We start from the raw sequence: 57,671 nt of genomic DNA, 5'->3' as shown, positions 1-57,671 counted from the left end.
CCCGACGGGCTGGCCGTAGTACAGCGGATGTTCCCAGCCGTAGTTCAGGCCAAAGACCGCGCCCAGGTCACGCTGCATCCGATAGGCCGGGCGCATCCGCATGGGGCGGCCCGCGCTGCGTTCCTCGTTTGGGAAGTGGATCTTGAACCGGTTGGCATATTGGTCGCCCACCCGCGCCCGGGTAAAGGCGGCATCGGCCCAGTCGCCAAAGCGCGCCATGTCCCAGGCGAACATGTCATAGCGGGTTTCGCCGGTGACGATCCAGTCGGCGGCCAAAAGCCCCATGCCGCCGGATTGCGAGAATCCCGGAATGATGCCGTTGCAGCAGAAGTAATTGCGCAGTTCCGGCACCGGTCCGAACAGCACGTTGGAATCCGGCGACCAGATCATCGGGCCGTTGATCACCCGCTTGATCCCCGCCGCGCCCACCGCAGGCACCCGCGCAATCGCGCGCATCATGTTGGGTTCGATCCGCTCCAGATCATCGGCAAACAGCTCGTGGCCGAACCCCTGCGGGGTCCCGTCCTCGGCCCAGTAGCGCATATCCTTCTCATAAGCACCGACCAGCAGGCCCTTGCCCTCCTGCCGCAGGTAATATTCGCCATCGCGGTCCGCGACCGACGGCAGGCGGCGGTCCATCCCGGCAATCTCCGCAATGGTTTCGGTAACAAAATACTGGTGCTCGGTCGGTTGCAGCGGCAGTTTGAGCCCCGCAAGCGCCGCCACTTCGCGCCCCCAGAGACCGGCGGCATTCACCACCCATTGTGTCGCGATGTCCCCCTTCTGCGTGCGCACGATCCAGCTGCCATCCGGTTGCTGCTCGGTGCCGGTGACGGGGCAAAAGCGGATGATCTCGGCCCCGTTCTGCCGCGCCCCCACGGCATAGGCGTTGGTCACGCCGGAAGGGTCCACGTTGCCGCCGTTTTCCTCGTACATGATGCAGCGGATGCCGTCGAAATCGACCAGCGGATGCAGCGCCTCTGCCTCGGCGCGGTCGATCTCGCGGAACGGCAGGCCATAATATTTCGCCTTGGCCGCCTGCAGGCGCAGCTGGTGTTCCCGCGCCTCGGTCTGCGCCAGATAAAGCGATCCGGGCTGGAACACGCCACAGCTCTGGCCCGTCTCGGCCTCCAGCGCGTTATAGAGATCCATCGTGTAGTTCTGGATCCGGGTGATGTTGTTGTTGTCGTGCAGCCCGTGAATGTTAGCCGCCGCATGCCAAGTACTGCCCGAGGTCAGTTCGGAGCGTTCCAGCAGCACCACATCCGTCCAGCCCAGCTTGGTCAGGTGGTAGAGGATCGAGCAGCCGATAACGCCGCCCCCGATGACGACGGCCTGGGCATGGGTGCGCATGATAAGTCCTGCTTGGGTTGCGTTATTCACAACCTCTACGGGCTTGCATCGGGCTGATTGCCAGAAAGCGACATCTGCCGTCGCTCGAATATAATTCGACGCCCGAGGGATCCGGATTTCTTAACCATCGCAGGCGCAACCGACCCCTTTGCGGCATGTATATGAGCGGCTGATGCAGGAATCGCCGCAGGCCTTGCCTTTTGAGCAGACCTTGCAACAGGCCGCATTCATCGGTGCTTTTCCGTTCAAGGTGTTCAACACACTCAGGAAATCAGCAGCGGGTATCTTCGGAACCGACATTGGTCCTGCCGCTGCAAGCATGACGACAGTGACCCCAAGAAACAGTGCCCGAACCACAAACATGAAAATATCCCGATCTCTCCAAGAGATCGTTCGATAACACGCGGTGAGTTTTTTGGTTAACCTTTTGTTAACTTTTTAATCGTCGGCCTTTGAGACTGCCGCGCGCACCTCGGCACAGGCAGAGGCCAGCACACGGTCCTGATCCGGCCCGAAGGGGATCGCCTGAACCGCACGGCGCAGATGCAGAACCGCCGCCTGCCTGGCCGCGCGGCTCAGCCCCGCGTCGGGGTGCCGCATCAATCCACTCAGGGCTTTCTGCAGGCGCTGCTGCACCTCGACAATCTGCACCCCGTCCCGTGCCAGCGCGCCAAAGCCGTCCTCGATCAGGTCGCCGGGGTCCAGCGGCGGGAAATAAAGCGCATCAAGCACTTCGTCTTCGCGGTCCTTGGCCTCTTCATCCTTGTAGAGCGACAGGATCCGCCCGATGCGCCCGATCACGTCGATGGCGGTGCCGGGGTCGTTGACCCCCGGCGACAGCGCCTTGGAGGCGACTTCCCCCATCACCACTAGGCCAAAGCGCGGGTCCTGGTCATAGGTCCGCAGATCGCCCAGCACGATGCAATCGCGCACCGCCTTTTCCACCGCTTCACTGTCAGCGTCCTGCTTGTCATAGATCACCGCAACAAGCGGTTCGTTGATGAAAACATAATCGCCGATGTTGCGCAGAAAATAGATGCGCGCGCCCTGCTCCGCCGCAGTCTGGTGCAGCGCTTCGGGATAGACGTGCTGGATATATCCGCTTTCGGTGGCCAGCACCTTTTCCGCCCCCTCCGGAATGTCACCTGTCAGGGCATTTGCACCCAGACAGGGGTTCTGCAACCGCTCCCTGAACCCCGAAACGGTCACCGTCTCGACCTGGCGGGTCACATCCATCAGGCTGCCGAATGTCTGCAGGTGCAGGACCCAGCGGATCAGGTAGATCACGATCACCGCCAGCACCAGAACCGTCATGAGAAACAACACAAAGGCCCGGTCATCCACATAGACCCCGAGTTCGCGCAGGATGATCGCCACCAGAGCATAGACATAGGCGCCGATGAAAACCGCCAGGGTATTCTGGGTTGTCGGGTCCTCCAGGATCAGGCGATGCACCCGCGGGGTCCATTGGGTCGAAGACGCGCGATAGACCGATACCATGACCGTCAGCGAGAATGTGGTCACCGCCAGCATGGCATTGGCGATGATGTTCAGCAGCCGGTCCGCCGCATCCCCGTGCAGCATGGTCGCAATCTCATCCGGCACGAACCCTTCGATCAGCTGCGTCAGCCCCAGCGCCACAAAGGACATCAGCCCCATGATCACAACACGGACCCAGAGCTTGCGGGTATAGGAGCGGGCCCGTCTCAGAATGGTCCTGGGGGTCAATGCGGAAAGATCCATGCGGCATGATCTAGCACGGCTGCGCGAAGGTCCATAGCGGTGCTGCGCGAAACAAGCCGGTCGCGGATTCGAAACCAACCCCGGACAATCCGACCGCGCGCGACATGATCTGTCGTTAACGGACCAGAGGTGTTTTCCGCAGCCCGCCAATCTGTGGCAAAATCCAACCGGAGTTTTCCCATGCAAACCACCACCCGTGTCCTGATCATCGGCGGCGGCGTCGTCGGCGCTTCTTGCCTCTACCACCTGACCAAACTGGGGTGGTCGGATGTCATGCTGGTGGAGCGGTCAGAGCTGACCTCGGGGTCAACATGGCACGCGGCGGGCGGGTTTCACACGCTGAACGGCGACACCAATATGGCAGCACTTCAGGGCTATACCATCCGGCTCTACAAGGAACTGGAAGAAATCACCGGCATGTCCTGCGGGCTGCACCACGTCGGCGGCGTGACCCTGGCCGACAACCAGGACCGTTTCGACATGTTGCTGGCCGAACGGGCCAAGCACCGTTTCATGGGTCTGGACACCGAGATCGTGACACCGGAGGAGATCGCAAAGATCGCCCCCGTCACCAATATCGACGGCATCATCGGCGGGCTTTATGACCCGCTGGACGGTCACCTCGACCCCTCCGGCACCACCCATGCCTATGCCCGCGCCGCACGGATGGGCGGCGCAACGATCGAGACCCATTGCATGGTCAGGGAAACCAACCAGCGCCCCGATGGCACCTGGGACGTGGTCACGGACAAGGGCACCATCCACGCCGAACACGTCGTGAACGCTGGCGGCCTCTGGGCGCGCGAGGTTGGCGCGATGGCGGGCGTCTACTTCCCGCTGCACCCGATGGAGCATCAGTACCTGGTGACCGAGGAGGTGCCGCTGATCGTTGAGATGATGCAGGACGGCAAGGAACATCCCCATGTGATGGACCCGGCGGGCGAAAGCTATCTGCGGCAGGAAGGCCGGGGCCTCTGCATCGGGTTCTACGAGCAGACCTGCCGCCCCTGGTCGGTGGATGGCACGCCCTGGTCCTTTGGTCAGGACCTGTTGCAGGACGATTTCGACAAGATCGAGGACAGCATCACCTTTGCCTACCGCCGTTTTCCCGACCTGGAACGCGCAGGCGTCAAGAACGTGATTCACGGCCCCTTCACCTTTGCCCCCGATGGCAACCCGCTGGTCGGCCCGGTGCCCGGAATGCGCAACTACTGGTCCGCCTGCGGCGTCATGGCGGGCTTCAGCCAGGGCGGTGGTGTGGGCCTGACCCTGGCGCAATGGATGATCGAGGGCGAGCCGGAGCGCGACGTGATGGCGATGGATGTGGCGCGCTTCGGCAAATGGATCACGCCGGGCTACACCCTGCCCAAGGTGATCGAGAACTATCAGAAACGCTTTTCCGTCTCCTACCCGAACGAGGAACTGCCCGCCGCCCGGCCGCACCGCACCACACCGATGTACGACATCTTTACCGGGATGGGCGCGGTCTGGGGCCAGCAATTCGGGCTTGAGGTCGCCAATTACTTCGCCACGGCCGATGAGCCGACCTATGAAACCCCGTCCTTCCGCCGCTCGGATGCCTTTGGCGCCACCGCGCGCGAGGTGCTGGCGGTGCGCAACGGGGTGGGCATCAACGAGGTGCAGAACTTTGGCAAGTTCCTGGTCACCGGGCCACAGGCCCGCGCCTGGCTGGACCGGATCATGGCGGGCCGCGTCCCGGCGCAGGGCCGCTTGTCGCTGACCCCGATGCTGTCGGAAAAGGGCAAGCTGATCGGCGATTTCACGATCTCCTGCCTGGATGCGCAGACCTTCCAGCTGACCGCCTCCTACGGGTCGCAGGATTTCCATTATCGGTGGTTTATCAATCATCTGGAAGACGGTGTTGACGTTCAGAACATCTCTGACAAGCGCACCGGTTTCCAGATTGCGGGGCCAAAGGCACGCGAGGTGCTGCAGGCCTGCACCCGCACCGATGTGACGGACATGAAATTCCTCGACGTCTGGCAGATGACCGTGGGCCAGACCGCCTGCATCGTGCAGCGCGTCAGCTATACCGGCGATCTGGGGTTTGAGATCTACTGCGACCCGATGGACCAGCGCGCGCTGTGGTCAGTTCTCTGGGCGGCGGGACAGGTGCATGGCATGGTGCCCTTTGGCATGCGCGCCATGATGTCGCTGCGGCTGGACAAGTTCTTTGGCTCCTGGATGTCGGAATTCTCGCCCGATTACACGGCGGCGGAAACCGGGCTGGACCGGTTCATTTCCTGGAAGAAGAACGTGGATTTCATCGGCCGCGCCCCGGCGGAGGCGGAAAGGGCAACGCCGCCCGCGCGGCAGCTTGTGGCCTTTGACGTGGAGGCCGAAGACGCGGATGTGCAGGGCTACGAGCCGATCTGGCTGGATGGTGCGGTTGTGGGGTTCTGCACATCGGGGGGCTATTCGCATTTCACCGGCACCTCCGTCGCCATGGGCTTTGTCCCGCGCGGGCGGATCGCGGAAGGGCTGAAGGTGGAGATCGAAATCCTGGGCCAGATGCGCCCCGCGAGGCTGATCACCACGGCGCTGTTCGATCCCGACGGGGACCGGATGCGCGGCTGACGGGATGGCGCTCGGCGCCGGACCTCCATAGGATGACCCGATGGATCATCTGATGCCGGTCATCATCCTTGCCGCGGGCGGATCGACGCGGATGCAGGGGCGCGACAAGCTGCTGGAAACGGTGGATGGAACACCCCTGCTGCGCCTTCAGGCGGGCAAGGCGCTGGCGCTGGGCTGTGGTCCGGTCATTGTGGCCCTGCCGCCTGCACCACACCCAAGATATGCGGCGCTGGCGGGGCTTGACCTGCAGGCCCTGCCCGTCCCGGATGCGGCGGAAGGCATGAACGCCAGCCTGCGCGCCGGTATCGCCGCCCTGCCCGATGGGGCCATCTGTGCGATGGTTCTTCTGGGCGACCTGCCGGATCTGACAGTGCAGGACCTGGCAAAGGTTGCCGATGCGGTTGATACGGATGGCCCCGCCCTGATCTGGCGCGGCGCCACCGCAGAAGGCGCGCCCGGCCATCCGATCGTGTTCAGATCAGACCTCTTCCCGGCGCTGGCCAGGCTGACCGGCGACAGCGGTGGGCGCGAGGTGGTGGCGCAGGTCAGGGAGCGTGTCGTGCTGATCCCCCTGCCCGGCAGTCGCGCCCGGCTGGATCTGGATACGCCGGAGGCCTGGGCAGACTGGCGCGCCGGGCGGGACAAGGGCGGCGCGCCCTGACACGCGGTCGCGGGTTCAGGCAGCAGCGGTGGAACGTCGCTGTGTCACATCGCTGGCCCGGAGCGCGGCGTTATGTCCGATGGGAGGCAGGGGTTAAGTGGTCATCCGTGAAAAATGCAGCGAAGGGCGGGATTGAGTCCGGAGTGATATGAGACGCAAGCCGGGCCAGCGCCTGCCCGGGGTGGGCGATACTGACCTTGGCTCATGCCACTTTATTTCTCAACCTTGATGAAATTCATCGGGGACACAGACAGCCTCACCAAATCGCCTACCCGTCATGCCGAAGGCATGCCGAGATCAACGGCGCACCTTTGGTGCGACGGGCGGGCAGGCGATGGCCCGGCGCCTTCGGCTTGTTCCGGGCCTGGATGCTCATGTTTGATGGCAGCAAAGTCCCGCTCACCTGACCTTGACCCACACCGCGCCAAATGTCCGGTCGGGTCGGAAATGCCTGGCATTCGACAGGTCCGGTTTCCCGCTTCGGATCAGCTTATGACGTCACAGCCAAAGTCACCTGGCGCTCAACAGCAGGGAGCTTCACTCACGCGCTGTCGTATCTTGCGAAAAGACATTGCGCCAGCCGTCCGGCTCGCGTTGCCAGATCGAGCTGACATACATGGCCTCTGACGCCTGCTGCCCGGCCCGCAGAAAATCGGCGCGATAGGACAGGACCGCGTGATCGCGGCCCAGCCGCATCACCCGGTGCCCGGTCAGCTTGTAGCGGGTGACCGTCGGACCGTCGTCCAATTGCCCGCTGTGCTCGTCCCTGGTCGCGAATCCGGTCGAATAGACGCCAAGGAAATCAGCATGCAGCATCTTTTCGTCGGTGGCGATATCCCCCTCGACCAGGGCGTCCCAGACCAATTCCTCGCAGGTGGTCAGTTCGGCCAGAAGTTCGTTGTCCTGTTCCATGCCCCACCGATACCCGGCAACGGGCGCGCCGTCACCCGGCAAAAGAAAAAGCGGAGTGGTTGCCCACTCCGCTTCCCCGTGCTCTCTGACCGGGGTCAAAACAGCAGCTGCATATTCCGGTTGTGCGGCCCCCGAAGGGACCGCACGATTTTCTGGGGATTACTTGTTACTTGGTCAGAAGCTGGGCTTCGTGCTTCTTCAGCGACCGGCGGGCCGATGCATAGGCATCGATGCCGTTCTGTGTCGCCAGCTCCGGGAACAATTCCAGGATTTCCTGACGCTGTGCATCGCCGATACCTGCCAGCGACATGTCGCCAGGCTGGAAGCTCTCGGTCCAGGCGCCATCCGACAGGATGACCTCGTGCTGATCGAACATGATGTGCACATAGGTGGTCGAGGATACATCCACGACATCCACCCCTTCCATGCCGGTCAGGTGCTTGGCCGCGACCAGAACCTCACGCTCTTCAAAGTAGAGCGCTGTCTTGTCGTTGGCGATCAGAACGCGGTGGTTCGGAGAGACCATCATGTCACGCTCGGGCAGATCGTTGCCAAGCGCGCCCTGACGGATCAGGACCGGCTTCAGGTGGACCGCCTTTTCGAATTCGGCGGCGCTCATGTCGCGCTTGCCGACCCAGCGGATGACCTGGATGCCGTTGTCACGGGTGATCACGCGGTCGCCCACCTGCAACTCCTCGACACGGCGCTCACCCTTGGGTGTGGCGATCTTTGTGCCGGGGGTGAAACAGGGGATGATGTTCTCGATTTCCTCGAACACCAGCTGGCCTGCGTCGTTGCCGTCCGCATCAAGGTAGTTGACGATACCGTCTTCCCGGTCTGCCGACGTGTAGGTGATGCTGAAGCTGCCGCCCGGCGCGGTTGAGCCGCGCAGGTCGAGCGTATCGTTGTCCACCGGGCCGGAGCCGCCGTCGACCACGTCACCGGCGTTGACGTTGACAAAAGTATCCTGACCCGCACCGCCGGTCATCGTGTCATTGCCCGCGCCGCCGTCCAGAAGGTCGTCGCCCTGGCCGCCCATCATGTTGTCGTCGCCGTCGCCGCCGTAAAGCTCGTCGTCTTCGCCGCCGCCATCAAGGCTGTCGTCGCCGTCACCACCCATCAGCGTGTCGTTATCACGGTTGCCGCGCAGGGTGTCATTGCCGATGCCGCCTTCAAGCAGGTCATCGCCCTGCCCGCCGGAAACGCTGTCGTCGCCCTGGCCGCCCAGCAAGGTGTCATTGCCGGTGTTGCCGTTGATGATGTCATCGTCGATCTGACCGTCGATGTAATCGTCGCCGGAGCCGCCGGACAGCGAGTCGCGGTCGTCGGCACCATAGATCACGTCATCGCCGGCACCGCCGTTGACAGTGTCCATGCCGTTGTCGGGATTCCGGTCGGGCGAAACGCCGCCGGTGTCCTCGTCGGTGATGTTGACCACATCGGGGATCAGGTCGGGGTCGTTGCCCGCATAGATCGTGTCGTTGCCGGCACCGCCCAGGATGCTGTCGTTGCCTTCGCCGCCGACAATCCGGTCGTCGCCGGTGCCGCCGTCGATGATGTCGTCGTCGATGCCAGCGTTGATGTCGTCGTTACCGGCACCGCCAAAGATGGTGTCGCGGTCGTCACCGGTGCGGATGGTGTCGTTGCCGTCACCGCCGTCCACATAGTCACGGTCGTTTTCCGGGTCCGCATCGGGGTCATAGCCCAGCGGATCGGTCGCCGCGAAAGGATAGCCCAGATCGGGTGCCAGATCACCATTGCCGGTGTCGATGTTGTCATCGCCGTCACCGCCTTCGACGGTGTCGTTGCCCTGACCTGTGACAACAGTGTCGTCACCGCCGCCCGCGCGGACATAATCGTCGTCCGGTCCGGTGCCCGGCAGGATCGCATCGGGGTCGTTGACGCGGTCGCCATCGGGATCGCCCAGGTAATCCTCGTCGATCAGGTTGCCATCGTCGTCGCCGTCCACATAGCCGTCCAGCAGCGGACCCGCGCCCACTGTGACCGTGGCGGTGCCCGCGTCGGTCAGACCTTCGGGATCACGCACGGTGTAGGTGATGGTCGCCGGGCCGGTAAAACCGTCGGCGGGTGTGAAGGTGACAGTGCCGTCGCCGTTGTCGACAAGCGTGCCCTGTTCGGCGGGGACCGTCGGATCGACCAGCGTCAGCTCGTCGTTGGTATTGTCCACGTCGGTGTCATTGCCCAGCAGGTCGATGACAACCGGTGTCTCGAAGTCGGTCGTGGCGGTATCGTCCACCGCAACCGGCGCATCGTTCACCGGGTTCACGGTGACGTTCACGGTGCCCGTGTCGGTGCCGCCATTGCCGTCGGAAACGGTATAGGTGATCGTGGTCGGCCCGTTGAAGTTTTCATTCGGGGTGAATGTCACCTCGCCATCGGGCGTGAAGGTCACCACGCCATCGGGGCTTTCTGCCGAGGTCACGGTCAGCGGATCGCCATTCGGATCGGTATCGTTGGTCAGGACGTTCACCGTGTCGGTGGTGTCCTCGTCCAGGATCAGCGTGTCATCAACCGCGTCGGGATCATCGTTGTCCCCGCCGCCGAAGCCGGGGTCATCGAAGGTCACATTGTCCACCGCGCCGGAACCGGGAAAGCGGACTTCGCAGCGGAACGTGCCGGGCACGAAGAGCTGAAGGGTCACTTCGCCGCCGTCACCTGTCGGCTCGACAAACTGGTTCTCGATGACATCGCCCGCTTCGTTGTAAAAGATCAGCCGTGTGCCTTCGCCGCCGGTTTCCTCGATGTCCTTGAGGGTGATCGACTTCATCCGCACGGCGTTGTCGAAATCAAAGAAGATGCTGCCGCCGGTGGCGTTGTCATCGGGGTCGCTGCTGTCGCCGTCTTCGGAGATGATCAGCACACCGCCCAGCGTATCGGAGGCGAGGTCCTCGTCACCGCCTGTCGGGTTGGCACTGTCAAAGACCATGGCCTGGCCGGAGCCGCCGGTTGCGGAGATGGTCACGCCTTCATACTCGTCGTCGATGACGGTGCCTGCGGCGAATGGATTGAAGTCAAGCGTTCTAATCATGGTGTAATCTCCTAAGCGTTGCGACGCGCGGCGCGCAGCGCGGCCGGTCTGGAAAATGGTGCAGATTGCGTGTGGGGCAGTTCAGCCGCATACGAAGCAATGCGTCCCGGGGACGCCGTGGGATTGATCTGTGGCCTTGGCACACGGTTCATCTTCATCTTACTCCGAGCAACTCACTCACCCCCGTCAGCAAAGCCTCCGGTCAGGGCGACACACACCAATGCTCCATAAATGGGGAGAACCGCAGCAGACGGCACGGATCATGCACGTCATGATCCTGTCGTGAATACATTCGCAAACGTCGCGGCGTACACACGTCTCCCGCATCAAACAGATGCGCAAAAGTGCGGCCGCCCCCGTGACCTACAGACTTTGCCCCCCAGTTGGGCAAGACTTAGATACCTGCTGTCTTTACGCGAACAAAGTGAAAAATGTTCGAAATATGTTTGGACCGCCCATCTTGAGTCCAATTTACGGCCCTGTTTTACCAAGATTTTCCGAAAAGTGATGCCTGATTGTTTCCAGATACAGCAGTGCCAGCACCGGCACACCTCATATTAATAAGGGGCCGCCGCGCGCTCCGCGAAAACGCCGCCTACAAACCGCGCCCTCATTGTGCAGAATCCAGAAACAATCACATCGCCCGGAAAATCATCGCACCTTCGCCCAATTCTCGCCAAGGTTGTCGTCGGGTTGTTTTCGGGGGGGAACCAATCAAGCTCAATGGCCGGAACTGGTGCTGGATTCAACCGATCCGCCCCGGGAAAGGTCGAATCAAATTCTCAAAGACCGGGCATTGAGGCCAAAACATGCCGCCACGCGCCATGTCGATCCAGGGCATTGGCGGCTCCCGTCAGAACCCATGTTCTTATCCAATTGGATGGTACCCGAGGCCGGACTTGAACCGGCACGCCTTGCGGCAACGGATTTTGAATCCGTCGTGTCTACCATTCCACCACTCGGGCACACGGCGATTGCTTTAACTTGCACTTGAAGTGGCGGCAAGGGGCTTTGTGCGCCCAAGGCCCTTGACCCCGGCCCCGCCACATGATGTTGCAGGGCAGACGAGTGATCGGGCCTTACGAAATGATCCAACGCCTTTATGACTGGACGCTGAGCCTGGCCCAGCATCGCCATGCGCTTTGGGCGCTGGCTTTAGTCGCTTTCATCGAAAGCTCGGTCTTCCCGATCCCGCCCGACATCCTGATGATCCCGATGATCATCGCACGGCCCAAGCGCGCCTTCCTGATCGCCTTTGTCGCGCTGGTGGCCTCGGTGCTGGGCGGGCTGCTGGGCTATGCCATCGGCGCATTTGCCTTTGAAACCCTGGGCGAGCCGATCCTTGCCGCCATGGGCAAGGCCGAGGCGATGGCCGAATTCTCCGAACGGTTCAACGACCTGGGGTTCTGGGCGGTGCTGACCGCCGGCGTCACCCCCTTCCCCTACAAGGTGATCACCATCATGTCCGGCTGGACCGGCATGCCGCTGGGCACTTTCATCGCCACCTCGATCCTGGCGCGGGGGTTGCGGTTCTTCATCGTGGCGGCGCTGCTGTGGAAATTCGGCGCGCCGGTGCGGGCATTCATCGAACGCAGGCTTGGCCTGATGTTCAGCCTGTTTATCCTGCTGCTGGTCGGCGCCTTTGTCCTCGTGAGGTACATATGACCCGGAAAACCCTGATCCTGCTGGCCACGCTCGGCTCCGCCGCCCTGCTGCTGGGCGCCTTCGGATTTCAGCACCTGGGTGGGCTGGCCCCCTGCAAGCTGTGCCTGTGGCAACGCTGGCCCCATGCGGCGGCCATCCTGATCGGGGTGGCGCTGCTGGCGGGCGGGCACCGTCTGCTGGCCTGGCTGGGCGCGCTGGCCGCCGCCACGACCGCAGGCATCGGCGCCTATCACGCAGGTGTCGAATGGGGCTGGTGGCCCGGCCCCTCCTCCTGCACCGGGGGTGGCATGGACCTGGGCACCATGACCGGCGGCGACCTGCTGTCGATGGACGGCCCCATGGGCGTTGTCATGTGCGACGAGGTTGTCTGGCAATTGGCAGGCCTGTCGATGGCAGGCTGGAATGCCGTCATCTCCCTGGGCCTGACCGCGATCTGGATTGCCGCAGCCCGCCGTTCAGCCTGATTTCCGGGTTTTCAGAAACAGGCTGGTCTCGCTCGCCACCACACCGTCCAGCCGCCTGATCTGGGTCAGCGCCGCGTCGAAATCCTCCAGCGTCTCGCTGCCGATTTCCACGATCACATCCCAACGGCCATTGGTGCTGTGCACCGCGCGGACCTGGCGCATGCTGCCAAGCTGCCGGGTGATCCGTTCGGTGCCGCGCCCCTCGATCCCGATCATCATCATGCCGCGCACCGGGTCACGGGCGACATCCGCGCGGGTCACCACGGTGAAACCGATGATCTCGCCGCTTTCGCGCAGTTTCGCGATCCGTGCCCGGACCGTGGTGCGCGACAGGTTCAGCGTGGTGGCAAGGTCCGACAGCGCCGCACGCGCGTCATGGCGCAGGGCCGCAATCAGGCGCTCATCCGTTTTGTCCATTTCGGCTGTCCATATTGATCATATGCGGCTCAATACGGCCAGTTTGCCCAGTTGTCCACGCCCCGTTCGGCAGGGTATCTCCAGATCAACAGCAAAGGACCCTCCACATGACCACACGCAACTGCATTCTGATCGGCGCGCCGATGGATTCCGGCAAACGCAGCAAGGGCTGTCTCATGGGCCCCGACGCCTACCGCACCGCGGGCCTGCCCCAGGCGCTGCGCGATCTGGGCCATGAGGTCAGCGACAGGGGCAATGTCGCCCCCGCCCCCTTTACCGCCAGACCGCACCCCAAGCTGGTGGAGCTTGAGGCCACCATCGCCTGGACGCAAAGCCTTGCCGATGCCGCCGAAGCGGCGATGCAGGAGGGGCTGCCGATCTTCCTGGGCGGCGATCACGCGCTGTCGCTGGGCTCTGTGCTGGGGGTGATGCGCCATGCCCGCCAGGCCGCGCGCCCGCTCTTCGTGCTCTGGCTCGACGCGCACAGCGACTTTCATACCCCCGAGACCAGCGACAGCGGCAACCTGCACGGCACCCCGCTGGGCTATGTCACCGGGCGCAAGGGGTTTGACGGCTTTCCCGAAATCGGCACCCCGCTGCCCGAGGAAAACGTCGCCATCATCGGGTTGCGCTCCGTCGATGCGGCAGAACGCGCCGCCCTGCAGGACAGCGCCATCACCCATGTGGACATGCGCGAGATCGACGAAAGCGGCATCGCCCGCCCGCTGCAGGCCTTCCTCGACCGGGTGGCCGCGGCAAACGGGTTGCTGCATGTCTCCCTCGACGTGGATTTCCTCGACCCCGCGGTGGCCCCGGCCGTCGGCACCACGGTGCCGGGCGGCGCCACGGTGCGCGAAGGCCACCTTGTCATGGAAATGCTGCATGACAGCGGCTTGATGACCTCGCTCGACCTGGTGGAGCTGAACCCCTTCCTCGACGAACGCGGCAAGACCGCAACCCTGATGGTGGATCTCGCCGCCTCGGCCCTGGGCCGCCGCGTCTTCGACCGTCCCAACCGCGCCTATTGAAGGAACAGATCATGATGACCCCCTCTGAAAAGGCGCTGGTGCCTTTCGTATCCGTCGATCACATGATGAAGCTGATCCACCACATCGGCGTGGAGGAGATGCTCAAGGGTCTCGCGGCCTATATCGAGGCTGACTTCCGGCGCTGGCAGCTTTTCGACAAGACCCCGCGCGTGGCCAGCCATTCGGAGAAAGGCGTGATCGAACTGATGCCCACCTCGGATGGCGAGGATTACGGCTTCAAATACGTCAACGGCCACCCCGGCAACACCCGGGACGGGCTGCAAACCGTGACCGCCTTCGGCCTGCTGGCCGATGTGGCCTCGGGCTATCCGGTTCTGCTCAGCGAGATGACATTGCTCACCGCCCTGCGCACCGCCGCCACCTCGGCGCTGGTGGCGCGGCTGCTGGCGCCGAAAGGCGCGCATGTGATGGCGATGATCGGCAATGGCGCCCAGTCGGAGTTCCAGAGCCTCGCGATGAAGGCCATCGCCGGCGTGGACGAGGTGCGTCTTTACGACATCGACCCCGCCGCAACCCGCAAATGCGCCGCCAACCTTGCGGACCAGGGGATCACGGTGGTTTCCTGCGCCAGCGCCGAAGAGGCGATGCTGGGCGCACAGATCATCACCACCTGCACGGCAGACAAGCAATATGCCACCATCCTGACCGACAACATGGTCGGCAGCGGCGTGCATATCAACGCCATCGGCGGCGATTGCCCGGGCAAGACCGAACTGGCCCCGGCGATCCTGCAGCGGGCGGGGATCTTTGTTGAATACCCCGAACAGACCCGGATCGAAGGCGAGATCCAGCAGCTTGCCCCCGACCACCCGGTGACGGAGATCTGGCAGGTGCTGACCGGCCAGGCCCAGGGCCGGACCGACGACCGCCAGATCACGCTTTTTGACAGCGTCGGCTTCGCGATCGAGGATTTCTCCGCCCTGCGCTACATCCGCGATCAGATCGCGGGCACCGGATTTTTCCGGCCCCTGGACCTGCTGGCAGACCCCGACGATCCCCGCGATCTTTTTGGCATGCTGCAACGGTCAAAGACCCAGGTCTGACCCGCTGACATCCCTGGTCTGGCGCCGCCCTTGCTTGAGCACGTCAGGGCGCCAGCCGACCGGATTGCCAAGCACAATCGCCGAGGGCCCCCCGCAGGGGGAGACGGCTATTGTGCTTGGGAAGACGGGCGGATGGTGCCATGAAAGAGATCAATCAAGGGTGGCGCCAGACTTTCCTGGGATGGTGGGCCCGCAGCGAAAATCCATCCCGCAGCAAAAATCCATAATGGCTTGCGCGCGCAGCGCGCTCATCAGGATCACGCCCGGGTCACGTCATGCCCGTAAAGCCAGTCAAATCCGCCAACCATCAGGCCCGGCGCCAGGCGGCTGACCAGCCCGAGACCCAGATGCGCAGCACTGCGGACAGGCCCCGGACGCAGATGATAGCGCCAGGCATTGCGTGAGGCCGCAGCGATCACCCGGCGCACCCGGGGTTGCCGGGCAGCCTGATAAGAGGCCAGACCCGCCTGCCCGCGCCCGGTCAGCGCCCCGGCCAGAACCCAGGCGTCTTCCAGCGCCATATTGGCCCCCTGGGCCAGAAACGGCAGCGTCGGATGGGCCGCATCCCCCAGCAGGACAATCCCGTCCTGATGCCAATGCGCCGCCACGGGATGCTGATGCAACCCCCAAAGCGTCACCTCGCGCACCGTCGCGATCATCTCTGCGGCCTGCCCGGTAAACCCGTCAAAGGCGGCGCGCAGATGCGCGGGCGCATCCGCATGGTTCCAGCCCTCCGCCGCCCAGCTGTCACGTTCCTCGACCGCAACAAGGTTCACCTGGCTTGCGCCCCGGATCGGATAGCTGACCAGATGGCGGCCCGGCCCCATGGCCACATGCGCCTCTGCCGGGTGGCCCATATGGTTCGGCACCAAAGCGCGCCAGGCCACCTGCCCGGTGAAAGCCGCCTTGTCCGCCCCGTTCAGGACAGAACGCGCGACGGAATGGATGCCATCCGCGGCCACCACCACCTCTGCGCGCCTTGTGCCGCCCCCGGCAAGCTGCACCTGCGGCAGGGTGCCGGGCCGCACGCTTGCCACTTTCGCGCCGAATTCAAAGCTGACATTGGCGCGCCGGGCCAGACCGGCCAGCATGTCGACCAGATCGGCACGGTGCAAAAAGCAATAGGGCTGATCGGGGCGCAGGCGCGCAAGGTCCAGCCGCGCCACCTCGCGACCGGTCTCGGTCTGTAGCACAACCGCGCGGCCCGCCACCGCCTGTTTGCGGCGCAGCTCCGGCTCCAGCCCCAGGGCCCGCAGGACCGCCATGCCATTGGGGCTGACCTGCAGGCCCGCGCCGACTTCGCCCAGCCTGTCGGCCTGCTCCAGCAGCGTCACCGCAACACCGCGCCGTGCCAGGGCCGCCGCGGCCGCCAGCCCGCCGATCCCGGCGCCGATCACAATGGCATTTGAAATCCGCATCCTGCCTCATATGAAAACGCCGGGGCATTTGCCCCGGCGGATTGGATTGCCTGCTTTGGCGCCCCGCTCAATCGTCGCGGTGCACCTTTTCGCGGCGCTCGTGCTTTTCCTGCGCTTCCAGGCTCATCGTCGCGATGGGCCGCGCATCCAGCCGCTTGAGCGAGATCGGTTCGCCCGTCACCGAGCAATAGCCGAACTCCCCCTCGTCGATCCGGCGCAGGGCCGCGTCGATCTTGCCCACCAGTTTGCGCGCACGGTCACGCGTGCGCAATTCAAGCGCGCGGTCGGTCTCTTCGCTTGCCCGGTCGGCCACGTCCGGAATGTTCCTTGTGCCGTCCTGCAACCCTTCGATGGTGTCGCGGCTGCCTGCCAGCAATTCGGATTTCCAGTTCAGCAGCTTGCGACGAAAATATTCCAGCTGCTTGTCATTCATGAATGGTTCATCTTCAGCCGGCGAATAATTATCCGGCAGGAAAACTTCCTGTTTCATCGATTGTCCCTCAAGTGTTTTTAGACTGAGCATGTGAGACTTATCTCCCCGAGAACGCTCCCTGCCGCAGCGTCTACCTCAGCCTTTCAGTTTTGTCACTACACAATCCTTTTGATTCTTGGTTAAAGACTTCAAGCCAAGCTCCGGATCACAGAGGATTGAAAGCAAATGAAATTTCAAGGCACCGCCGATTACGTCGCCACGGACGATCTGACCATCGCGGTCAATGCCGCCGTGACATTGGAACGCCCCCTGCTGGTCAAGGGTGAACCCGGAACCGGCAAGACGGAACTGGCGCTGCAGGTCTCTTCCGCGCTGGGGCTGCGGATGATCGAATGGAACATCAAGTCGACCACAAGGGCGCAACAGGGGCTTTACGAATACGATGCGGTCAGCCGGTTGCGCGACAGCCAGCTGGGCGAAGAGCGGGTGCATGACGTCAGGAACTACATCCGCAAGGGCAAGCTCTGGGAGGCCTTCGAGGCCGATGAAAAGGTGGTGCTGCTGATCGACGAGATCGACAAGGCCGACATCGAATTCCCCAACGACCTGCTGCAGGAGCTCGACAAGATGGAGTTCTATGTCTACGAGACCGGCGAGACGATCAAGGCCCGCCAGCGCCCGATCGTCATCATCACCTCGAACAATGAAAAGGAACTGCCCGACGCATTTCTGCGCCGCTGTTTCTTTCACTACATCCGCTTCCCCGAGATGGAGACGCTGAAAAAGATCGTCGAGGTGCATCACCCGGGGATCAAGCAGAACCTGCTGACCACCGCGCTGACGCAGTTCTACGAAATCCGCGATCAGGCCGGTCTGAAAAAGAAACCCTCCACCTCCGAAGTGCTGGACTGGCTGAAACTGCTGCTGGCCGAGGACATGGATGCCGAGGACCTCAGGAAGGACGGCAGCAGCGCGCTGCCCAAGCTGCATGGCGCCCTGCTGAAGAACGAGCAGGACGTGCATCTGTTCGAACGGCTTGCCTTCATGGCGCGCGCGCAACGCTGAACGCCGGCGGCCTGCGCCGCCGCTATCCGCCCGGCCCCGCGTGCTGACCTGAAAGCCACAATGCGCGCGCCTGCCCCAAACTGTCGGCTTTGCCTCCATTTTGCCTCAATTGCTCCCTACTCAAGTCGGGTCAGAAGGTGAAAAGGCCTCGGATCGACAGAACAAAAAGTGCAGGCAGGCACAGATGAACAGCAGAACCGCTCAGTCGGCGCAGGCATCCGCCGCGACGCCAGACCAACAGATATTCGCCAACCCCTTGTTCAGACAAGGGTTCTTTCTGTGAGGGGTCGCATTTTCCTGCCGCTCGTATTGCTGTTGAACGCCTGCGTCCCTGCTTCCAACCCCGATGTCGCCACCCGCGCCGCCCTTGACACGTCGGCCAGCAGCCTGCCGCCGATGAAGAGCTTTGCAACCAGCCTGCCCGAAGCGCCGGTGCGGTCGAACAACGATCTTGCCCTGGATTTCATCGAACTGTCCTTCCAGATGGAGAGCGGCCGCAGCCTGCCGGTGCTGACCCGCTTTGAAACGCCGATTTCCCTGCGGGTTGCGGGCAGCCCCCCACCCACCTTGCTGCCCGATCTCAGAAAGCTGATGGCGCGTCTGCGCAGCGAGGCAAAAATCGACATCCGCGAGGCCCGTTCAGGGGATGCGAATATCACCATCCAGGCCGTCAGCCGCGAGGACATCCGCCGGGTTCTGCCCCAGGCGGCCTGTTTCGTGGCCCCCAATGTCACCACGATTGACGAATACCGCAGCGCCCGCAGGCAGGCCAAGACCAACTGGACCCTGCTGAAAACCCGCGAAAAGATCGCGATCTTCCTGCCGAACGATGCCAGCCCGCAAGAGGTGCGCGATTGCCTGCACGAGGAACTGGCGCAGGCGCTGGGGCCGCTGAACGATCTCTACCGCCTGCCCGATTCCGTCTTCAACGACGACAATGTCCATACGGTGCTGACGGGTTTCGACATGCTGATCCTGCGCGCCTATTACGATCCCGCGCTGCGCTCGGGGATGACACGGGGCCAGGTGGCCGCCGCCCTGCCCGCGATCCTGGCGCGCATCAATCCGCGCGGTGCCCAGGCCAGGGCGCGCTTTGCCACCCGCACCCCCACGGAATGGAGCAAGGCGATCCAGACCGCGCTGGGCGGGCGTTCGGTCTCCTTTGCCAGGCGTCAGGCCGCGGCACAGGAAGCGATCCGGATTGCCGGTGCGATGGGCTGGCAGGACCACCGCCGCGCCTTTGCCCATTACGCCATGGGCCGTGTCATGCAGGCCAGCGATGCGGAAATGGCCCAGAAACATTATCTGATTGCCGACCGCTATTATGCGATGTCGCCGGGCACCCGGCTGCACCGGGCCTATGTCGCCACCCAAGTGGCGGCCTATGCCATCACCAAGGGCGACGGCAACCGCGCCCTGCGGCTGATCGCCCCACATGTGGACACGGCGATCCAGTCGGAGAATGCCGCTTTGCTCGCCACCCTGTTGTTGCTGCGCGCAGAGGCGCTGGAACTGGAGAACCGCCCCACAGAGGCCAGTGGCGTCAGGCTGGACAGTGTGGGCTGGGCGCGATACGGGTTTGGGCCAGATTGGGCCGTGCGGGCCAAGCTGCGCGAGATCGCTTCGCTGAACCCGCTGAAAGGCTCGTAACCACGGGCGGAAGAATATGATCGCAATCGTTTTGGCGCTTGTCGGGGCCCTGATCGGCGGGCTGACCGCGCGCAGGCGGGCGGGCAACCGCAAGGACATCGCACAATACGCCGCAGGCTATGGCATTGCCTTCCTGATTGTCGGCATGATCCTGACCGTCATTGTTGACCGCATGATGATGGGCTGACGCATGTTCCTTCCCTTCTTCGACCAGCTGCGCGCCCATAAGGTGCCCGTCTCGATGCGGGAATTCCTGGCGTTCCTGGACGGCATGGCAGCCGGAATCGCGACCTATGACGTCGAGGCGTTCTATTACCTCGCGCGGGTGTCGATGGTGAAGGACGAGCGGAACATCGACAAGTTCGACCAGGCCTTTGCCGCAGCCTTCAAAGGCTTGGAAAACATTAGCTTGGACGACGTTCTTGAAGCTGTCGACATCCCGCGCGACTGGCTGGAAAAGATGGCGGAAAAGCACCTGACCGAGGCCGAGAAAGCCGAGATCGAAGCTTTGGGAGGCTTCGACAAGCTGATGGAAACGCTCAAGAAACGTCTTGAGGAACAAAAAGGCCGCCATCAGGGGGGCAACAAATGGGTCGGCACCGCGGGCACCTCGCCCTTCGGGGCCTATGGCTACAACCCCGAAGGGGTGCGCATCGGCCAGAAGGAAAGCCGCCACCAGCGCGCGACCAAGGTCTGGGACAAACGCGAATTCCGCAACCTGGACGACAATGTCGAACTGGGCACGCGCAACATCAAGGTGGCCCTGAAACGCCTGCGCCGCTGGGCCCGTGACGGCGCGGAGGAGGAGCTGGACCTGAACGGCACCATCCGCGCCACGGCAGAACATGGCTATCTGGATGTGAAAACCCGCCCCGAGCGGCGCAATGCGGTCAAGGTGCTGCTGTTTCTCGACGTGGGCGGTTCCATGGACCCGCATGTAAAGGTGGTGCAGGAGCTATTCAGCGCGGCCAAGGCGGAGTTCAAGCATTTTGAATATTTCTACTTTCACAACTGCCTTTATGAAGGCGTGTGGAAGGACAACCGCCGCCGCTGGGATGCACAGCTGAGCACCCATGAGATCCTGCGCACCTATGGCCCTGATTACAAATGCATTTTCGTTGGCGACGCCTCCATGTCGCCCTATGAAATCGCCTATCCGGGCGGCGCCAATGAACATTGGAACGCCGAAAGCGGCGCCACATGGCTGACCCGTGCGCGTGATCAGTGGCAAAGCAATCTGTGGATCAACCCGGTGCCGGAGAAATACTGGCCCTACACCCAGTCGATCTCCATGATCCGCGAGATTTTCGGCCCGGAGGCGATGGTGCCCATGACCCTGGAAGGCCTGTCGCGCGGGATCAAGTCCATGGCGCGCTGAGGCGGTGCCTTGGTGAACGGTCTGCGCGCCTGTATCGAAGGGGCAGAAAAAGCCTCAGGAATGATATATTTCCAATATATTCCTGAGTATTAAATATATAAGTTAAAGTGATGCTTCAACTTGATCGGCACCTCCCATCGCCCGTGTTTCGCCCATCCTTCACTTTCTCCTTCCCCGCTGTACCTCATACGGAACGCTATGCGCATCGGCGCGTTGGTCCGGCGCATAGAGTTGAAAGGACGATATCATGGCAATCAAGAAATCAGGTTCGGCAAAATGGTCCGGCAATCTGAAGACAGGCAAGGGGTTTGTTTCCACCCAGACCGGCGTGCTGGCGGATCAGCCCTATGGTTTCAACACCCGCTTCGAGGACGGCAAAGGCACCAACCCCGAAGAACTGATCGGGGCGGCCCATGCCTCCTGTTTCTCCATGGCGCTTTCCATGGTGCTTGAAGGGCATGAACTTGTCGCCGACAGCATCGAGACCAGGGCGACCGTCTATCTGGAGCAGAAGGACGGCGGGTTTCACATTCCCAAGGTGCATCTGGATGTGACCGCGACCATACCGAATGCAACGGAAGACCAATTTGCCGAAGCGGCCAAAACCGCCAAGGAGAATTGCCCGATTTCCAAACTGCTGACGGCTGAGATCACGATGGACGCCAGACTGGCCTGACGCTCCCGCCCGGCGCAAGCCGGGCGCCCCACGTCATTGTGTCCCGCGTCATTACAATTGGCTGGAGCTTCGGTCTGCCCTAGGCTCTTGCCATGTCCAATGCGCCCCTCTTCTCCCTCGACCCGGCCAGCTTTGCCGCTGATCCCTATCCCATACTCGCGCGTATGCGGCATGAGGCCCCCATCGCCTATGTGCCGGAACTGGATGCAACCCTGCTGACCCGGCGCGATGACATCCACCGCGAGGAAAAGCGGATCGAGGTGTTTTCCTCCCGGCAGCCGGATGGGCTGATGACCCGTCTCATGGGCGAGAACATGATGCGCAAGGACGGGGCCGACCATCAGGCGGAGCGGCGCGCGCTGTTTCCCGCGCTCAGCCCGCGCACCGTGGCGCAGCACTGGGCCCCGGTCTTTGAAGCCTCGGCCCGGCGCATCCTTGCGGATCTCGCCCCGCGCGGCTCCTGTGACCTGGTGACGGATTATGCCATGCCGGTCTCGGCCTCGGCGCTGATCGCCATCACCGGGCTGGCGGAAATGTCTTGCACGGAAATGGACCGGGTCAGCCAGCACATGATCGACGGCTGCGCGAATTACACCGGTGATGCCGGGGTGGAGGCGCGCTGTCACGCGGCCACGGCGCTGATCGACAGCCATATCGACAGGGCCTTCGCCAGCCCTGCCCCGATGAGCGCCCTTGCGGTTCAGCAGGAGGCGGGACTGCCGATGGACAGCCTGCGCGCCAATATCAAGCTGGTGATTTCCGGCGGCCAGAACGAGCCGCGCGATGCAATCGCGGGCATCGCCTGGGCGCTCTTGACCCATCCCGACCAGTTGCAGCGCATCCGTCGCGGCCAGAACAGCTGGCAGGAGGCCTTTGCGGAATACGCGCGCTGGATCAGCCCCATCGGCATGTCGCCCCGCATCGTTGCGCGCGAGGACCGGGTGGGCGCGGTGCGGTTTGATCCCGGCGACCGGGTCTTTTTGATGTTTTCCTCTGCCGGGCGGGACGAGGCGCATTTTGACCGGCCGGAGGATTTTGACATCACGCGCGATACCGCTGCGGCCATCCCCTTTGGCGCAGGGCCGCATTTCTGCGCCGGGGCAGCCGCCGCGCGCTGCCTGATCACCCAGGTGGCCCTGCCGCTGCTATTCGAGGCGCTGCCGGGCCTGCGGCTGACCGGGCCAGTACCCTTCCGGGGCTGGGCCTTTCGCGGCCCCACGGCGATGCCGGTGGCGTGGTAACCCCGGGCGGGGCGCGCGGCATTCTACCGACAAACCGCTTGCCCCCGCGCCGCCCGCCCCCATATTGAGCGCATGATCCGTGTCCTTCCAATCCTTCTGGCCATTCTCTATGCGCTGGCGATGTACCGCTTTTCCAGCTGGCGCACCGCGCGGGAACTGGATGCGCGATCGACGCGGCTGGCCGATCCGGCCCTGAAGGAGGTCAGCGACAGGCTGGCCCGCGCGCTCGATCTGCCGCAGATCAAGGTGCATATCTACGAGATCGAGCCGGTGAACGGGCTGGCCGCACCGGACGGGCGCATTTTCATCACCCGGGGGTTCTACAACAAGTTCCGCTCGGGCGAGGTTTCTGCCGAAGAGATCGCATCGGTGATCGCGCATGAGCTGGGCCATGTGGCGCTGGGGCATTCCCGGCGGCGGATGATCGACTTTTCCGGCCAGAATGCCATCCGCACGGTGCTGGCGATGGTGCTGGGCCGGTTCATTCCATTCGTTGGCGTCTGGCTCGCCAATATGATCACCACGCTGCTGGCGGCGCGCCTGTCGCGGGGCGATGAATACGAGGCGGACGCCTATGCCGCCGCCCTGCTGACCAAGGCCGGGATCGGCGTTGCGCCGCAGATCTCGCTGTTTCGCAAGCTGGAAGCCCTGACGCAAAGCAACCATGGCAGCGCGCCCGCATGGCTGTTGAGCCACCCCAGGACCGACGAACGCATCGCCGCGCTGCAAAAGCTGGAATCCCGCTGGAACAGCTGAGACAGAGCCGAAAAATTTGAATTTTTCGTGCCGGAATTTTTGAAAATTCCGCCCCCGCTACCGGGTCAGCGCCTTGGCCAGACGCGGCAGTCGCGCCTTTTTCAGCAGCGCCCGCATCTCCCATGCTTCGCCCGACAGCGCCCTTGCGGTCTGCAGGACATGGTCTGCCACGGTGGTGATCTTGCCAGGGTGATCCGTCCAGAGCCTTGTCAGGAAGTGATCCGGGTCGATCCTGTCCAGCCCTTCCCCGGCCAGGGTTCCCCTGGGAAAGTCCTTGGCATTCAAGGTCATGATCGCATCGGCACTTGCCGCCACCGCGACCGCCAGAACATGGATGTCATCCGCGTCCGGAAGCCAGAGCCGCGCGGCAATGCCAGGGGCCGGAGGCCGTTCCGCCGCTGGCCAGTCGCGGCGCAGCAGGGCGATTTCGGCGCGCGCCTGGGCTTCGCCTGCCGGTCCCAATTTGATGGCGGCGCGGGCCCATTCCTCAAGGATGCGGGCCGACCAGACCGGCTCATACAATCCCTGTGCCGCCGCGCCCAACACCATTTCGCGCATCACCGTCGGATAAAGCACGCAGGTGTCGATCAGCACCCGCATCAGAGGCGGAAGAAGAGCGATTTCAGGTAGCCGCTTTCGGCCAGTTGCGGCAATTGCGGATGGTCCGGCCCGGCAAAACCGGTGTGCAGCAACACACCCTTGCGCCCCGCGCGGCCGATGCCGCGCACGCTGGCCACGCGGAACTGCGACAGGTCGGCGGCGTGAGAGCAGGAGCAAAGGCCCAGGATGCCATTCTCGGCCACCAGCGGTGCGGCCAGCCGCGCGATACGCTCATAGGCGCGCAGCCCCGCCTCCAGCGCGGGGCGCGCCGGTGCAAATGCCGGCGGGTCGCAGATCACCACGTCGAATTCGGCCCCTTCCGCGCGCAAATCGGTCAGCACGTCAAAGGCATCGCCCTGCCGGGTCTGGAAGCGGTCGGCAAGGCCTGCGGCCTCTGCCCCGCCCTGCGCCAGTTCCAGCGCCGGGGCCGATCCATCCACCGCCAGCGCGCTCTGCGCACCCGCCGCGAGGGCGGCGAGGGAGAAGCCGCCCACATGGGCGAAGACATCAAGGACACGTGCGCCACGGGACAGGCTGGCCGCAAAGGCATGGTTGGGCCGCTGGTCATAGAAGATGCCGGTCTTTTGCCCGCCCGTGAGGTCGGCCAGATAGATCGCACCGTTCATCTGCACCGGCACCGGGCCGGTCGGCGCGCTGCCTGCCAGCACCGCGTTCACATCGTCCAGCCCTTCCAGCGCACGGGTGCGTCCGGCGGCGTTCTTGAGCACATGGGTCACGCCGGTCACGGCAATCAGGGCCGCGCACAGCGGCTCCAGCAGGGCCTCGGCCCAGGCCGCATTGGGTTGCACCACGCAGGTGTCGCCGAAACGGTCGATCACCACGCCGGGCAGGCCATCCGCCTCCGCATGGATCAGGCGGTAGAACGGCGCATCGAACATCCGCGCGCGCAGGTGCAGGGCGCGGGCGATATGCCCTTCGAACCAGCGCTGGTCGATGACAGCCGCCGGATCGCGGTCAAGCACCCGTGCGATGATCTTGGAATTCGGGTTGACCGACACCAGCCCCATCGGCTGCCGCTCGTTATCTTCCAGCAGGGCCAGCGTGCCGGGGTCCAGCTTGCGGGTGCGGCGGTCGGTGACCAATTCGTTTGCATAGACCCAGGGAAAGCCGTGGCGGATGGCGCGGGCATTGGCCTTGGGCAAAAGCCTCACGACGGGCAGATCACCCGAAGGTGCTGCGTCTGAGGGGCGGGATGGGGAAAGGGGCGCTGTCATAGCGCCCCGTCTAGTGCTTTACCGCTGCCAGTGAAAGCCCGGAATTCAAAGGGCCCGGGCAGAGGCCCGCCAGCCTACACCGAGGGCCTGGCCAGCTCCTGGCGGATCACTTGGGCCAGATAGCCGCTGACCCGCACTTTCTGGGTCTGACCGCGGCGGTCGGCATCAATCGCCTGCTTGCCGCCAAATGCGCGGAGGTTCGCCTCCACCTCCCGGGTCGGGGCCAGCGGCAGACCGGTTTCCGCGGAACGGACGGTCAGTTTGAATTCCATGTTGTGGACACCGCCGATGCTGTAGCGGGTCTTTTCCGTGACCGAATGGAAACGGGTCACCTCGACATCCAGCACCACGTCCACCGTGCCATTCATGTCTTTGGTGCCGTGCAGAAAGGCCTGTTCAAAGATCTTCTGAACCTGTGCGTGGCGGTTGCCGATCGGCTCACCGCGCCAGACGATATCGGCACTGGGGTAAAAGAGGTTCGCCTCGGAGACCTTGAGGCTTTCCGGCACCCGCACATTGATGGCAGTGACCTGAAGCGATTGCGGCAGGACCATCTGCCCCCCCGCACCCGGCGCGGGTTGTTGAAAGGCCAGCTGCGGTGTCGCTTCGAAGGGCGCGTTGCGGCTGGCGAGATCCGGCACGGACGAACAGGCAGAAACAAGGGCACCCAGGCCAATCGCGGCAATGATTTTCAAGGTCTTCATCAAGTCCTCCTTCGGGGCAACGCAGGGCCGCCCGGCTGTGGCGTTGAGGGACATTCGCCTCAGATTGAGGCACGTTTTAGTCGAAACGTCATTGATAATGGGGCCATTCGGCGGCGGTAGCGACATCCTCAGTCAATATCAGGCCCGCTAAGAGCGGCGGTCCGGACTGAGCAGGTCAGGTGCCCGATACGCGGAGTTTGCTGCAGTCAATCAGTGGCACCCAGGCCCGGAACAAGCCGAAGGCGCCGGGCCATCGCCTGCCCGCCGGTCGGGCGGGCGATTTGGTGAGGCTGGGTATTCCCTCGATGGGGTTCATCACGGTTGAGAAATTAAGTGGCATGAACATAGGTCAGTATCGCCCACCCCGGGCAGGCGCTGGCCCGGCTTGCGCTTCACGTCACTCCGGGCTCCCTCCCGCCGTTCGTCGCGCAATCCACCAATCGCCGCTCACGGTCGTTACGAAAGCAAGCCTGTCCGACATAGCTGATAACAGGTGGCGGATTTCCGTTTCTACTGGGGATGGTTCGGCTCTAAATCACCGCTAGTTGCGCGTGCGGCCGCGCCAACCGCCCCGGCGCCGGGGCGCGGTCATGCCGCCCTGCCCCTCGCGCAGCACCTGCGACATGGGGTGATCGGGCGCATCATCGCCATAGCGTTCCAGCAGGGTCTTGATCGCAGCACCCGTATCCTCTTCCAGCGGCAGGCTGAGCGCCCAGTCCAGAAAGATCGAGCGGCATTCGGACAGGGTGATCCCTTCGATCTGATAGCTTTCGTGAATCAATGCCTTGGGGTCCTCTGTCGTGCCTTTTGCCTTGCTCATGCGCTTTCATTCCCTTCTGGTCCCGAAAGGGCGCGGTCGATCACCGCCGCCGCCGCGTCATAGGTGCCGATGATCTTTTCCTCAAGGGCGGGCAGATCTGGCGCATTCAATGTCCGGGCCAGAAAACCCGCACCGGCCTGACCCAGTGTTTCCTCTCCCAGCGGCTCAGCCGAGAGCAGGCGGCCCGCGCATTGCAGCGCCCAGCAGCGGGTGTAGGCCTGTTTCAGGGTCTCGGCCTCCTGCTTGTCGATCAGCCCCACGGTGCAGGCGGCGGTCAGCCCGTCGGGGATATGGCGCGCGGTGGTCCCGGCCAGCAGGGCGCCTGCCTGTGCCAGCAATTCGATGTCCTGCAACCGGCCCGGCCCGATCTTGGCGTCCCAGGGGCCTGCGGGGGCCTTGGCCTGGGCGATCCGGCTGCGCATCTCGGCCACTTCGGCCAGCGCCCTGTCGCGCTCGGTGGGCCGGGCGAGGATGTCGTCGCGCAGCGCATGAACCGCCACCGCCAGATTGGAAGGTCCGGCCACCACATCGGCGCGGGTCAGGGCCAGATGTTCCCAGACCCAGGCCTCTGACCGCTGATAGCTGTCAAAGCTGGCCAGCGAGGTGGCCACCGGCCCCTGATTGCCCGAGGGGCGCAGGCGCATGTCGATCTCGTAAAGCTTGCCCTGCGACATCGGCGCGGTCATTGCCGTGACCATGGCCTGGGTCAGCCGCGCGTAATAGCTGCGCGAGGCGAGCTGACGCGGCCCTTCCGAGGTCTCCTGCCCCTGGGCATCATAGATCACCAGCAGGTCCAGATCGGAGGTCGCTGTCAGCCGCCCTGCCCCCAGCGAGCCCATGCCAAGGATCACGGCACCCCGCCCCGGCGGCGGGCCGTAGCGTTCCGCAAACTGCGCGACCACCACCGGCCAGAGCGCGGAGAGAACCGCGCGGGCCAGATCGGCATATTGGCGGCCCGCCGTCTGTGCATCGGTCAGACCGCGCAGCAGATGCACCCCGATGCGGAAATGCCATTCGCGGGCCCAGCGGCGGGTGCCGTCCAGCCGCGCCTCGTAATCCGGTTCGCGGGCCAGCACCTCGGACAGGGCTTCTCCCAGCGCCTCCGCCCCCGGCCAGTCGCTGAAGAAATCGCCGCCGATCACCGCATCCAGCACCTGCGCATTGCGCGACAGATGCGCGGCCAGCGCCGGTGAGGTGCTGACCACGTCGATCAGCAGGTCCGCCAGCTGCGGATTGGCCCTGAGCAGGGAAAACAGCTGCACCCCCGCAGGCAGCCCGGCCAGAAACCCGTCAAAGGCCAGCAAGGCTTCGTCCGGCTTGGCCGCATCGGCCAGCCGCGCCAGCAATTCGGGCTTGAGACGTTCAAAGATTTCCGCCCCCCGGACAGAGCGCAGCGCAGGATAGCTGGGCCAGCGGTCAAGGATCGTACTGTCGAAGGCATGGGGCGCGCCGGGCTGATCCGCACCCTTGCGCGAGGCGGCAAAGAAGCCTTCGGTCATTTCATGCACCGCGCTGAGGCGGCGGTGCAGGTCTTGCTCCAGCGCCGGTACATCCATGTCCATCATCGCCGCCAGCCGCGCAAATCCCTCTTCCGATCCCGGCAGCTCATGGGTCTGGGCGTCGCGCACCATCTGCAGCCGGTGCTCCACCGTGCGGTGGGCGCGGTAATGGTCGGTCAGGGTTTCGGCGACCTCCTGCGGCACCCAGCCCTTTTCGGCCAGCACCTTCAGCCCCGCACAGGTGCCGCGCTGGCGCAGATCGGGGTCGCGCCCGCCTGCAATCAGCTGCCGGGTCTGGGTAAAGAACTCGATCTCCCGGATGCCGCCCCGGCCCAGCTTCATGTTGTGCCCCGGCAGGGTGATCGGCCCGCCCAGCCCCTTGTGCTCGCGGATTGCCAGACGCATGTCATGGGCATCCTGAATGGCGGCAAAGTCCAGATGCCTGCGCCAGACGAAAGGCCGCAGATCCGCAAGGAAACGCTCACCCGCCTTCACGTCCCCCGCGCAGGGGCGCGCCTTGATATAGGCTGCGCGTTCCCAGGTCCGGCCAAGGGATTCGTAATAGCGTTCCGCCGCTTCCATCCCCAGACACACCGGGGTCACCGAAGGGTCGGGCCGCAGCCGCAGATCGGTCCGGAACACATAGCCCTGCCCGGTCAGATCGCTGAGCGTGGCCGCCATCGCCCGGGTTGCGCGCACAAAGGCGCTGCGGGCGTCGTGAAACACCTCCGGGTCGAACCGGGTTTCGTCAAACAGGCAAATCAGGTCGATGTCAGAGGAATAATTCAGCTCATGGGCGCCCATCTTGCCCATGGCCAGCACCACCATGCCACCTGAATCCCCCAGATCGTCCAGGGTCACCCCGGGCAGTTTGCCGCGTTTGACCTGCACCACCAGCCCCGCATGCAATGCGGCGGCACAGGCCGCATCGGCATAATCGGTCAGCGCGCCTGTCACCTGCTCCAACGCCCAGGCGCCGCCCAGATCGGCCAGCGCCGCCATCAGCGCCACGCGCCGCTTGCCCTGCCGCAACCCGTCTGCCAGCCCCTCCGGAGCCAGCTCACCCGCGCCCCGGATCACCGCGCGCACCGCCGCCTCCGGGTCCGCAACGGCATCGGCCAGCCAGTCACGCTCCTTTTCCAGCAATCCCGCCAGATAGGGCGCAGAGGCCCCGGCCCCGACAGCAAGCTCGCGCAGCCGCGGCGGCAGGTCGCCCACCAGCGCCTTGATATCATCGACCCGGCCCGGATCATGGGGTCGCGGGCATCGGGTGACACGGGCTTCGAGCGTACTTGTCATGGCCCCAGCTTTGCGACAGTCTGCGCCCATGAGCAAGAGCCTGAAAAGAGTCCGCGCCGCCCTTGAGGCTGCCGGCGTCCCCGCCGAGATCCGTGAAACCGAACTGGCCCGCACCGCCGCCGATGCGGCCGCCGCCGTGGGATGCGAGATCGACCAGATCGCGAAATCCATCGCATTGCGGGGCGAAACCTCCGGCGATGTGGTGGTTTTCATCACGGCCGGTGGCAATCAGGTCGACCTTGCCGCCGCCACCGCCCTGGCCGGAGAACCCCTGGGCAAGGCGGATGCGGCGCTGATCCGGGCGCAGACCGGCTTTGCCATCGGCGGCGTTTCCCCGGTCGGGCACCTCAATCCCTGCCGCATGTGGTTTGACCGGCGGCTGCTGGATTTCGCCGAAATCTGGGCCGCAGCGGGCACGCCTCATCACGTTTTCCGGCTTACACCGCAAGAAATGCTCCAGATTTCTGGCGCGCAAGCCGCTGATTTCCAACAGATTTCAGAGAAAATGTAAAAAGTCTTCACATACCCTCTTGTACGAATCGCGGCAATGCCCATCTTGGTTGATGTAAAAGGCATTCACATAAGACCTTTTGATCCCGAGGCCGCAGTCAGGCCTTACCACCAGAAAGGCTTGTCACATGACGACCATGACCGAAACTTCTAGCTACGGCACCCGCCAGAACTGGTTCGCCCGGACCGAGGGCTGGCTGGACGACAAGGGCAAAGGTGCCTGGATCGCCGCGATGGTGCTTGGCTTCATCTTCTTCTGGCCTGTCGGCCTCGCCCTTCTTATGTACATGATCTGGAGCAAACGCATGTTTTCCGGCCCCTCCTGCGCCAAGCGCAGCAAACGCACGATGATGACCACCCGCAACACCGGCAATGCCGCGTTCGACGCCTACAAGGCGGACACGCTGCGCCGTCTTGAGGAAGAGCAGACCAATTTCGAATCCTTCCTGGAGCGGCTGCGCGAAGCCAAGGACAAGGCCGAGTTCGACCAGTTCATGGACGAACGCGCCAAGCGCAACGACGGCCCGGCAGAGGCCTGACGCATCACGGGTCGGCCCGGACACCGGGCCGACAACCTTCCCTCTCCCGCCCCCGCAGCCTGCCGGGGGCCTTTGCCCGCCACAGGACCAGCAATGACACCCGATCCCTTCGACCAGCCGGAATTCTACGACGGCATCCTTGCAAAGCGCTTTTTTGCCTGGGTGGTGGACAGCATCCTGATTGTTGCGCTGTGCCTGCTGGTGCTGCCCTTCACCGCCTTTACCGGTGTGTTCTTTTTCCCCGCGCTGATCCTGGTGATCGGCTTCCTCTACCGGCTGGCCACCCTCGCGGGCGGCTCTGCGACATGCGGGATGCGCCTGGTGGGGATGGAACTGCGCGACGGGCGCGACCTGCCCTTCGACGGCGGCACCGCCTTCATGCATACGCTGGGCTATTCGGTTTCGGTTGCCATGGCCCCGCTGCAACTGATCTCCGTCGTGCTCATGATCACCTCCGCACGCCGACAGGGGCTGACCGATATGCTGCTGGGCACCGTGCCGCTGAACCGGCGCACATGACACTGGGCGACTCTTTACCATTTTATTAAATGTCCCCTTGGCGCGTGACAGGACCTTGGTTATCATTTCGTCAACCAAAGGATCTCCATGCGCCACAGTCTTCCGATCACACCGCAGTTCTATGTGACCGCGCCGCAACCCTGTCCGTATCTTGAGAACAGGATGGAGCGGAAATTGTTCACGGCACTGCAGGGTGACACCGCGACAGAGCTGAATGACAGCCTGTCGGCACAGGGGTTTCGCCGCTCGCAGAATGTGCTCTACCGTCCCTCCTGCGCCGATTGCGCCTCCTGCCTTTCCGCACGGATCGACGTGGCCGCATTCAAACCCTCGAAGGGTCAGAAACGTACCCTGAAGCGCAACCGGCATCTGGTGCGCCGCGCCACCTCGCCCTGGGCGACAGAAGACCAATACGCCCTGTTCCGCCGCTATCTGGACAGCCGCCATGCGGACGGCGGTATGGCGGACATGGACATCTTTGAATTTGCCGCGATGATCGAGGAAACGCCAATCCGCAGCCGGGTGATCGAATATGTCGATCCCGAAACCGGTGAACTCGCCGGGGTCTGCCTGACCGATGTGCTGGCCGATGGCGTCAGCATGGTCTATTCCTTCTACTCTCCCGAGCTTCCCCGCAACGGGCTGGGCAATTACATCATCCTCGATCACATCGAGATCGCCCGCGCCGCGGGTCTGCCTTATGTCTACCTGGGCTACTGGGTCCCCGGCAGTCCCAAGATGGGATACAAGGCGCGCTTTTCGGGGCTGGAGATCTACCTAGGCGGTCACTGGCAGAAACTGCGCGACCCCGAAGAATTCAGGCCGGAGCAACACCCGCTGGGCAACGATCCGATTGCCGAACAGGTGGCCAATATCGCCCTGCCCGACATGGCGCGCCACCGCCGCTGACGGGCCCGGGGCCTGCCCGCCTCTTCATGCCAGCAATACTCAGAGCGCCCGGGGCAAAGCCCCCCGATGTTATGCAGGCCGTGACAAGGCCCGCCTGCAATCCATGAATCGCATGAGGGCGCCCGTGGGCGCCCTGAGGCTGCTGAAAAAGCACGTTCCTGCACCCGCTCCCCCCGAAACAACGAAATCGTTCTTCCACGACGCCAGCCACAAGCCTTGGCCCGGGTGTCAGCCCGGGCCGCGCCCGACCCTCCCGTCAAACCGAAGGTTTGCCTCCGGCAAAACGGGAGGGCGCTTTTGGTGACTTCTCGTATCACACTGACAACATTGATATTTGTAAGGGAGGCGCTCCGAATGCGCGTCTCAATGCGCCCTCCCAGGCTCGGGCGCGGCCCTTCGTTCGAAAACGTAACGCAGAGCGCAGAAGAACGATTTACCTCCGGCGGCAGCCGTTTCCGGGTTTGTCAGCAATCTGAGGGCGCCCGTGGGCGCCCTCTCCTTTTGATAATACCCCTGCCCTGTGGCGCGACGCCTCAGTTCGGCATCAGCTCCGGCACGATGGTGACAATCGCCGGGAAGAACCACAGGATCGCCAGCCCCGCCACCTGGATCAGCACGAAGGGCACAATGCCGCGGTAGATGTGCTGCGTCGTGACGCTCGCCGGGGCGACCCCGCGCAGATAGAACAGCGCAAAGCCGAAGGGCGGTGTCAGGAAGGAGGTCTGCAGGTTCACCGCGATCATGATCGTCACCCATTTCGGGTCAAAGGTGCCGCCATAGATCACCGGCCCCACGATGGGCACCACGATGTAGATGATCTCAAGGAAGTCGAGCACGAAGCCCAGCACGAAGAGCACCAGCATCACCAGCAGGAAGACGGTCAGCTCGTTGTCGAAGGACCGCAGGAACTGCTGGATGTAATGCTCCCCGCCAAAGCTGATCACCACGAGGTTCAGCAATTGCGAGCCGATCAGGATGGTGAAGACCATCGAGGTGACCTTGGCTGTTTCGCGCACCACCGGTGTCAGCACCCCGGAGGTGTAAAGCACCCAGCAGGCAAAGAGCAGCCCGAAGACGGCATAGATATAGGCGGCATAGGCCACAAAGAAGGCGACCCAGCTTTCGAAACTGACCCCGGCCTGGTTGATCCGCAGGTCGAAGTTCACGCCGACCAGGATGCAGATCACGATTGCCAGTGTCGACCAGATGATGATCTTGGGGCTGCGGTCCTGATCCTTGAGCTTGCGATAGGCGGCCAGCATGATCGCACCGCCCGCCCCCAGCGCCGCGGCCGGTGTCGGGTTGGTGATCCCGCCCAGGATCGAACCCAGCACCGCGACGATCAGCATCAGCGGCGGGAAGACCACCCGGATCAGCTCGTTTCCGGCGCAAAGCCTTGTGGCATAGACCACCCCGTACATCGCAAGGGCAAAGGGCAGTGCCATCAGCAACACCATCACCCCGGGCGAGGTGACCGGCCCGATCAGCAGGATGTCCACCAGCAGCATCAGCACCAGCCCGATTGCGCCGAGGATCAGCGGCCTGCCGGCGGCAGAGGGCGACACGCCCCGACCGGCGCTCAGCACCAGGCCCAGCAACACGACGATGATCGCCACGCCGGTTCCGATGGGTGCCGCCGCCGCAATCTTGGCCGCAGTTTTCTCTGCAAGGGCTTCAACCGACAGCCGCTCACTGGTCTGAACGCCGCCAGCCGCGTCGATCTCGGCCTGTTGCGCCACGGCCTGGTCCCATTTGTCCTGCCCGTGCAGTTCGATCATCGCGGTCTTGCAATCCTCACCCACATTGGTCCGCAGGATTGCGGTATCCCCGGAGTCGGAGAAGCTGGAGACAACGGTCGACTGGCTGCCAACGGCACCGATGTTGCCCAGCAGGATGGTCCCGACAATCAGCAGCACAGGTGCGCCGACAAACCAGGTGAAGGCTTCGCGCCGGGTGATCGCTTCGCTGCTGGTCGTGCCGAGTTCGACCGCCGGGGCCTTCTCGGGGTTGAGCAGCGCGTAGCAGAAGGCATAAAGCGCATAGAGCACCGCCAGCAGAATGCCCGGCAGCAGCGCCGCCTGGAACAGCGTGCCGACGGAGACCACCGCCGGTTGCCCCAGGAAGGTCAGCGCATCGCTGCACCCCGCAGCGGTGGCCCGCGCCTCCTGTGCAGCGGAATAAAGATCGCCCGCAAGCGTGCCCAGCAGAACGATCACGATGGAGGGCGGAATGATCTGCCCCAGCGTGCCGGAGGCCGCGATGACACCTGTCGCCAGTTCCGGCGAATAGCCGCTGCGCAGCATCGTGGGCAGGGCCAGCAGGCCCATGGTGACAACGGTGGCCCCCACGATCCCGGTGGAGGCCGCAAGGAAGGCGCCCACAACCACGATCGACACCGCCAGACCGCCCGGCAGCGGCCCGAAGACCCGCGCCATCGTGGTCAGCAGGTCATTGGCGATCTTGGAGCGTTCCAGGGTAATGCCCATCAGCACGAACATCAGAACCGCGAGCAGCGTCTCGATGCTTTGGCCTGCAAGCACGCGTTCGTTCATCCGGTTCACGATAAAGCTGACGTTCCGGTCCAGCGCGGTTTCCCAGCCCTGGGGGAAAACAGATTGCCCCACCCGTGGCAGGTCAGGGTATCGGAAAATGGATATCGCGTCGTGTTTGACGCCGGTGCCGACCAGCGCCCGATAGGCATCCGACGAGGTGTCGATGGCCTGGTGGATCAGCAGACCGGCGCTGTCCATCGCCGCGATGATCCCGAAAGAGATGATCCCCGCGCCGCCGATGGCAAAGGCCACCGGGAACCCCGAAAGGATGCCACCGAACAGACAGATGAAAACGATAAGCAGGCCAACCTCGACCCCGTCCAGACCAAACAGCATGGGATGTCCCCTGATTACTTGCCGAAATTAATGGGTGCCTTCATAGGCTTCTTCGCCCTCGCCGAGCGAGTCGCGGTCGAGATAGCGGCCTTCGCTTTCCGGGCCTTCACGGAGTTCCCGCCAGGACCGGTAGGCCACTGCAATCGCTTGCAGGAAGACCATGGCGCAGAACAGGCACAACAGGACCTTGAACAGGAAGTAGCCGTTGAACCCACTGGGGCTGAAGCCGGTTGTCTCCACGTTCCAGCGCAGGGCGCGGGCCTTGTTGACCAGCCGGTCCAGGGAGTCAGAGGCCGAGGGATTCGGCACGATCAGGTGACGCCACATGAAGTACCAGCCGTAAAGCCATGTAAGCACGGCAAAAGGCATCATGAAAAAGACCGCGCCGAACATGTCGAGGATCTTTTTGGTTCGGAATTTCACGCCGGCATAGATCAGGTCCACCCGCACATGCCCGCCCTGCACAAAGGTATAGGCCACGCAGAAGACGATGATCATCGCGTTATAGAGCTTCAGCTCTTCGGCATACCATGAAATGTCGAATTGCAGCGGCACACCAAAACCGACAACGATGTCGGGCCGGGCAAAAATCCGTTGCATGAAGACGATGATGATCTGTTGCAGCACCATGAGCAGACCCGCCCAGGCAAAGAACCGGCCAAGCCCGTTTGCAAGCCCTTCCAGACCGCGGACCACGGTCCACATGAAGTTTGGCCGCAGCACGCAGACAAGCGTGAGGATCAGCAGCGCGTCGAAGATCACGAAGAACAATTCGATCGACGCACCGTAATAGACAAACCGCATGATCGCCGTCTTGTCGCTCCAGTCCAGCCAGAGCCCCGGATGGGTCACGGCATAGCCGAAGTTGTAGAAAGCCATCGCGATGTTGGAAAAGAACCACCGTATGCCATCAAGCATCTGGACGGACCCCTGTTTGATTGTGCCAACACAGGCCGCGTCACCCCTGTAAAGGTGTCGCAGCCCGTGCCAAGTCTAACCGAAACGCGGCCCCCGGATGGGGGCCGCATCAGGTTACTCCATTGTCGCCAGCACGCGGTTCCGCTCGGAGGCGTATTTGCTGTCCGACACCGCCAGCCATTCGCCGGATTCACGCATCGACTTCTGGGCGGAATCGTGGATCTTCTTGAACAGATCGTCGCTGGTGAACTCGTTCAGAACCTCCACGGAGGCCTTGCCGAAGGCATCCCAGATGTCGTCGGAGAATTCCAGAACCTGCGCGCCGCCAGACTTCAGACGCTGCAGCGCCGGGCCGTTGTTGGCGATGAACAGCGCATAGTTCTGCTGGTGCGCATCGGCGCAGGACACTTCGATCGCGCGTTGCTGCGCAGGTGTCAGGCCTTCGAACACATCGAGGTTGGTTGCAACCGACAAGGCCGCGCCCGGCTCGTGGAAACCGGCAGGATAGTAGTAGTCGCAGACTTCCTGCAGGCCCAGCTTTTCGTCGGACCAGGGGCCGATCCATTCGGTGCCATCCAGCGCGCCTGTGGACAGGGCCTGATAGATTTCACCGCCCGGCAGAACCTGAACGGAAGCGCCCAGCTTGGACAATGCCTGACCACCAAGGCCCGGCATGCGGAACTTGAGACCGTTGAAATCGGCAGCCGACTTCATTTCCTTGCGGAACCAGCCGCCACCCTGCGCGCCGGTCTGGCCCGCGATGAAGGACTTGATGCCAAAGACTTCGCCCAGCTCGTGGTGCAGCGCCTTGCCGTCCTGACCGTAGTACCAGGTCATCATTTCCGGTGCGGTCATGCCGAAGGGCACAGCGGTGAAATATGCGAAACCGGGGTGCTGACCGGTAAAGTAGTAGTCAGCGCCATGATACATGTCGGCCTGGCCAGAGGTCACGGCATCGAACACCTCGAAGGCACCGACGAGTTCGCCCGCACCTTTCGGGTCGATGGTGATCTGACCGTCTGTAATGTCAGAGACGTTTTGCACCACACGCTCCACCGAATCCCAGACACCGGCAAGGCCGCGGGGCCAAGTGGTTACCATTGTCAGTGTGCGTTTGCCCTGTGCATAGGCAGGTGCGGCCAATGTGGTCGCGGCGGCAGCGGTGCCGCCAAGTGCAGACGTCTTCAGAAATGAACGACGGTCCATAGGTAGATTCCTCCCGGATAGAATGCCCGTGTTGCCATTGGGGCCACGGATCGTTTCGAATAACCGCACTTTAGCGTTCAACCCGCGATATGGAACACCTTCTTCTGACTTGACGTCCATAAGATGCGTGATTTCGCGCAAAAGTTGTAGCCTCGGGCCGTTTTCGCCGCTTAAAACAAAGGCTGCAGATGAATTACTGAGCGGTGGGGGTGAATTCCGCAATTTCGCGCCGAATCAGTCGCTTGCAACCCAAATCTAACGAATTGTTACACAGCGGATTCGGGGTCGCGGGGCGGGGTCGCCCCATCTCGGAAACAACCCTGAACGGGTGGCATATCCCTGCTGAAGCAGGAATCGAAAGTTTCGCCTGAAACAGGCATTGCGCAACAATATGTCGCAAAATCAGCACCGCACGACACGAAAGTGGATATTTGCCTGTTGACCCTCCCGGCGGACGAACATAATGTCGCCGCACGCTTAAAGGAGCCCCAGGGCATGACCACTCTAGTCGTCATTGTAGGACACACGCGCATGGGCCGGTAACGGTAGACCATAATCTGACCCATGCGCCCCCGCCAAAACGGGGGTTTTTTTATGCGCACCTTGAACCTGCTGAAACGGAGAAAAGCAGATGACACGCCAGATGACCGGAGCGAAGATGATCGTTCAAGCCCTGATAGATCAGGGCGTCGATACCGTATTTGGGTATCCCGGCGGCGCTGTCCTACCCATTTATGATGAGGTGTTTCAGCAAAACTCGATCAAACATGTTCTGGTGCGCCACGAACAGGGTGCCGTGCATGCCGCCGAAGGCTATGCGCGGTCGACCGGCAAGCCGGGCGTTGTTCTGGTGACCTCCGGCCCCGGTGCCACCAATGCGGTGACCGGCCTGACCGATGCCTTGCTCGATTCCATTCCGATCGTGGTGCTGACCGGCCAGGTGCCGACCTTCATGATCGGCTCGGACGCCTTTCAGGAAGCCGATACCGTGGGCATCACCCGGCCCTGCACGAAACACAACTGGCTGGTGAAAGAGACCGACAAGCTGTCGGGCGTGCTGCACGAGGCCTTTCACGTTGCGACCAGCGGCCGCCCCGGCCCGGTTCTGGTGGACATCCCCAAGGACGTGCAATTCGCCACCGGCACCTATGAGGCCCGCAAACCCTCGACCTCGCATTACCAGCCGCAGGTCAAGGGCGACCTGGAGGCGATCACCGAACTGGCCGCCGCCATCGAAAAGGCCAAGCGCCCCGTGTTCTATACCGGCGGCGGTGTGATCAACTCCGGCCCCGGTGCCAGCCAGTTGCTGCGCGAACTGGTGGAGGCCACGGGCTTTCCCATCACCTCCACGCTCATGGGCCTTGGCGCCTATCCCGCGTCGGGGGACAAATGGCTGGGCATGCTGGGCATGCACGGGCTTTACGAGGCCAATATGGCGATGCACGGCTGCGACCTGATGATCAACATCGGTGCGCGCTTTGACGACCGGATCACCGGCACCATCGACGCCTTCAGCCCCAAATCGAAGAAAGCGCATATCGACATCGACCCGTCCTCGATCAACAAGGTCATCCGCGTGGACATCCCGATCATGGGGGATGTGGGCCATGTGCTGGAGGACCTGCTGAAGATCTGGAAATCGCGCGGCCGCAAGACCAACGGCGAGGCGCTGGCCAAATGGTGGCAGCAGATCAACGAATGGCGCAGTGTGGATTGCCTCAAGTTCAAGCAGACGGGCAAGACGATCAAACCGCAATATGCGCTGCAGCGGCTTGAGGCGCTGACCAAGGATCACGACCGCTATATCTGTACCGAGGTCGGCCAGCACCAGATGTGGGCCGCACAATACCTTGGCTTTGAGGACCCGAACCGCTGGATGACCTCCGGGGGGCTGGGCACCATGGGCTATGGTTTCCCCGCCTCCATCGGCGTGCAGATGGCGCATCCCGACGCCCTTGTGATCAATGTGGCGGGCGAAGCGTCCTGGCTGATGAACATGCAGGAAATGGGCACCGCCATGCAGTACAACCTGCCGGTCAAACAGTTCATCCTGAACAACGAACGTCTGGGCATGGTGCGCCAGTGGCAGGAGTTGCTGCACGGCGAACGTTATTCGCATTCCTGGTCGGAAAGCCTGCCCGATTTCGTGAAACTGGCCGAGGCCTTCGGCGCCAAGGGCATCCTGTGCAAGGATCCCGCCGATCTGGACGATGCGATCATGGAGATGCTGAACCACGACGGGCCGGTGATCTTTGACTGCCTGGTCGAAAAGCACGAAAACTGCTTCCCGATGATCCCGAGCGGCAAGGCGCATAACGAAATGCTTCTGGGCGAAGCCGATACCCAGGGCGTCATCGACGCCAAGGGGAGTGTTTTGGTGTGACGCGATTTTTTCGAAAAAATCGGACCGGAGTTTTCGAAAACTCCGGCCTTCTACCCCTCATTCTCAGGACCTGAACAATGTCAGCACTCAAAATCAAAAAAGGCGCGACCAGCCATTCCGCCTATAACCTGCGGCCCAACTTTTCGGATGTGATCGAACGTCATACACTCGCCGTGCTGGTCGAAAACGAGCCCGGCGTGCTGGCGCGGGTCATCGGGTTGTTCTCCGGGCGTGGCTATAACATCGACAGCCTGACTGTGGCTGAGGTGGATCACACAGGGCATCTGAGCCGCATCACCATCGTGACCTCGGGCACCCCGCAGGTGATCGAGCAGATCAAGGCGCAGCTGGGCCGGATCGTGCCGGTCCATGATGTGCATGACCTCACGGTCGAGGGCAAATGCGTGGAACGCGAGCTGGCGATGTTCAAGGTCACCGGCAAGGGCGAACACCGGGTCGAGGCCCTGCGGCTGGCCGATATCTTTCGCGCGAATGTGGTGGACAGCACCCTGGAAAGCTTTGTCTTCGAAATCACCGGCGCGCCGGAAAAGATCGACGCCTTTGCCGATCTGATGCGCCCGCTGGGCCTGACCGAAGTGGCCCGCACCGGGGTCGCCGCATTGTCCCGGGGCGACTGACCCGGCGCCGCCACGGCCCCGGGTGCGACCTGAATGATCAGACGTTGCGCTTGCGAAACTGATGCGTGACGACCTGCGGCGCTGAGGGTGACACAAAGGACAGAATCCGCTTGTCGCCCTCCTGCCGCCTGGCGGGGGCCTGGGATGTCCGGGATGTATCGCGCAGTTTTTCCGGCAATTCCGTACAGGCCTGCTCTTGCACCAGCGCGACATCGCGCGCCTTGCGCAGTTTGCCAACGATATCGGCGGTGAAGGTCACCATGTCCCCGGCTTCAAGAAAGCCGTCGCAGAGGTCTGTCGCGTGTCCGGCACAATAATAGGCCAGATCGCCCTGGTCTTCGCACCAGAACACCGCTTTCCGGTCAACAGGATCGCTCCAAAGGACCACGCCCAACATCAAATAACCTTAACCCATCCTAGCTGTTATCTAACTACATCTCATCGAGAGTAGATATGAACAATATCCGTACGTTTGTTCCAAATAATGCCGCTCTGGCGTCGTTCTGCCACAAATTGCCGTCACACTTGACGCGGAACAGGAACGAAATATCTATCTTCAATTAATCGCGGGACATAAATCTCCGCAAACCCGCCGGATTTTTCCACCTCACTGAGAATATGGAACCAAATAAACAATCTCCTGCGCAATTGCGCAATGTTTTTGGCGCGAATTTGCGAAAGCTTGCAGAAAGCTATGCCTCGGTTTCCGACCTGTCGCGGCAGCTTTCAATCAACCGGACGCAGTTCAACCGATACCTGTCCGGCGAAAGTTTTCCCCGGCCGGACATATTGGCGCGCATCTGCAGTTTCTTTGGGGTCGATGCGCGCATCATGCTCGAACCGATCGAAAGTCTCACCTGCCCGCCGGACCCGTTTTCATGCGCCTATCTGCGCAACTTCGTGGGCGCAGGCAACCGACAGGTGTCACAGGATGACTTCCCAAGTGGCTTCTACCGGTTTTCCCGGCGCAGCTTTGTCGATCCGGACCGGTTTGTGGTCTCTGTGGTGATGGTTGGCCGGGAGGGCGGAAATGCCCTGCTGCGCGGCTTTGAAACAAGAGAGGCGATGCGCATCCAGGGCCTGCCCACCGGTGCCAGATCGCGTGAATTCCGGGGCGCCGTCATGCGCCAGGACGAAGGAATCACCATCATCGCCGCGCGCAGTAACGCAATGACGGTGTCTTTCAACCATCTCAGCCGCGCCGCATCCTTCGAAAACAATTTCTGGGTGGGTTATGTCACCCGGACGGTGCCGGAATCCGCAGGTGCGTTGCGGGTGACCCGGCTGGTCTATGAATACCTTGGCGAAAAGATATCCGATGCCCTGCCCGCCGCCCGCAGCGCAGGGCTGAAGGAACTGGACCAGTTGCAGCCCTTCCACAAACATCTGCTGCGCCCCCATATCCCGTTTTCCTGATCCGCCCCCGCCAACAGCCGCCGCAGGGGCATGTCGCCGGTGATAAAAACGGGTCGCTGCCGGAAATACGGCTGCGCGCGCCATCTGCTAGCCTCAAGCCAGCAGCAGGAGAGCAGCATGGCCCAGCACCGGACCGACCTCAGAAATGTCAGACGCCCGATCGAACAGGCCAATGGCCTGCCGAATCCCCATTACATCGATCCGGAGGTTTTTGCCGAGGAACGCCAGGCGGTGCTTTTCGACAATTGGGCGGGGCTGGCCGTGACCGCGGATGTGCCCGACATCGGCGATGCCGTGCCGCTCAGCTTTCTGGGCATGCCCCTGCTGATCGTCCGCGACCGCCAGGGCGAGGTGCGCGTGTTCCAGAACACCTGCCGCCACCGGGGCATGATCCTGGTCGAGGAACCGCGCAACATCGAAGGCGCCATCCGCTGCCCCTATCACAGCTGGTGTTATGCCACCGATGGCCGGCTGGTCAGCACCCCGCATGTGGGCGGTCCCGGTCAGAACACCCATAGCGGGATCGACCGTGCGCTGCTGGGTCTGGTGGAAATCCGCAGTCACATCTGGATGGATGTGATCTTTATCAATGTCTCCGGTCAGGCCCCCGCCTTTGCCGATGCCCATGCCGACCTGCTGGCCCGCTGGGCCGAATTCGACCAGCCCCTGTACCATGGCGGCGCGGAAAGCCGGTTTCAGATTCCCGTCGACTGCAACTGGAAGCTGGCGGTCGAAAACTACTGCGAAAGCTACCACCTGCCCTGGGTCCATCCCGGCCTGAACAGCTATTCCCGGCTGGAGGATCATTATCACATCGAGGAACCGGGGCGGTATTCCGGCCAGGGCACGCTGGTGTACCGGCAGCTCAAGGACGAGGCGGGCCAGAGCTTTCCCGATTTTACCGGCATCAGCGACAAATGGGACACGGCCGCGGAATATATCACCGTCTATCCCAATGTGCTGATGGGCGTGCACCGCGACCACAGCTTTGCCATCATCCTGGTCCCTGAAAGCCAGGCGCATACGGTCGAGCATGTGCATATCTACTACGCCCGACCCGACACCGACCCGGCCCTGCGCGAACGCAACGCCAAACAATGGAAAGAGGTCTTTGACGAGGACGTCTTTGTTGTCGAAGGCATGCAGCGGGGGCGGCACGCGCCGACCTTCGATGGCGGAAGGTTCTCACCCGCGATGGACGGCCCGACACATCTGTTTCACGATTGGGTCGCGGCACAGATCGAACGGCACCGCAGCCTGCCACAGGCCGCCGAGTGATCGCACTGGAACGGGAATTGCTGGCGGCCCATGCCGCCAGGGATCTGCGGGCCCTGGTAACCCTCTACCAACAGGCCGCGGCCCAGGCCAATGCGCCGGAACGCGCGGCGTTCTACCTGACCCACGCCCATGTCTTCGCGCTTGAGACCAACCACCCGGATGCCGCCGCGCTGCGCGCGCAGCTGGTGGCGCAGGGCCGCGAAAGCGCCCTGCCCGCGCCAAACCCGCCGTTCAGATAACGGGGGGTCTTTTCTGCGGCCAGCCGGTCGCGCCATGCCATTGCTGCGCCAATTGCAACAGGCGCGCGTCGCTGCCGCGCCGCCCGATCAGCTGCAGACCCAGCGGCAATCCGTTGTCGCCAAAGCCTGCCGGGATGTTCACCACGGGCAGACCGATCAGGCTGGCTGGCACGACAACCTGCATCCAGCGGTGATAGGTGTCCATCCCCTGGCCGGCAATCTGCACCGGATGGGTCAGGGTCACGTCAAAGGGCCAGACCTGCGCCGAGGGCAGCACCAGCACATCCAGCCCGTCAAAGAGCCTGGCGGCAGATCTGAACCAATCCGACCGCACCTCGCTTGCGCGGTGCACCGTCATCGCATCCATCGCCAGCCCGCGCGCCACCTCCCATTGCGCGGCCTCCTTCAGCGCATCCCGCGTCCTGGGGTTCAGGTAGATCTCTGCCAGCCCGGTCGCCACGGAAAAGGACCGCAGGGTGATCCAGCTGTCCCAGATCGCATCGGCAGAGAAGGGCGCCTCCAGCGCTTCGACCGCATGGCCGAGGCCCGTCAATTGCGCCAGCGCCGCCTCGCTCCCGGCCAGGATGCCGTCTTCGAATGGCAGGGCACCGCCCCAATCCCCCAGCCAGCCGATCCGCAACCGCCCCGGCGGCGTTGAAATCCCCGGCAGCCTGTCCGCCGGGCTGCGTCCATGCGGGTCGCGCGGATCGGCACCGGTCATCGTGTCCAGCAAAGCCGCAAGGTCCGCAGGGCTGCGCGCCATCGGGCCAAGTGTCGCCAGTTGATGCAGGAACATCTCCCGCGCCGGTTCCGCCGGCACATCGCCCCAGGAAGGCCGCATGCCATAGACATTGTTCCAGCCCGCCGGGTTGCGCAGGGATCCCATCATGTCGGAGCCATCCGCGACGCTGAGCATCCGCGCCGCCAATGCCGCCGCCGCCCCGCCGGAGGAGCCGCCCGCCGACCGGGTGGCATCATAGGGATTGGTGGTGGCCCCGTAGACCGGGTTGAAGGTATGGCTGCCAAGGCCGAATTCCGGCGTATTGGTCTTGCCGATGATCAGCGCCCCCGCAGCCCGCAGGCGGCTGACAATCAGGTCATCCTCCGGCGCGACCATATCCGCAAACAGCGGTGAGCCGCTGGAGGTGGTCAAACCCGCCACATTGGCCAGATCCTTGATCGCCATCGGAATGCCGTGCAGCCATCCCTTGCGCGGGGCCGCATCCGCCGCCCGCGCCTCCGCCATCAGCAGATCCGCGTCGCGCAAGGCCACCACCGCATTCACGGTCCCGTTCACCGCCGCGATCCGCGCCAGCGTGGCCTGCATCAGCTCTGCTGCACTCAACTCGCCCGCTGCAATCGCCGCCGATTGCGCAAGCGCATCCATATCCAGAATATCCATGAAAACACATGAGCACTTCTTCACAAGAAGGTGCAATCCCCCTGCTGCTCAATGCTCGAAACAGGCGTGGGGTCCGGGGGCAAAGGCCCCCGGCGCTCAGCTGCCCTGCGCTTCGGCCCGACTCTTGCCGCTGACGGCCAGCGCCAGCGTGGCCCCCATCAGCCCGTCAAGATCACCGTCCAGAACCCCCTTGGTGTCCGAGGTCTCGTAGTTGGTGCGCAGATCCTTGACCATCTGGTAGGGCTGCAAGACATAGGATCGGATCTGGTTGCCCCAGCCCGCGTCGCCCGCGCTTTCATGGGCCTCGTTCACCAGGGCAGACCGTTTGTCCAGTTCCAGCTGGTAGAGCCGTGATTTCAGCGCCTTCATCGCGATGTCGCGGTTCTGGTGCTGGGATTTCTCGGAGGAGGTCACCACGATGCCGGTGGGGTGGTGGGTGATCCGCACGGCGGAATCGGTGGTGTTCACGTGCTGGCCGCCCGCCCCCGAGGACCGGTAGGTGTCGATCCGGATGTCAGAGGGGTTCACTTCGATCTCGATGTTGTCGTCCACCACCGGATAGACTTTGACCGAGGTAAAGGAAGTATGCCGCTTTGCCGCTGAATCGAAAGGGCTGATCCGCACCAGACGGTGAACGCCGCTTTCGGATTTCAGCCAGCCATAGGCATTATGCCCCGCGATCTTGTAGGTGGCGGATTTGATGCCTGCCTCTTCGCCGGCACTCTCGGCCTGAAGCTCGACCTTGTAGCCCTTCTTTTCCGCCCAGCGGACATACATCCGCGCCAGCATCTGCGCCCAGTCGCAGCTTTCCGTGCCACCGGCGCCGGAGTTGATTTCAAGGAAGGTGTCATTGCCGTCGGCCTCGCCGTCCAGCAGCGCCTCAAGCTCTTTCTGCGCGGCGGTCTCGGCCAGCGCCTTGAGCGCGCGTTCCGCGTCGGCGACCACCTCGGCGTCGTCTTCCATCTCGCCCAGTTCGATCAGTTCGATGTTGTCGGCCAGGTCCTGCTTGATGCCCTCATAGGTGTCGATGGCATCCACCAGCCCCTGCCGGTCGCGCATCAGTTTCTGCGCCGCCTCCGGGTCATCCCAGAGGTTCGGGTCCTCGACGCGGGCATTGAATTCTTCCAACCGGTGCTGGGCGGTCTCCACGTTCAGCCGTTGCGCCAGCAATTCCAGCGACTTGCTGATTTCATCGACGGTGTTTTGTACCTCTGCGCGCATCTTCGCCTGCCTTTGATTGGGTTCCTCGCAGATAAACCAGCACCGCGGCAGGGACAAGCCGTCGGGTGGGGTTTGCAGTGCGACACCGCATTGCCGAAAGGGATGGCCTTAATACAGGCCGCCCGAGGACAGCGTGCCAAAGCTCGCCTTTGGCCCGACCGTCGCCTTGCGCCCGGTCGAGGTGGTCACCTGCCGCCCGGACTGGCCTACTTCCTCCACCAGCGGCAGATCGGCCCCCATGGCAAAACCGCCATCGAAGGTGATGCCGAAAATCGGCTCCTCGCCATCGCGGAAACATTCGGAAACCACATTGGGGCCCGATGCGCTGTCGCTCAGCCGTGCGCCGGAAAAACGGTCGATGTTGATGAAGACGCATTGCTCCGGCACCTTGAAATCGCCGCCGCCGTATTTCTTGACCGCCTCGGTCATGAAGCGCTGGAACACCGGCGCACAAAGCCGTCCGCCACCCGCGCCCCGGCCCATCGGGCGCGGCTGGTCATAACCGATGTAACAGCCCGCCACGATGTTCGAGGTGAAGCCGACGAACCAGGCGTCCTTTTCATCATTGGTGGTCCCGGTCTTGCCCGCCGTGGGCACCGGCAGATTCACGGCGGAACGCGCCGTGCCCCGTTCCACCACGCCGCGCATCATCGAGGTGAGCTGATAGGCGGTCACCGGGTCCATCACCCGCTCGCGGTTGGAGATGATCCGCGGGGCGCTGCCCGCAGGCAGGCTGGCGATCTGGCAGTCGTTGCAGATCCGCTGATCGTGTTTGTAGACCGTGCGGCCATAGCGGTCCTGCACCCGGTCCACCAGCGTCGGCTGCACCCGCTCGCCGCCATTGGCGAACATCGCATAGGCGCTGACCATCTGGTAAAGCGTGGTTTCCTGACTGCCAAGCGCATTGGCCAGCACCGGGGCCAGGTCGTCATAGACACCAAAGCGTTCGGCATAGCTGCCCACCACGTCCATGCCCACTTCCTGGGCCAGACGAATGGTCATCAGGTTGCGCGATTGTTCGATGCCGGTGCGCAGCGGGGTCGGCCCGTAGTACCGGTTGGAGGCGTTCTTGGGTCGCCAGACCCCTTGCGGCGTGTTGATCTCGATCGGGGCGTCCACCACGATGGTGGCGGGGGAATAGCCCGAATCCAGCGCCGAGGCATAGACGAAGGGCTTGAAGGAGGAGCCGGGCTGCCGCTGCGCCTGCGTCGCGCGGTTAAAGACCGAATCCTGATAGGAAAATCCGCCCTGCATGGCGATCACGCGGCCTGTGTTCACGTCCATCGCGACAAAGGCGCCCTGCACTTCCGGCACCTGCCGCAGCGTCCAGCGGATAAAGGTCCCGTCCGCATCCGCCGTCATCCGCCGCACCAGCACCACATCGCCGACTTCAACCAGATCACCGGCCACACGCGCCTTGTCGGCCAGCTTGCCGTTTTCCAGCCGCTTGCGGGCCCATTGCACATCCTTGGCCGGAATCCAGTGGCCATCCGCGTCTTCCTCGACGCCCTCGATGCCGATGCGCGCATCGCTGGCGCCGACCTCCAGCACCACCGCGGGATACCATTGATTCTCAAGGTCGATGTCGCGCGGCACCCGGATGTCCGCCAGCGCGGCGCGCCAGCTTTCCTCGGAGTTCAGCTGTTCGGCAGCAATCTTCTTGCCGGTGCCATGCCAGACACCCCGCCCCCGGTCATATTGCTCAAGCTGCTCGCGCAGGGCATTGGCGGCAATCGGCTGCATCTCGTTGTCGATGGTGGCCCGCACGGTCAGCCCGCCGGTAAAGAATTCGCCCTCGCCAAAGTCGTTGGACAGCTGGCGGCGGATTTCGTCGGTGAAGTAATCGCGCGGCGGCAGTTCCGCCTTGAAGCTCTCGAAATCGCCATTCTGGACCGAGCGCAGCGGCTGCGCCTTCTCGCTTTCGTAAACCGCTTCGGAGATATAGCCGTTGTCCTCCATCTCCTTGAGCACATAGTTGCGCCGCGCCAGCAGGCGTTCCTTGCGGCGCACCGGATGGTAATCCGACGGGGCCTTGGGCAGCGAGGCCAGGAAGGCCGCCTCATGCGGGGCCAGTTCGGCCAGTGTCTTGTTGAAATAGGTCTGGCTGGCCGCCGCCACGCCATAGGAATTCTGGCCGAGGAAAATCTCGTTCAGGTACAGCTCCAGGATCTTTTCCTTCGGCAGTGTTTCCTCAAGCCGCGCGGCGAGGATGATCTCCTTGATCTTGCGTTCCGCCCGGCGATCACCGGACAGCAGGAAGTTCTTCATCACCTGCTGGGTGATGGTGGAGGCACCGCGCACCTCGCGCCCGCGGGACCGCACCGCGTCGATGGCCGCCGCCGCGATGCCGCGCAGGTCATAGCCCTCGTGGGTGTAGAAATTCTTGTCCTCGGCAGAGATGAAGGCCTGTTTCACCAGATCGGGGATCGTGTCGGCGGGGGCGAACAGCCGCCGCTCCTTGGCGAATTCGTCGATCAGACGGCCCTGCCCCGAATAGATCCGGCTGATTGTCGGCGGCGTATATTGCGCCAGGCTTTCGTGGCTGGGCAGGTCGCGGCCATACATCCAGAAAATCGCACCGATGGTCAGCGCCACCATGCCGATGCTCATCGTCAGGGTCGTAAAGATGCCGCCAAAGAATGACAGGATGAATCGGAACACGGCGCACAGCCCTTCTGGTCGCGGGAAACTGAGCGGACTTATATCTGTCCGCGTCGGAATGGTCAAAACGGCAAAACTCCTGCATTGGGCCGTTTACCGCCCAAAAGCCGTTAGGTTCTGGAGTGTTATTGTCGCACCAAGGGCGCGCGCGCCTCATCCGCGTCGCGCCAGGCCAGAATCGCATCCGCCAGACCATTGACCATGACCGACCGCCACACCGGGTCGCGCAGGTTGTTCAGGTCGCGTGGATTGCTGAGGAAGCCCACTTCGATCAGAACCGACGGGATGTCGGCCGATTTCAACACGGAAAAACCCGCGCGGCGCAGCGGGCGGCTGTTCATCGGGCCACCGGTCTTGGCCATGCCCTGCACCAGCACCTTTGCCAGGGCTGCGGACCGGGGCTCTGTCTCCTGCCGCGCGAGGTCCAGCAGGATGCCCGCCACCTGGTCATCGGAGCCGGTCAGATCGGCACCCGCGATGATGTCGGCCCGGTTATGGCGCGCCGCCAGATGTTCCGTCGCGGCATCGCTGGCCTCGTCCGACAGGGTATAGACCGTCGCCCCCTTGGCGCCACCCTGGCTGAGGCTGTCGGCATGCAGCGAGATGAACAGATCGGCATCGCGCTGATGGGCGATGGCCACGCGGTGTTCGAGTGCCACAAAGATGTCTTCGTCACGGGTCATCACGACCTCTATGCCCGCGCGCACCAGCGCATCGCGCAGCGCCCGTGCAAAGCTCAGCATCAGGTCCTTTTCGGCAACCCCGTCGCTTTCCGCTCCGGGGTCGATGCCGCCGTGGCCGGGGTCCAGCACCACCACGAAACGGTCCTTTTCAGGGTTTTCGGGCTTGGGCGGGGCAACCAGCGCCCTCGTCCAGGCCGGGTCCACCGGCGCGCCGGCGGCGGCGGCATAGCTTTCGGCGTCCACTTCCTTCAGGGCGATCTCAAGCGTCGCCGTCCCGCTTGCCGCATCGACCGGCATGCCGATCTCGGTCGGGATCATTGGCACCGCCAGATCCGCCACCAGCCGCGACCAGCCAGGCTGGAACGCGCCGAACCGCACGGCAGACACGCGGCCCGGTTCGGCCAGCAGCATCTGTGGGCTGATCCCGGCCCAGTCCGCCTCGCGGAAATCGACAACCAGGCGCGCGGGATCATCCAGCAGGAACACCCGGAACGGCACCCCCTGGCTCAGCCCCAGCCGCAGGTCGGTGCGCCCGAACCAGCCATCGGTGATCTCACTGCGCGCGGCGTCCACACGGGCCAGCGCGGTCAGCTCCTGCGTCAGGGCAGGCCCCGCCCAGATCATCAAAGCCAGAAATGTCGAAAATAATGCCCGCATGTGCCACCGCTTGACGCTGTTGTTGTGGCAAAGCTAGCATCAATGCCACCCTGCCGCCAGCCTCAGCGCGCGGCCATGAACGCCTTGAGCCGTGCCAGTCCCTCGGCAATATCCGCGGTACTGCGGGCATAGGAGAACCGCAGGGTCGAGCCCCCCCGCGCCGGGTCGAAATCAAGCCCCGGCGTCACCGCAACCCCGGCCTTTTCAAGGATCTCGGCGGCAAAGCTGCGGCTGTCATCGGTCAGGTCGGACACATCGGCATAGACATAGAAAGCGCCGTCCGGCGGGGCGATCCTGGTGAACCCGGCCTCGGTCAGCCCCTCCAGCATCAGGGTGCGGTTGGCGCGGTAGACATCCATGTTGCCCTGCAGTTCCGCATCGCAGTCCATTGCGGCCAGTGCTGCGATCTGGCTGGCATGGGGCGCACAGATGAACATGTTCTGCGCGATGCGTTCGATGACCCGCACATGATCCTCGGGCACCACCATCCAGCCTACGCGCCAGCCGGTCATGGAAAAATACTTGGAAAAGGAATTGATCACATAGCAGTCGTCGGTGACCTCCAGCGCGGTGACCGCCTTCTTGTCATATTCGATGCCGTGATAGATCTCGTCCGAGATAAAGGAGGTGCCCGCCGCATCGCAGGCCCCGACCAGCGCCGCAATCGCGTCGCGGTCCAGCATGGTGCCGGTAGGATTGGCCGGCGAAGCGACCATCAGCCCCGCCAGGTCCATGCCGGAAAAATCAGCCGGAACAGGCTGATAGCGGTTCTCGGGCGATGTGGGCAGGTCAACCGGTTCCAATGCCAGCGCCTTGAGGATCTGGCGGTAACTGGGATAGCCCGGCGCGCCGATGCCAACCCGGTCGCCGGTATCGAAAAGCGCGGTGAAAGCCAGGATAAAGGCCCCCGAAGAGCCCGGCGTGATCACCACCCGGCCCGGATCGAGATCGACATTGTACCATTCACCATACATCTGCGCGATGCGCGCGCGCAGCGCGGGCAGCCCCAGCGCGACGGTATAGCCAAGCGCACCCCGATCCATCGCCTGCCCCAGTGCCGATACCGCCCCCCGGGGTGCGCCGGTGCCGGGCTGGCCGACTTCCATATGGATGATGTGACGGCCTGCGGCCTCTGCCGCCGAGGCGGCCTGCATCACATCCATCACAATAAAGGGATCGACGGCCGACCGGGTTGAACTTCGCATGGGCTTGCTCCTAATGTTGCGCAACGTTTCACCCTGTCATCGGTGCGCCGTCAACCCGCGCCCCTAGGAAAGATTTGCCATGATGCCCCGCCTGTTCGCCCCTGTCTCAGCCGTCGTCCTTGCCGCCGCCCTGGCCCTGCCTGCCAGCGCCATGGACCTGACCGAACTGACAGAGGCGGAGCGCGCGCAGTTCCGGGCCGAGGTGCGCGCCTATCTGATGGACAACCCCGAAGTGATCATGGAAGCGGTGGAGCTGCTGCAAAGCCGCGAGGCCGAAGCCCAGGCCCAGGCCGATGTGAACATGGTTTCCGACAATGCCGCGGCGATCTTTGACGATGGCTATTCCTGGGTTGGCGGCAATCCGGAGGGCGACATCACGCTGGTCGAATTCCTGGATTACCGCTGCGGCTATTGCAAACGCGCCCATGGTGAGGTGGCCAAGCTGCTGGAAACAGACGGAAATATCCGGATTATCGTCAAGGAACTGCCGATTCTGGGCGAGGATTCCGTGCTTGCCTCGCGCTTTGCCATCGCGACCAAACAGGTCGAGGGCGGCGATGCCTACAAGGCGATGAACGATGCGCTGATGGCCTATAGCGGCTCCATCACTGTTCCGGCGATGCGCCGGATTGCGGAAACGCTGGATCTGGACGCGGATGCCATCGAGGCGCGGATGGACAGCGAAGAGGTGACGCAGGAGATCGCGCAGACCCGCGCCCTGGCGCAGACGCTGCAGATTTCCGGCACCCCGACCTTTGTGGTGCATGACGAAATGCTGCGCGGCTATCTGCCCTATGACCAGATGCGCGCCATCGTGGACGACAAACGGGGCTGACCCTTGCGCAATGCACTGATGCTGGCCGCCTTTCTGGCGGCTGGTCCCGGCTGGGCGGAAACGGATATTTTCAACCTGACCGCCGCCGAACGTGCCGCCTTTGGCGCCGAGGTCCGGGCGCTGCTGCTGGCTGAGCCGAAGATCGTGGACCGCGCGCTGAACCGGCCAAACCCCGCAGCGCAGGAAATCCGGCAAGAGATTGACGACGATCTGAGGCTTTTGCAGGCCCTGGCGCCCGAGATCCTCGGCGGTCGGCAGATTGCCCTGTTCATCGGCGCGGATTGTGCCGAATGCGCAAGGGCTGCGGATGAACTGGAAACGATATCAAATGATTATCAGGCGGAGTTCATCCTGCATGACACGCGCGATCCGGCGTCTGCTGCACTGGCGGACAGGCTGGGGATGACGGATCTGCCCTTTTACGTGCTGCCCGGCATGATCCTGCGGGGCCATATCCCCGCGGTAGTCCTGCCGCGTTACCTGGACTGATTATTCCGCCGCCCTGACCTCTTGGGCTTCGATCTCGGCGGCGCGTTTTTCCACCTGTTCGACGATATGTTCGATCATGCCGTCATTGCCCAGCTTGTGGCTCTGCTTGCCGGCAAGATAGACCATGCCGGAACCCGCCCCGCCGCCGGTAAAGCCCACATCGGTCATCAGCGCCTCGCCGGGGCCGTTGACCACACAGCCGATGATGCTGAGGCTCATGGGCGTCTTGATGTGTTCCAGCCGCTTTTCCAGCGCCTCGACAGTCTTGATCACGTCAAAACCCTGGCGCGCGCAGCTGGGGCAGGAAATGATGTTCACACCCCGGTGCCGCAGGCCCAGCGACTTCAGGATTTCATAGCCGACCTTGACCTCTTCCACCGGGTCGGCGGAGAGGCTGACGCGGATTGTGTCGCCGATGCCCATCCACAGCAGGTTGCCCAGCCCGATGGCCGATTTGATGGTGCCGGAGGTCAGGCCCCCCGCCTCCGTGATGCCAAGGTGAATGGGCGCATCCGTGGCCTCGGCAAGCTGCTGATAGGCGGCGGCAGCCATGAAGACGTCAGAGGCCTTGCAGCTGATCTTGAATTCGTGAAAATCGTTGTCCTGCAAGATCTTGATGTGGTCCAGACCGCTTTCCACCATCGCATCGGGACAGGGTTCGCCGTATTTCTCCAGCAGGTGCCGCTCAAGCGAGCCGGCATTCACCCCGATGCGGATCGAACAATTGTGGTCGCGCGCGGCCTTGATGACCTCGCGCACGCGCTTTTCGTCACCGATGTTGCCGGGGTTGATGCGCAGGCAGGCCGCACCCGCCTCTGCCGCCTCGATCCCGCGTTTGTAGTGGAAATGGATGTCGGCCACGATCGGCACGGAAACCTCCGGCACGATCTGCCGCAGCGCCTTGGACGATGCCTCATCCGGGACCGAGATGCGCACGATATCCGCCCCCGCATCCGCCGCCGCCTGCACCTGAGCAATCGTCGCCTTCACGTCCGTGGTCAGCGTATTGGTCATGGTCTGGACGGTGATCGGCGCGTCACCCCCGACGGGCACATTGCCCACCATGATCTGACGGCTTTTACGACGGTAGATATTGCGCCATGGACGGATGTGGTTGAGCGACATTACGGCTTCCCGGGGGTTGCGAATTCAAGGGGAACCTAGACACTCGGCCGCCCCTTCGCAATGGGGGCAGCCCGTTGTTCTACCGGGTCTGGCAGGGCATCGCCGCCAGCACGGCCGGGTCGATGTCGCTGCCCGCGAGGTCGGCGAACATCCGGCTCAGCGGCTGCTCCTTGGTCGGGTCAACCGGTGCGTAAAGTTCGGCAAGCGCTTCGTGATGCAGCGGCAGGTTCGATGTGATCGCACCGCGTGCGCCCACCGGACCGACACAGGCATCCGCCAGCGCGAAATACAGCGCACCGGATTCGCCCGTGCGCAGGGTTGGCGGCTCTTCCGTGGCGGGAATATCGTAGGTATCGCCCTTGTTCATCACCTTTTCAAAGATGACGGAGCCATTTGCAGCGGTCACACGCACCCAGGACGGATAGGCGGCAACCATGCGCACGGTCCCTGCAGCACCTTCCACAACCTGCGGGACAGCGCCACCCGGAGAGCCGGCGGCCCCCGGCTCGGCATCCAGCGTCAGTTCGGCGGTCTGGATCACGGCAGGTGACCCGATGGTGGACAGGTCCGGGAAATTCCCGACCGAACGCGGATCAATGGTGGAAATCGGGGCATCGCGGGCGACCAGTACCGGCACATCCAGCGCCTGCGGGCGATAGAGACGGTCCAGCGCATCGGCGCGGGGCGCCTCGATAGCGTCCGGCGCATCTGCGGAACCGCCGATCTCGGGCGCTGCTGACAGGGCGCCGTCAAGCGGATCAAGATCGGACAGGACAACCGGGGTCTGATCCACCGGCGCGACCTGCACGCGCTGCACTTCCTGCAAAACGCTCCACCCGCCAAAGCCGATGGCACCGATCAGCACGACAAGCACCAGCATCGACCCCACGGCAGAGGGTTCGATGCGGCTGAGGATACTGTCCGCAACAGGTGTGAAAGGCGTGTTCGGACGCGCGAAAAGATCCGCTTCGGACGGGCGTTTGCGACGTTCTTCAAAGCTGGGTTTCTTGATCACCGAGGCTTCGGCAGACATGCCATGCGCCACAGCGAAACCGGATTCGGCGCAAAAGGAGGTAAAGGCCTTGTCGGGGTCCATGTTCAGGTAGCGTGCATAGGACCGCACGTAACCGGCGATGAAACCGGGTGTGTCAAAGGCATCCGGATCGGCATTCTCGATGGCAGCGATATAGGAGGCCTTGATCCGCAATTCCCGCTGAACATCCAGCAGGGACTTGCCCATTGTGGCGCGTTCACCGCGCATCACATCTCCCAGGCGAAGGTCAAAGTCGTCAAACCCTTTGGGTTCAACTATCTCGTCTTCTATGACCTTGGAGGACCAACGCCCGATCATAAACCATGCCCCGTAGTTTCTATGCCTGCAGCCTTAACCCGATATCGTGCAGCCGATTCGAGTCTGACCTTTTGTTAAGTCAAAACTAACACAAGGCAACGGGGAATACGAGTTTTTGCTGCTTACCCAGCGGCTTCGGCACGATTCAGCGCACAATGCGACCACAAACCGTCCATCGCATGTACCAGTGCATCCATTTCCCGCGGGCCGTGAACCGGTGACGGGGTAAAGCGCAGCCGCTCCGTGCCGCGCGGCACGGTGGGATAGTTGATCGGCTGCACATAGATGCCGTGATCTTCCAGCAGCATGTCCGACAACAGCTTGGTATGGACCGGGTTGCCCACCATCACGGGCACGATATGGCTGCCGTGGTCGATGATCGGCAGGCCGAGGCCTTTCAGCCGCAGTTTCAATACCTTGGCCTGTTGCTGGTGCTTTTCGCGCAGATCGGTCGCGCGTTTGAGATAGGCGACCGAGGCCGCGGCACCCGCCGCAATCGCAGGCGGCAGCGAGGTGGTAAAGATAAAGCCGGGCGCATAGGACCGGATCGCATCGCACATCTTGGCAGAGGCCGCGATATAGCCGCCCATGACGCCAAATGCCTTGGCCAGCGTGCCGTTGATGATGTCCAGCCGGTGCATCAGCCGGTCGCGTTCCGCAACCCCGGCCCCGCGCGGGCCATACATGCCCACGGCATGCACTTCGTCGATGTATGTGAGCGCGCCGAATTCATCCGCCAGGTCGCAGATCGCCTCGATCGGGCCAAAATCACCATCCATCGAATAGATCGATTCAAAGGCGATCAGCTTGGGGGCTGCCGGATCGTCAGCCTCCAGAAGCTGGCGCAGATGGTCCACATCATTGTGCCGGAAGATCCGTTTTGCGCCGCCATTGCGGCGCACCCCCTCGATCATCGAGGCATGATTCAGCGCGTCGGAATAGATGATCAGGCCGGGAAACAGCTTGGGCAGCGTCGACAGGGTGGCGTCGTTGGCAATATAGGCAGAGGTAAAGAGCAACGCGCCTTCCTTGCCGTGCAGATCGGCAAGCTCCGCTTCCAGCCGCTTGTGATAGACCGTGGTGCCGGAAATATTGCGCGTCCCGCCCGAGCCTGCGCCGGTGGCCTGCAAGGCCTCTTGCATGGCTTCCAGAACGACGGGGTTCTGCCCCATGCCAAGATAGTCGTTGCCGCACCAGACGGTGATGTCCCGTTCGGCCCCGTCAGGCCGTGTCCAGATCGCATGGGGGAACTGGCCGTTGCGCCGCTCGATGTCGATGAACGTCCGGTAGCGACCCTCTTCGTGCAGACGCGCAATCGCCTCATCCAGCTTTGTTGTATAGTCCATGCGCCGCTCCAGTCCTGGCAGTCACGACCCCCGGCAAGGCACCAGGGATCCTGTTCTTTTTAGAACGAATATAGAAACACCCCTAAACATTCAACTTCTCAAGAGTGTACGTGGTGTCGCAGGGGGGCGACAGTCAGGAATGCCCTACCGGCCCTGCAGGGCGTTCCGCCAACGGTCGGCACGAAGATGTGATGCATCTGGGATGTTGAGCATTGCACAGGCGGGCCGGTTGGGCGAAAGACAGGCATGAAATTTTCGAAACCAGCCCCTTCCCTCGTCGAATTCATTGTCCTGACCGCCCTGATGATCTCGCTGGTTGCGCTGACCACCGACATCATGCTGGCCGCGCTGGTGCTGATCGCAAGCGATCTGGGCCATTCCGACCCGCTGGACGGGCATCTGATCATCTCGGTCCTGTTTGCCGGATTTGCGGTGGGGCAGCTGCTGGTCGGGCCACTGTCGGACAGTTACGGGCGCAAGCCGGTGATTCACATCAGCTATATCGTGTTCTGCATCGGCACGCTGATGTGCCTGCTGTCGCGCAGTTTCGAGGTCATGCTGGCGGGGCGTCTGCTGCAGGGCATCGGCATGTCCGGCCCCCGGATTATCGCCGTGGCCATCGTGCGCGACGGCTATGCGGGCCGGCAGATGGCGCGGATCATGTCCTTTGTCATGGCGGTTTTCATCCTGGTGCCCGCCATTGCCCCCAGCATCGGGCAGATCCTGATCTCCTATTCCGGCTGGCGTGCCACCTTTACCCTCTTGCTGGTCATGGCGGGCGTGACCTGGATCTGGTTCACCCTGCGCCAGGTCGAAACCCTGCCGGTCCCGGCCCGTCGCCCGCTGTCGGTCGGCAACCTGATCGCGGGGGTAAAGACGATCCTGACCACCCCCGCCGCCATCGGCTATACGGTCTGCGCCGGGATGATCTTCGGGCCTTTCATGGCCTATCTCAGCCTGGCGCAGCAGATATTCCAGACCACCTATGATACCGGTCTGTCCTTCACGCTCTGGTTTGCGGCCGGCGCCTTCTCCATCGGGGTCGCCGCCATCGTGAACTCCGCCCTGGTCGAACGGCTCGGGATGCGGTTTCTGTCCAACATCGCGCTGACCGGGGTCATTCTCGGGGGTGGCGCCTTTGGCCTGCTGGCGCTGGCCACCGGCGGGCTGCCGCCCTTTGGCCTTTTCATCGCCTGGCTGGTGTTCAACTTTTTCTGCATGGGGCTGCTTTTCGGCAATCTCAACGCCCTGGCCATGGAACCCCTGGGCCATATTGCCGGGCTTGGTGCCGCCGTGGTGGGCGCATTGTCCACCGCCATCTCGATACCCGTCGGCACCCTGATCAGCGAGAATTACACAGGCAGCCCGGCGCTTCTGACCCTGTCCTTTGCAAGCTCGGCCGCCCTGTGCCTGTTGTTGGGATGGGCCATCAACCGCCGCTAGGTCGTGTTGACATTCATTGTCGCCCACCCGCGCGAGACGGATTTTGCCGCTGGCGCCCTGATGTGAGCGCAGCAATGTGATC

The 57,671-nt window shown here is 63.2% G+C and carries 50 protein-coding genes and 1 tRNA gene (1 of these 51 running past the window's edge); 26 read left to right on the top strand and 25 right to left on the bottom strand.

Annotated elements, in window-relative coordinates; genetic code table 11:
• A protein-coding gene (locus tag PVW51_RS20885; RefSeq protein WP_274577241.1) for a GcvT family protein crosses the window boundary here: on the bottom strand, positions 1-1,353 show its 5' portion. The gene continues 1,071 nt to the left of window position 1, outside the view; only the first 1,353 of its 2,424 coding nucleotides appear in the window; the start codon lies at positions 1,351-1,353; its stop codon lies beyond the left edge, outside the window.
• A gap of 172 nt (positions 1,354-1,525) precedes the next feature.
• On the opposite strand from PVW51_RS20885, the gene PVW51_RS20880 reads away from it, so the two are divergent.
• Complete coding sequence (locus PVW51_RS20880; RefSeq protein ID WP_274577239.1) at positions 1,526-1,753, top strand: hypothetical protein; 228 nt, start codon at positions 1,526-1,528, stop codon at positions 1,751-1,753.
• Between the two features lie 38 nt (positions 1,754-1,791).
• Here PVW51_RS20880 and PVW51_RS20875 read toward each other — a convergent pair whose 3' ends face one another.
• Positions 1,792-3,081 carry a DUF2254 domain-containing protein gene (locus PVW51_RS20875; protein WP_338019771.1) on the bottom strand — a complete coding sequence of 430 codons (1,290 nt, stop codon included), beginning with the start codon at positions 3,079-3,081 and terminating at the stop codon, positions 1,792-1,794.
• 195 nt (positions 3,082-3,276) lie between these two features.
• Here PVW51_RS20875 and PVW51_RS20870 point away from each other — a divergent pair, with 195 nt between their 5' ends.
• Both PVW51_RS20870 and PVW51_RS20865 read left to right on the top strand, forming a co-directional pair.
• Positions 3,277-5,694 (top strand): GcvT family protein, encoded by a 2,418-nt coding sequence (locus tag PVW51_RS20870; protein WP_274577236.1) that lies wholly within the window; start codon positions 3,277-3,279, stop codon positions 5,692-5,694.
• 40 nt (positions 5,695-5,734) lie between these two features.
• Positions 5,735-6,355, top strand: coding sequence for a nucleotidyltransferase family protein (locus tag PVW51_RS20865; protein ID WP_274577234.1), 621 nt, complete (start codon positions 5,735-5,737; stop codon positions 6,353-6,355).
• Positions 6,356-6,892: 537 nt separating this feature from the next.
• On the opposite strand, the gene PVW51_RS20860 is transcribed toward PVW51_RS20865, so the two are convergent.
• The 3 genes from PVW51_RS20860 to PVW51_RS20850 all read right to left on the bottom strand — a co-directional run bounded on the left by PVW51_RS20860 (position 6,893) and on the right by PVW51_RS20850 (position 11,281).
• Positions 6,893-7,267 (bottom strand): nuclear transport factor 2 family protein, encoded by a 375-nt coding sequence (locus PVW51_RS20860; protein ID WP_274577233.1) that lies wholly within the window; start codon positions 7,265-7,267, stop codon positions 6,893-6,895.
• A 166-nt stretch (positions 7,268-7,433) separates the two neighbouring features.
• A complete protein-coding gene (locus PVW51_RS20855) occupies positions 7,434-10,316 on the bottom strand; it encodes a Hint domain-containing protein (RefSeq protein ID WP_274577232.1) in 2,883 nt (960 codons plus the stop codon).
• Between the two features lie 881 nt (positions 10,317-11,197).
• A tRNA-Leu gene (locus PVW51_RS20850) sits at positions 11,198-11,281 on the bottom strand.
• A gap of 121 nt (positions 11,282-11,402) precedes the next feature.
• Between PVW51_RS20850 and PVW51_RS20845 the strand changes: the two genes are divergently transcribed.
• Together PVW51_RS20845 and PVW51_RS20840 are read left to right on the top strand one after the other, a co-directional pair.
• Positions 11,403-11,981, top strand: a complete 579-nt coding sequence (locus PVW51_RS20845) for a YqaA family protein (RefSeq protein ID WP_274577231.1) — start codon at positions 11,403-11,405, stop codon at positions 11,979-11,981.
• The gene (locus tag PVW51_RS20840) at positions 11,978-12,445 is read left to right on the top strand and encodes a disulfide bond formation protein B (protein ID WP_114274531.1); all 468 of its coding nucleotides are present in this window, start codon (positions 11,978-11,980) and stop codon (positions 12,443-12,445) included. Before PVW51_RS20845 ends, PVW51_RS20840 begins: the two co-directional genes overlap by 4 nt.
• Here the strand turns inward: PVW51_RS20840 and PVW51_RS20835 are convergent.
• Positions 12,437-12,862: an Lrp/AsnC family transcriptional regulator gene (locus PVW51_RS20835; RefSeq protein WP_269367380.1), complete on the bottom strand. Its 426-nt coding sequence runs from the start codon at positions 12,860-12,862 to the stop codon at positions 12,437-12,439. The two genes, PVW51_RS20840 and PVW51_RS20835, sit on opposite strands and share 9 nt — an antisense overlap.
• A 107-nt stretch (positions 12,863-12,969) precedes the next feature.
• Between PVW51_RS20835 and rocF the strand changes: the two genes are divergently transcribed.
• Complete coding sequence (gene rocF / locus PVW51_RS20830) at positions 12,970-13,890, top strand: arginase (protein WP_274577229.1); 921 nt, start codon at positions 12,970-12,972, stop codon at positions 13,888-13,890.
• An 11-nt stretch (positions 13,891-13,901) separates the two neighbouring features.
• Positions 13,902-14,954, top strand: coding sequence for an ornithine cyclodeaminase (locus tag PVW51_RS20825; RefSeq protein ID WP_274577228.1), 1,053 nt, complete (start codon positions 13,902-13,904; stop codon positions 14,952-14,954).
• 257 nt (positions 14,955-15,211) lie between these two features.
• On the opposite strand, the gene PVW51_RS20820 is transcribed toward PVW51_RS20825, so the two are convergent.
• Both PVW51_RS20820 and dksA read right to left on the bottom strand, forming a co-directional pair.
• A complete protein-coding gene (locus PVW51_RS20820; protein ID WP_274577227.1) occupies positions 15,212-16,372 on the bottom strand; it encodes an FAD-dependent monooxygenase in 1,161 nt (386 codons plus the stop codon).
• 67 nt (positions 16,373-16,439) lie between these two features.
• Positions 16,440-16,895 (bottom strand): RNA polymerase-binding protein DksA, encoded by a 456-nt coding sequence (dksA, locus tag PVW51_RS20815; protein ID WP_269367376.1) that lies wholly within the window; start codon positions 16,893-16,895, stop codon positions 16,440-16,442.
• 135 nt (positions 16,896-17,030) lie between these two features.
• Here dksA and PVW51_RS20810 point away from each other — a divergent pair, with 135 nt between their 5' ends.
• The 7 genes from PVW51_RS20810 (at position 17,031) to PVW51_RS20780 (ending at position 23,571) form a co-directional block, all read left to right on the top strand.
• Positions 17,031-17,870 (top strand): AAA family ATPase, encoded by an 840-nt coding sequence (locus tag PVW51_RS20810; protein WP_114276504.1) that lies wholly within the window; start codon positions 17,031-17,033, stop codon positions 17,868-17,870.
• A gap of 279 nt (positions 17,871-18,149) precedes the next feature.
• Positions 18,150-19,520, top strand: a complete 1,371-nt coding sequence (locus tag PVW51_RS20805) for a DUF2927 domain-containing protein (protein ID WP_274577225.1) — start codon at positions 18,150-18,152, stop codon at positions 19,518-19,520.
• A 16-nt stretch (positions 19,521-19,536) separates the two neighbouring features.
• The gene (locus PVW51_RS20800; RefSeq protein ID WP_269367374.1) at positions 19,537-19,707 is read left to right on the top strand and encodes an apolipoprotein acyltransferase; all 171 of its coding nucleotides are present in this window, start codon (positions 19,537-19,539) and stop codon (positions 19,705-19,707) included.
• 3 nt (positions 19,708-19,710) lie between these two features.
• A complete protein-coding gene (locus PVW51_RS20795; protein ID WP_274577224.1) occupies positions 19,711-20,898 on the top strand; it encodes a vWA domain-containing protein in 1,188 nt (395 codons plus the stop codon).
• Between the two features lie 247 nt (positions 20,899-21,145).
• Positions 21,146-21,574 (top strand): OsmC family protein, encoded by a 429-nt coding sequence (locus PVW51_RS20790; RefSeq protein WP_274577223.1) that lies wholly within the window; start codon positions 21,146-21,148, stop codon positions 21,572-21,574.
• A gap of 92 nt (positions 21,575-21,666) precedes the next feature.
• A complete protein-coding gene (locus PVW51_RS20785; protein WP_274577222.1) occupies positions 21,667-22,815 on the top strand; it encodes a cytochrome P450 in 1,149 nt (382 codons plus the stop codon).
• 72 nt (positions 22,816-22,887) lie between these two features.
• Positions 22,888-23,571, top strand: coding sequence for a M48 family metalloprotease (locus tag PVW51_RS20780; RefSeq protein WP_274577220.1), 684 nt, complete (start codon positions 22,888-22,890; stop codon positions 23,569-23,571).
• 57 nt (positions 23,572-23,628) lie between these two features.
• Here the strand turns inward: PVW51_RS20780 and PVW51_RS20775 are convergent, their stop codons facing one another.
• From PVW51_RS20775 to PVW51_RS20755, 5 genes are all read right to left on the bottom strand, one after another.
• Positions 23,629-24,171, bottom strand: a complete 543-nt coding sequence (locus tag PVW51_RS20775) for an RSP_2648 family PIN domain-containing protein (protein ID WP_274577217.1) — start codon at positions 24,169-24,171, stop codon at positions 23,629-23,631.
• Entirely contained in the window at positions 24,171-25,406 is a 1,236-nt protein-coding gene (locus tag PVW51_RS20770) for an RSP_2647 family RNA methyltransferase (RefSeq protein WP_274577215.1), read from the bottom strand. Before PVW51_RS20770 ends, PVW51_RS20775 begins: the two co-directional genes overlap by 1 nt.
• Positions 25,407-25,480: 74 nt before the next feature.
• The gene (locus PVW51_RS20765) at positions 25,481-26,110 is read right to left on the bottom strand and encodes a DUF6778 family protein (RefSeq protein ID WP_274577214.1); all 630 of its coding nucleotides are present in this window, start codon (positions 26,108-26,110) and stop codon (positions 25,481-25,483) included.
• A 541-nt stretch (positions 26,111-26,651) separates the two neighbouring features.
• Positions 26,652-26,930, bottom strand: a complete 279-nt coding sequence (locus tag PVW51_RS20760; RefSeq protein ID WP_269367366.1) for a hypothetical protein — start codon at positions 26,928-26,930, stop codon at positions 26,652-26,654.
• On the bottom strand, positions 26,927-29,728 hold the full coding sequence (locus PVW51_RS20755) for a glutamine-synthetase adenylyltransferase (RefSeq protein WP_274577212.1): 2,802 nt from the start codon (positions 29,726-29,728) through the stop codon (positions 26,927-26,929). Before PVW51_RS20755 ends, PVW51_RS20760 begins: the two co-directional genes overlap by 4 nt.
• 28 nt (positions 29,729-29,756) lie before the next feature.
• Between PVW51_RS20755 and PVW51_RS20750 the strand changes: the two genes are divergently transcribed.
• The 4 genes from PVW51_RS20750 to PVW51_RS20735 all read left to right on the top strand — a co-directional run bounded on the left by PVW51_RS20750 (position 29,757) and on the right by PVW51_RS20735 (position 32,205).
• Complete coding sequence (locus PVW51_RS20750) at positions 29,757-30,239, top strand: YbaK/EbsC family protein (RefSeq protein ID WP_274577211.1); 483 nt, start codon at positions 29,757-29,759, stop codon at positions 30,237-30,239.
• A gap of 127 nt (positions 30,240-30,366) precedes the next feature.
• Entirely contained in the window at positions 30,367-30,777 is a 411-nt protein-coding gene (locus PVW51_RS20745; RefSeq protein ID WP_114276491.1) for a DUF2852 domain-containing protein, read from the top strand.
• Positions 30,778-30,870: 93 nt separating this feature from the next.
• On the top strand, positions 30,871-31,296 hold the full coding sequence (locus PVW51_RS20740) for an RDD family protein (RefSeq protein ID WP_274577210.1): 426 nt from the start codon (positions 30,871-30,873) through the stop codon (positions 31,294-31,296).
• 87 nt (positions 31,297-31,383) lie between these two features.
• A complete protein-coding gene (locus PVW51_RS20735) occupies positions 31,384-32,205 on the top strand; it encodes an arginyltransferase (protein ID WP_274577209.1) in 822 nt (273 codons plus the stop codon).
• A 533-nt stretch (positions 32,206-32,738) separates the two neighbouring features.
• Here the strand turns inward: PVW51_RS20735 and PVW51_RS20730 are convergent.
• From PVW51_RS20730 to PVW51_RS20720, 3 genes are all read right to left on the bottom strand, one after another.
• Positions 32,739-35,093, bottom strand: coding sequence for a TRAP transporter large permease subunit (locus tag PVW51_RS20730; RefSeq protein WP_274577207.1), 2,355 nt, complete (start codon positions 35,091-35,093; stop codon positions 32,739-32,741).
• A 27-nt stretch (positions 35,094-35,120) separates the two neighbouring features.
• Positions 35,121-36,011: a TRAP transporter small permease subunit gene (locus PVW51_RS20725; RefSeq protein ID WP_269366329.1), complete on the bottom strand. Its 891-nt coding sequence runs from the start codon at positions 36,009-36,011 to the stop codon at positions 35,121-35,123.
• Positions 36,012-36,125: 114 nt separating this feature from the next.
• Positions 36,126-37,217: a TRAP transporter substrate-binding protein gene (locus PVW51_RS20720; protein ID WP_269366330.1), complete on the bottom strand. Its 1,092-nt coding sequence runs from the start codon at positions 37,215-37,217 to the stop codon at positions 36,126-36,128.
• A gap of 631 nt (positions 37,218-37,848) precedes the next feature.
• On the opposite strand from PVW51_RS20720, the gene PVW51_RS20715 reads away from it, so the two are divergent.
• Both PVW51_RS20715 and ilvN read left to right on the top strand, forming a co-directional pair.
• Entirely contained in the window at positions 37,849-39,600 is a 1,752-nt protein-coding gene (locus PVW51_RS20715; RefSeq protein ID WP_274577205.1) for an acetolactate synthase 3 large subunit, read from the top strand.
• Between the two features lie 77 nt (positions 39,601-39,677).
• A complete protein-coding gene (gene ilvN, locus PVW51_RS20710) occupies positions 39,678-40,238 on the top strand; it encodes an acetolactate synthase small subunit (protein ID WP_114276483.1) in 561 nt (186 codons plus the stop codon).
• A 37-nt stretch (positions 40,239-40,275) separates the two neighbouring features.
• On the opposite strand, the gene PVW51_RS20705 is transcribed toward ilvN, so the two are convergent.
• Positions 40,276-40,635: a hypothetical protein gene (locus PVW51_RS20705; RefSeq protein ID WP_269366332.1), complete on the bottom strand. Its 360-nt coding sequence runs from the start codon at positions 40,633-40,635 to the stop codon at positions 40,276-40,278.
• Between the two features lie 275 nt (positions 40,636-40,910).
• On the opposite strand from PVW51_RS20705, the gene PVW51_RS20700 reads away from it, so the two are divergent.
• The 3 genes from PVW51_RS20700 to PVW51_RS20690 all read left to right on the top strand — a co-directional run bounded on the left by PVW51_RS20700 (position 40,911) and on the right by PVW51_RS20690 (position 43,171).
• Complete coding sequence (locus tag PVW51_RS20700; protein ID WP_338019770.1) at positions 40,911-41,654, top strand: helix-turn-helix domain-containing protein; 744 nt, start codon at positions 40,911-40,913, stop codon at positions 41,652-41,654.
• Positions 41,655-41,771: 117 nt separating this feature from the next.
• On the top strand, positions 41,772-42,932 hold the full coding sequence (locus tag PVW51_RS20695; protein WP_274577202.1) for an aromatic ring-hydroxylating oxygenase subunit alpha: 1,161 nt from the start codon (positions 41,772-41,774) through the stop codon (positions 42,930-42,932).
• Positions 42,929-43,171: a hypothetical protein gene (locus PVW51_RS20690; protein ID WP_331284243.1), complete on the top strand. Its 243-nt coding sequence runs from the start codon at positions 42,929-42,931 to the stop codon at positions 43,169-43,171. Before PVW51_RS20695 ends, PVW51_RS20690 begins: the two co-directional genes overlap by 4 nt.
• On the opposite strand, the gene PVW51_RS20685 is transcribed toward PVW51_RS20690, so the two are convergent.
• From PVW51_RS20685 to PVW51_RS20665, 5 genes are all read right to left on the bottom strand, one after another.
• Positions 43,164-44,573, bottom strand: a complete 1,410-nt coding sequence (locus PVW51_RS20685; RefSeq protein ID WP_274577200.1) for an amidase — start codon at positions 44,571-44,573, stop codon at positions 43,164-43,166. The two genes, PVW51_RS20690 and PVW51_RS20685, sit on opposite strands and share 8 nt — an antisense overlap.
• A gap of 96 nt (positions 44,574-44,669) precedes the next feature.
• Positions 44,670-45,794 (bottom strand): peptide chain release factor 2, encoded by a 1,125-nt coding sequence (prfB, locus tag PVW51_RS20680; protein WP_114276478.1) that lies wholly within the window; start codon positions 45,792-45,794, stop codon positions 44,670-44,672.
• 108 nt (positions 45,795-45,902) lie between these two features.
• Positions 45,903-48,455 carry a penicillin-binding protein 1A gene (locus PVW51_RS20675; RefSeq protein WP_274577198.1) on the bottom strand — a complete coding sequence of 851 codons (2,553 nt, stop codon included), beginning with the start codon at positions 48,453-48,455 and terminating at the stop codon, positions 45,903-45,905.
• Positions 48,456-48,580: 125 nt separating this feature from the next.
• Positions 48,581-49,795 (bottom strand): N-acetylmuramoyl-L-alanine amidase, encoded by a 1,215-nt coding sequence (locus PVW51_RS20670; protein ID WP_274577196.1) that lies wholly within the window; start codon positions 49,793-49,795, stop codon positions 48,581-48,583.
• A gap of 62 nt (positions 49,796-49,857) precedes the next feature.
• Positions 49,858-51,000, bottom strand: coding sequence for a pyridoxal phosphate-dependent aminotransferase (locus tag PVW51_RS20665; protein WP_274577195.1), 1,143 nt, complete (start codon positions 50,998-51,000; stop codon positions 49,858-49,860).
• 82 nt (positions 51,001-51,082) lie between these two features.
• On the opposite strand from PVW51_RS20665, the gene PVW51_RS20660 reads away from it, so the two are divergent.
• Complete coding sequence (locus PVW51_RS20660) at positions 51,083-51,835, top strand: DsbA family protein (RefSeq protein ID WP_274577192.1); 753 nt, start codon at positions 51,083-51,085, stop codon at positions 51,833-51,835.
• A 3-nt stretch (positions 51,836-51,838) separates the two neighbouring features.
• Complete coding sequence (locus PVW51_RS20655) at positions 51,839-52,324, top strand: disulfide bond formation protein DsbA (RefSeq protein ID WP_274577190.1); 486 nt, start codon at positions 51,839-51,841, stop codon at positions 52,322-52,324.
• On the opposite strand, the gene ispG is transcribed toward PVW51_RS20655, so the two are convergent.
• The 3 genes from ispG to hemA form a co-directional block, all read right to left on the bottom strand.
• Positions 52,325-53,449, bottom strand: coding sequence for a flavodoxin-dependent (E)-4-hydroxy-3-methylbut-2-enyl-diphosphate synthase (gene ispG, locus PVW51_RS20650; protein WP_274577188.1), 1,125 nt, complete (start codon positions 53,447-53,449; stop codon positions 52,325-52,327).
• A 79-nt stretch (positions 53,450-53,528) separates the two neighbouring features.
• Positions 53,529-54,800 (bottom strand): helix-turn-helix domain-containing protein, encoded by a 1,272-nt coding sequence (locus tag PVW51_RS20645; protein WP_274577185.1) that lies wholly within the window; start codon positions 54,798-54,800, stop codon positions 53,529-53,531.
• A gap of 122 nt (positions 54,801-54,922) precedes the next feature.
• Complete coding sequence (gene hemA / locus PVW51_RS20640; RefSeq protein WP_114276472.1) at positions 54,923-56,146, bottom strand: 5-aminolevulinate synthase; 1,224 nt, start codon at positions 56,144-56,146, stop codon at positions 54,923-54,925.
• A 246-nt stretch (positions 56,147-56,392) separates the two neighbouring features.
• Here hemA and PVW51_RS20635 point away from each other — a divergent pair, with 246 nt between their 5' ends.
• Complete coding sequence (locus PVW51_RS20635) at positions 56,393-57,589, top strand: multidrug effflux MFS transporter (RefSeq protein ID WP_274577183.1); 1,197 nt, start codon at positions 56,393-56,395, stop codon at positions 57,587-57,589.
• Positions 57,590-57,671: the final 82 nt, after the last annotated feature.

Source organism: Sulfitobacter sp. PR48 (genome assembly GCF_028807335.1).
GTDB lineage: Bacteria > Pseudomonadota > Alphaproteobacteria > Rhodobacterales > Rhodobacteraceae > Sulfitobacter.
The sequence above is the reverse complement of the archived record's forward strand: the minus strand, read 5'-3'. Positions and strand labels throughout refer to the sequence as shown.

Coding starts and splice junctions, on each gene's coding strand:
- PVW51_RS20715 (WP_274577205.1), top strand. CDS start 37,849: ATGACACGCCAGATGACCGGAGCGAAGATGATCGTTCAAGCCCTGATA.
- PVW51_RS20880 (WP_274577239.1), top strand. CDS start 1,526: ATGCAGGAATCGCCGCAGGCCTTGCCTTTTGAGCAGACCTTGCAACAG.
- dksA (WP_269367376.1), bottom strand. CDS start 16,895: ATGCTCAGTCTAAAAACACTTGAGGGACAATCGATGAAACAGGAAGTT.
- PVW51_RS20645 (WP_274577185.1), bottom strand. CDS start 54,800: ATGATCGGGCGTTGGTCCTCCAAGGTCATAGAAGACGAGATAGTTGAA.
- PVW51_RS20870 (WP_274577236.1), top strand. CDS start 3,277: ATGCAAACCACCACCCGTGTCCTGATCATCGGCGGCGGCGTCGTCGGC.
- PVW51_RS20755 (WP_274577212.1), bottom strand. CDS start 29,728: ATGACAAGTACGCTCGAAGCCCGTGTCACCCGATGCCCGCGACCCCAT.
- PVW51_RS20765 (WP_274577214.1), bottom strand. CDS start 26,110: ATGAAGACCTTGAAAATCATTGCCGCGATTGGCCTGGGTGCCCTTGTT.
- PVW51_RS20800 (WP_269367374.1), top strand. CDS start 19,537: ATGATCGCAATCGTTTTGGCGCTTGTCGGGGCCCTGATCGGCGGGCTG.
- PVW51_RS20750 (WP_274577211.1), top strand. CDS start 29,757: ATGAGCAAGAGCCTGAAAAGAGTCCGCGCCGCCCTTGAGGCTGCCGGC.
- PVW51_RS20685 (WP_274577200.1), bottom strand. CDS start 44,573: ATGGATATTCTGGATATGGATGCGCTTGCGCAATCGGCGGCGATTGCA.
- PVW51_RS20670 (WP_274577196.1), bottom strand. CDS start 49,795: ATGCGGGCATTATTTTCGACATTTCTGGCTTTGATGATCTGGGCGGGG.
- PVW51_RS20635 (WP_274577183.1), top strand. CDS start 56,393: ATGAAATTTTCGAAACCAGCCCCTTCCCTCGTCGAATTCATTGTCCTG.
- PVW51_RS20760 (WP_269367366.1), bottom strand. CDS start 26,930: ATGAGCAAGGCAAAAGGCACGACAGAGGACCCCAAGGCATTGATTCAC.
- PVW51_RS20845 (WP_274577231.1), top strand. CDS start 11,403: ATGATCCAACGCCTTTATGACTGGACGCTGAGCCTGGCCCAGCATCGC.
- PVW51_RS20665 (WP_274577195.1), bottom strand. CDS start 51,000: ATGCGAAGTTCAACCCGGTCGGCCGTCGATCCCTTTATTGTGATGGAT.
- PVW51_RS20810 (WP_114276504.1), top strand. CDS start 17,031: ATGAAATTTCAAGGCACCGCCGATTACGTCGCCACGGACGATCTGACC.
- ispG (WP_274577188.1), bottom strand. CDS start 53,449: ATGTCGCTCAACCACATCCGTCCATGGCGCAATATCTACCGTCGTAAA.
- PVW51_RS20865 (WP_274577234.1), top strand. CDS start 5,735: ATGGATCATCTGATGCCGGTCATCATCCTTGCCGCGGGCGGATCGACG.
- PVW51_RS20785 (WP_274577222.1), top strand. CDS start 21,667: ATGTCCAATGCGCCCCTCTTCTCCCTCGACCCGGCCAGCTTTGCCGCT.
- PVW51_RS20825 (WP_274577228.1), top strand. CDS start 13,902: ATGATGACCCCCTCTGAAAAGGCGCTGGTGCCTTTCGTATCCGTCGAT.
- prfB (WP_114276478.1), bottom strand. CDS start 45,794: ATGCGCGCAGAGGTACAAAACACCGTCGATGAAATCAGCAAGTCGCTG.
- PVW51_RS20735 (WP_274577209.1), top strand. CDS start 31,384: ATGCGCCACAGTCTTCCGATCACACCGCAGTTCTATGTGACCGCGCCG.
- PVW51_RS20780 (WP_274577220.1), top strand. CDS start 22,888: ATGATCCGTGTCCTTCCAATCCTTCTGGCCATTCTCTATGCGCTGGCG.
- PVW51_RS20720 (WP_269366330.1), bottom strand. CDS start 37,217: ATGGACCGTCGTTCATTTCTGAAGACGTCTGCACTTGGCGGCACCGCT.
- PVW51_RS20820 (WP_274577227.1), bottom strand. CDS start 16,372: ATGCGGATTTCAAATGCCATTGTGATCGGCGCCGGGATCGGCGGGCTG.
- PVW51_RS20795 (WP_274577224.1), top strand. CDS start 19,711: ATGTTCCTTCCCTTCTTCGACCAGCTGCGCGCCCATAAGGTGCCCGTC.
- PVW51_RS20790 (WP_274577223.1), top strand. CDS start 21,146: ATGGCAATCAAGAAATCAGGTTCGGCAAAATGGTCCGGCAATCTGAAG.
- PVW51_RS20660 (WP_274577192.1), top strand. CDS start 51,083: ATGCCCCGCCTGTTCGCCCCTGTCTCAGCCGTCGTCCTTGCCGCCGCC.
- PVW51_RS20705 (WP_269366332.1), bottom strand. CDS start 40,635: ATGTTGGGCGTGGTCCTTTGGAGCGATCCTGTTGACCGGAAAGCGGTG.
- PVW51_RS20855 (WP_274577232.1), bottom strand. CDS start 10,316: ATGATTAGAACGCTTGACTTCAATCCATTCGCCGCAGGCACCGTCATC.
- PVW51_RS20775 (WP_274577217.1), bottom strand. CDS start 24,171: ATGCGGGTGCTGATCGACACCTGCGTGCTTTATCCGACGGTGATGCGC.
- PVW51_RS20745 (WP_114276491.1), top strand. CDS start 30,367: ATGACGACCATGACCGAAACTTCTAGCTACGGCACCCGCCAGAACTGG.
- PVW51_RS20695 (WP_274577202.1), top strand. CDS start 41,772: ATGGCCCAGCACCGGACCGACCTCAGAAATGTCAGACGCCCGATCGAA.
- PVW51_RS20740 (WP_274577210.1), top strand. CDS start 30,871: ATGACACCCGATCCCTTCGACCAGCCGGAATTCTACGACGGCATCCTT.
- PVW51_RS20835 (WP_269367380.1), bottom strand. CDS start 12,862: ATGGACAAAACGGATGAGCGCCTGATTGCGGCCCTGCGCCATGACGCG.
- PVW51_RS20770 (WP_274577215.1), bottom strand. CDS start 25,406: ATGACAGCGCCCCTTTCCCCATCCCGCCCCTCAGACGCAGCACCTTCG.
- PVW51_RS20725 (WP_269366329.1), bottom strand. CDS start 36,011: ATGCTTGATGGCATACGGTGGTTCTTTTCCAACATCGCGATGGCTTTC.
- hemA (WP_114276472.1), bottom strand. CDS start 56,146: ATGGACTATACAACAAAGCTGGATGAGGCGATTGCGCGTCTGCACGAA.
- PVW51_RS20860 (WP_274577233.1), bottom strand. CDS start 7,267: ATGGAACAGGACAACGAACTTCTGGCCGAACTGACCACCTGCGAGGAA.
- rocF (WP_274577229.1), top strand. CDS start 12,970: ATGACCACACGCAACTGCATTCTGATCGGCGCGCCGATGGATTCCGGC.
- PVW51_RS20730 (WP_274577207.1), bottom strand. CDS start 35,093: ATGCTGTTTGGTCTGGACGGGGTCGAGGTTGGCCTGCTTATCGTTTTC.
- ilvN (WP_114276483.1), top strand. CDS start 39,678: ATGTCAGCACTCAAAATCAAAAAAGGCGCGACCAGCCATTCCGCCTAT.
- PVW51_RS20840 (WP_114274531.1), top strand. CDS start 11,978: ATGACCCGGAAAACCCTGATCCTGCTGGCCACGCTCGGCTCCGCCGCC.